This is a genomic window from Aeromonas rivipollensis, assembly GCF_010974825.1.
In the GTDB taxonomy this organism is placed as follows: Bacteria; Pseudomonadota; Gammaproteobacteria; order Enterobacterales; family Aeromonadaceae; genus Aeromonas; species Aeromonas rivipollensis.
Genome location: NZ_JAAILA010000045.1, coordinates 1 through 52,049 on the forward strand (window position 1 = coordinate 1; position 52,049 = coordinate 52,049).

The 52,049-nt window shown below is 62.9% G+C and carries 49 protein-coding genes and 1 riboswitch; of the genes, 17 read left to right on the plus strand and 32 right to left on the minus strand.

What is annotated here, in order from left to right; all coding sequences use genetic code 11:
- Window positions 1-139: 139 nt before the first annotated feature.
- Complete coding sequence (gene speA / locus G4923_RS20370) at window positions 140-2,041, minus strand: biosynthetic arginine decarboxylase (RefSeq protein WP_163138130.1); 1,902 nt, start codon at window positions 2,039-2,041, stop codon at window positions 140-142.
- Between speA and G4923_RS20375 the strand changes: the two genes are divergently transcribed.
- The 3 genes from G4923_RS20375 to olsF all read left to right on the plus strand — a co-directional run bounded on the left by G4923_RS20375 (window position 2,022) and on the right by olsF (window position 6,199).
- Complete coding sequence (locus G4923_RS20375) at window positions 2,022-2,327, plus strand: hypothetical protein (protein ID WP_163138129.1); 306 nt, start codon at window positions 2,022-2,024, stop codon at window positions 2,325-2,327. The genes speA and G4923_RS20375 overlap by 20 nt on opposite strands.
- A gap of 774 nt (window positions 2,328-3,101) precedes the next feature.
- On the plus strand, window positions 3,102-4,328 hold the full coding sequence (gene pepT, locus G4923_RS20380) for a peptidase T (RefSeq protein ID WP_163138131.1): 1,227 nt from the start codon (window positions 3,102-3,104) through the stop codon (window positions 4,326-4,328).
- 143 nt (window positions 4,329-4,471) lie between these two features.
- Window positions 4,472-6,199 (plus strand): bifunctional ornithine lipid synthase OlsF, encoded by a 1,728-nt coding sequence (gene olsF / locus G4923_RS20385; protein ID WP_163138132.1) that lies wholly within the window; start codon window positions 4,472-4,474, stop codon window positions 6,197-6,199.
- A gap of 66 nt (window positions 6,200-6,265) precedes the next feature.
- On the opposite strand, the gene G4923_RS20390 is transcribed toward olsF, so the two are convergent.
- The 4 genes from G4923_RS20390 to G4923_RS20405 all read right to left on the minus strand — a co-directional run bounded on the left by G4923_RS20390 (window position 6,266) and on the right by G4923_RS20405 (window position 9,178).
- A complete protein-coding gene (locus G4923_RS20390) occupies window positions 6,266-6,577 on the minus strand; it encodes an Rdx family protein (protein WP_139744227.1) in 312 nt (103 codons plus the stop codon).
- Window positions 6,574-7,695: an adenosylhomocysteinase gene (locus tag G4923_RS20395; RefSeq protein ID WP_163138133.1), complete on the minus strand. Its 1,122-nt coding sequence runs from the start codon at window positions 7,693-7,695 to the stop codon at window positions 6,574-6,576. The genes G4923_RS20390 and G4923_RS20395 overlap by 4 nt, the downstream gene beginning before the upstream one ends.
- A gap of 185 nt (window positions 7,696-7,880) precedes the next feature.
- Entirely contained in the window at window positions 7,881-8,618 is a 738-nt protein-coding gene (locus tag G4923_RS20400; RefSeq protein WP_163138134.1) for a hypothetical protein, read from the minus strand.
- Window positions 8,618-9,178, minus strand: a complete 561-nt coding sequence (locus tag G4923_RS20405) for a YceI family protein (RefSeq protein WP_025326429.1) — start codon at window positions 9,176-9,178, stop codon at window positions 8,618-8,620. Before G4923_RS20405 ends, G4923_RS20400 begins: the two co-directional genes overlap by 1 nt.
- Window positions 9,179-9,288: 110 nt before the next feature.
- On the opposite strand from G4923_RS20405, the gene G4923_RS20410 reads away from it, so the two are divergent.
- Window positions 9,289-10,191 carry a LysR family transcriptional regulator gene (locus G4923_RS20410; RefSeq protein WP_163138135.1) on the plus strand — a complete coding sequence of 301 codons (903 nt, stop codon included), beginning with the start codon at window positions 9,289-9,291 and terminating at the stop codon, window positions 10,189-10,191.
- A 1-nt stretch (window position 10,192) separates the two neighbouring features.
- Here the strand turns inward: G4923_RS20410 and G4923_RS20415 are convergent, their stop codons facing one another.
- Entirely contained in the window at window positions 10,193-10,606 is a 414-nt protein-coding gene (locus tag G4923_RS20415; RefSeq protein ID WP_163138136.1) for a hypothetical protein, read from the minus strand.
- Between the two features lie 66 nt (window positions 10,607-10,672).
- Here G4923_RS20415 and G4923_RS20420 point away from each other — a divergent pair, with 66 nt between their 5' ends.
- A complete protein-coding gene (locus G4923_RS20420; protein WP_163138137.1) occupies window positions 10,673-12,403 on the plus strand; it encodes a formate--tetrahydrofolate ligase in 1,731 nt (576 codons plus the stop codon).
- A gap of 243 nt (window positions 12,404-12,646) precedes the next feature.
- Here the strand turns inward: G4923_RS20420 and G4923_RS20425 are convergent, their stop codons facing one another.
- Both G4923_RS20425 and folE read right to left on the minus strand, forming a co-directional pair.
- Window positions 12,647-14,296, minus strand: coding sequence for a methyl-accepting chemotaxis protein (locus G4923_RS20425; RefSeq protein ID WP_163138138.1), 1,650 nt, complete (start codon window positions 14,294-14,296; stop codon window positions 12,647-12,649).
- A 287-nt stretch (window positions 14,297-14,583) separates the two neighbouring features.
- Complete coding sequence (folE, locus tag G4923_RS20430) at window positions 14,584-15,240, minus strand: GTP cyclohydrolase I FolE (RefSeq protein WP_106887327.1); 657 nt, start codon at window positions 15,238-15,240, stop codon at window positions 14,584-14,586.
- Between the two features lie 391 nt (window positions 15,241-15,631).
- Here folE and moeA point away from each other — a divergent pair, with 391 nt between their 5' ends.
- Together moeA and moeB are read left to right on the plus strand one after the other, a co-directional pair.
- The gene (moeA, locus tag G4923_RS20435) at window positions 15,632-16,858 is read left to right on the plus strand and encodes a molybdopterin molybdotransferase MoeA (RefSeq protein ID WP_163138157.1); all 1,227 of its coding nucleotides are present in this window, start codon (window positions 15,632-15,634) and stop codon (window positions 16,856-16,858) included.
- Window positions 16,855-17,610, plus strand: coding sequence for a molybdopterin-synthase adenylyltransferase MoeB (gene moeB / locus G4923_RS20440; protein WP_163138139.1), 756 nt, complete (start codon window positions 16,855-16,857; stop codon window positions 17,608-17,610). The genes moeA and moeB overlap by 4 nt, the downstream gene beginning before the upstream one ends.
- Before the next feature lie 64 nt (window positions 17,611-17,674).
- On the opposite strand, the gene G4923_RS20445 is transcribed toward moeB, so the two are convergent.
- From G4923_RS20445 to moaA, 16 genes are all read right to left on the minus strand, one after another.
- Window positions 17,675-18,454, minus strand: coding sequence for an alpha/beta fold hydrolase (locus tag G4923_RS20445; RefSeq protein ID WP_163138140.1), 780 nt, complete (start codon window positions 18,452-18,454; stop codon window positions 17,675-17,677).
- 70 nt (window positions 18,455-18,524) lie between these two features.
- Window positions 18,525-19,580, minus strand: a complete 1,056-nt coding sequence (modC, locus tag G4923_RS20450; RefSeq protein ID WP_163138141.1) for a molybdenum ABC transporter ATP-binding protein — start codon at window positions 19,578-19,580, stop codon at window positions 18,525-18,527.
- On the minus strand, window positions 19,577-20,257 hold the full coding sequence (gene modB / locus G4923_RS20455) for a molybdate ABC transporter permease subunit (protein WP_106887331.1): 681 nt from the start codon (window positions 20,255-20,257) through the stop codon (window positions 19,577-19,579). Before modB ends, modC begins: the two co-directional genes overlap by 4 nt.
- 209 nt (window positions 20,258-20,466) lie before the next feature.
- Entirely contained in the window at window positions 20,467-21,195 is a 729-nt protein-coding gene (gene modA / locus G4923_RS20460) for a molybdate ABC transporter substrate-binding protein (RefSeq protein WP_163138142.1), read from the minus strand.
- Between the two features lie 85 nt (window positions 21,196-21,280).
- Window positions 21,281-21,760 carry a molybdopterin synthase catalytic subunit MoaE gene (gene moaE, locus G4923_RS20465; RefSeq protein ID WP_163138143.1) on the minus strand — a complete coding sequence of 160 codons (480 nt, stop codon included), beginning with the start codon at window positions 21,758-21,760 and terminating at the stop codon, window positions 21,281-21,283.
- A gap of 394 nt (window positions 21,761-22,154) precedes the next feature.
- Complete coding sequence (gene moaD / locus G4923_RS20470; protein ID WP_139744239.1) at window positions 22,155-22,400, minus strand: molybdopterin synthase sulfur carrier subunit; 246 nt, start codon at window positions 22,398-22,400, stop codon at window positions 22,155-22,157.
- A complete protein-coding gene (gene moaC / locus G4923_RS20475) occupies window positions 22,397-22,891 on the minus strand; it encodes a cyclic pyranopterin monophosphate synthase MoaC (protein ID WP_163138144.1) in 495 nt (164 codons plus the stop codon). The genes moaD and moaC overlap by 4 nt, the downstream gene beginning before the upstream one ends.
- Window positions 22,892-22,941: 50 nt before the next feature.
- Entirely contained in the window at window positions 22,942-23,448 is a 507-nt protein-coding gene (moaB, locus tag G4923_RS20480) for a molybdenum cofactor biosynthesis protein B (RefSeq protein ID WP_163138158.1), read from the minus strand.
- Window positions 23,449-23,672: 224 nt separating this feature from the next.
- On the minus strand, window positions 23,673-24,263 hold the full coding sequence (locus G4923_RS20485; protein ID WP_025326410.1) for a cytochrome c3 family protein: 591 nt from the start codon (window positions 24,261-24,263) through the stop codon (window positions 23,673-23,675).
- A gap of 12 nt (window positions 24,264-24,275) precedes the next feature.
- Window positions 24,276-24,731 carry a nitrate reductase cytochrome c-type subunit gene (locus G4923_RS20490; RefSeq protein ID WP_106887336.1) on the minus strand — a complete coding sequence of 152 codons (456 nt, stop codon included), beginning with the start codon at window positions 24,729-24,731 and terminating at the stop codon, window positions 24,276-24,278.
- Window positions 24,731-25,606: a quinol dehydrogenase ferredoxin subunit NapH gene (gene napH / locus G4923_RS20495; RefSeq protein WP_163138145.1), complete on the minus strand. Its 876-nt coding sequence runs from the start codon at window positions 25,604-25,606 to the stop codon at window positions 24,731-24,733. The genes G4923_RS20490 and napH overlap by 1 nt, the downstream gene beginning before the upstream one ends.
- On the minus strand, window positions 25,603-26,337 hold the full coding sequence (gene napG / locus G4923_RS20500; RefSeq protein ID WP_163138146.1) for a ferredoxin-type protein NapG: 735 nt from the start codon (window positions 26,335-26,337) through the stop codon (window positions 25,603-25,605). The genes napH and napG overlap by 4 nt, the downstream gene beginning before the upstream one ends.
- Before the next feature lie 15 nt (window positions 26,338-26,352).
- Window positions 26,353-28,842 (minus strand): nitrate reductase catalytic subunit NapA, encoded by a 2,490-nt coding sequence (napA, locus tag G4923_RS20505; protein ID WP_163138147.1) that lies wholly within the window; start codon window positions 28,840-28,842, stop codon window positions 26,353-26,355.
- 125 nt (window positions 28,843-28,967) lie between these two features.
- The gene (locus tag G4923_RS20510; protein WP_226989672.1) at window positions 28,968-29,258 is read right to left on the minus strand and encodes a chaperone NapD; all 291 of its coding nucleotides are present in this window, start codon (window positions 29,256-29,258) and stop codon (window positions 28,968-28,970) included.
- Between the two features lie 8 nt (window positions 29,259-29,266).
- A complete protein-coding gene (gene napF / locus G4923_RS20515; RefSeq protein ID WP_106887340.1) occupies window positions 29,267-29,776 on the minus strand; it encodes a ferredoxin-type protein NapF in 510 nt (169 codons plus the stop codon).
- A gap of 250 nt (window positions 29,777-30,026) precedes the next feature.
- On the minus strand, window positions 30,027-31,022 hold the full coding sequence (gene moaA, locus G4923_RS20520; RefSeq protein ID WP_163138148.1) for a GTP 3',8-cyclase MoaA: 996 nt from the start codon (window positions 31,020-31,022) through the stop codon (window positions 30,027-30,029).
- A riboswitch (molybdenum cofactor riboswitch) is annotated at window positions 31,010-31,149 on the minus strand. (Overlaps the previous gene by 13 nt.)
- 79 nt (window positions 31,150-31,228) lie before the next feature.
- Here moaA and narQ point away from each other — a divergent pair.
- The 4 genes from narQ (at window position 31,229) to G4923_RS20540 (ending at window position 35,057) form a co-directional block, all read left to right on the plus strand.
- Window positions 31,229-32,941 (plus strand): nitrate/nitrite two-component system sensor histidine kinase NarQ, encoded by a 1,713-nt coding sequence (gene narQ / locus G4923_RS20525; protein WP_163138149.1) that lies wholly within the window; start codon window positions 31,229-31,231, stop codon window positions 32,939-32,941.
- Entirely contained in the window at window positions 32,941-33,579 is a 639-nt protein-coding gene (gene narL, locus G4923_RS20530; RefSeq protein WP_005325544.1) for a two-component system response regulator NarL, read from the plus strand. The genes narQ and narL overlap by 1 nt, the downstream gene beginning before the upstream one ends.
- A 163-nt stretch (window positions 33,580-33,742) precedes the next feature.
- Entirely contained in the window at window positions 33,743-34,168 is a 426-nt protein-coding gene (locus tag G4923_RS20535; protein WP_163138150.1) for a globin domain-containing protein, read from the plus strand.
- A 313-nt stretch (window positions 34,169-34,481) separates the two neighbouring features.
- Window positions 34,482-35,057: an LON peptidase substrate-binding domain-containing protein gene (locus G4923_RS20540; protein ID WP_111913686.1), complete on the plus strand. Its 576-nt coding sequence runs from the start codon at window positions 34,482-34,484 to the stop codon at window positions 35,055-35,057.
- 255 nt (window positions 35,058-35,312) lie between these two features.
- Here G4923_RS20540 and G4923_RS20545 read toward each other — a convergent pair whose 3' ends face one another.
- Entirely contained in the window at window positions 35,313-37,394 is a 2,082-nt protein-coding gene (locus tag G4923_RS20545; protein WP_163138151.1) for an ATP-binding protein, read from the minus strand.
- An 18-nt stretch (window positions 37,395-37,412) separates the two neighbouring features.
- Window positions 37,413-38,597 carry an FIST signal transduction protein gene (locus G4923_RS20550; RefSeq protein WP_163138152.1) on the minus strand — a complete coding sequence of 395 codons (1,185 nt, stop codon included), beginning with the start codon at window positions 38,595-38,597 and terminating at the stop codon, window positions 37,413-37,415.
- Window positions 38,598-38,709: 112 nt separating this feature from the next.
- On the opposite strand from G4923_RS20550, the gene G4923_RS20555 reads away from it, so the two are divergent.
- Complete coding sequence (locus tag G4923_RS20555; protein ID WP_111911329.1) at window positions 38,710-39,633, plus strand: gluconeogenesis factor YvcK family protein; 924 nt, start codon at window positions 38,710-38,712, stop codon at window positions 39,631-39,633.
- Window positions 39,634-39,647: 14 nt separating this feature from the next.
- Here G4923_RS20555 and G4923_RS20560 read toward each other — a convergent pair whose 3' ends face one another.
- The 3 genes from G4923_RS20560 to lpcA all read right to left on the minus strand — a co-directional run bounded on the left by G4923_RS20560 (window position 39,648) and on the right by lpcA (window position 41,777).
- Window positions 39,648-39,983, minus strand: a complete 336-nt coding sequence (locus tag G4923_RS20560) for an Hpt domain-containing protein (protein ID WP_106887347.1) — start codon at window positions 39,981-39,983, stop codon at window positions 39,648-39,650.
- Window positions 39,984-40,280: 297 nt separating this feature from the next.
- The gene (locus G4923_RS20565; RefSeq protein WP_106887348.1) at window positions 40,281-41,078 is read right to left on the minus strand and encodes a class II glutamine amidotransferase; all 798 of its coding nucleotides are present in this window, start codon (window positions 41,076-41,078) and stop codon (window positions 40,281-40,283) included.
- Window positions 41,079-41,198: 120 nt separating this feature from the next.
- Window positions 41,199-41,777: a D-sedoheptulose 7-phosphate isomerase gene (lpcA, locus tag G4923_RS20570; protein WP_106887349.1), complete on the minus strand. Its 579-nt coding sequence runs from the start codon at window positions 41,775-41,777 to the stop codon at window positions 41,199-41,201.
- A 257-nt stretch (window positions 41,778-42,034) separates the two neighbouring features.
- Between lpcA and fadE the strand changes: the two genes are divergently transcribed.
- Together fadE and G4923_RS20580 are read left to right on the plus strand one after the other, a co-directional pair.
- Window positions 42,035-44,491, plus strand: coding sequence for an acyl-CoA dehydrogenase FadE (gene fadE, locus G4923_RS20575; RefSeq protein WP_163138153.1), 2,457 nt, complete (start codon window positions 42,035-42,037; stop codon window positions 44,489-44,491).
- Between the two features lie 173 nt (window positions 44,492-44,664).
- Window positions 44,665-46,182: an HD domain-containing phosphohydrolase gene (locus tag G4923_RS20580; RefSeq protein WP_111911325.1), complete on the plus strand. Its 1,518-nt coding sequence runs from the start codon at window positions 44,665-44,667 to the stop codon at window positions 46,180-46,182.
- 80 nt (window positions 46,183-46,262) lie between these two features.
- Here G4923_RS20580 and G4923_RS20585 read toward each other — a convergent pair whose 3' ends face one another.
- Together G4923_RS20585 and dnaQ are read right to left on the minus strand one after the other, a co-directional pair.
- Window positions 46,263-47,528, minus strand: a complete 1,266-nt coding sequence (locus tag G4923_RS20585; RefSeq protein WP_163138159.1) for a TIGR03503 family protein — start codon at window positions 47,526-47,528, stop codon at window positions 46,263-46,265.
- Window positions 47,525-48,259, minus strand: a complete 735-nt coding sequence (gene dnaQ, locus G4923_RS20590) for a DNA polymerase III subunit epsilon (RefSeq protein ID WP_163138154.1) — start codon at window positions 48,257-48,259, stop codon at window positions 47,525-47,527. Before dnaQ ends, G4923_RS20585 begins: the two co-directional genes overlap by 4 nt.
- A gap of 52 nt (window positions 48,260-48,311) precedes the next feature.
- Here dnaQ and rnhA point away from each other — a divergent pair, with 52 nt between their 5' ends.
- Complete coding sequence (gene rnhA, locus G4923_RS20595; protein WP_111911319.1) at window positions 48,312-48,776, plus strand: ribonuclease HI; 465 nt, start codon at window positions 48,312-48,314, stop codon at window positions 48,774-48,776.
- 51 nt (window positions 48,777-48,827) lie between these two features.
- Here rnhA and G4923_RS20600 read toward each other — a convergent pair whose 3' ends face one another.
- Window positions 48,828-49,550 carry a class I SAM-dependent methyltransferase gene (locus tag G4923_RS20600; protein ID WP_162520138.1) on the minus strand — a complete coding sequence of 241 codons (723 nt, stop codon included), beginning with the start codon at window positions 49,548-49,550 and terminating at the stop codon, window positions 48,828-48,830.
- Window positions 49,551-49,631: 81 nt separating this feature from the next.
- Between G4923_RS20600 and gloB the strand changes: the two genes are divergently transcribed.
- Together gloB and G4923_RS20610 are read left to right on the plus strand one after the other, a co-directional pair.
- Complete coding sequence (gene gloB, locus G4923_RS20605; protein ID WP_163138155.1) at window positions 49,632-50,396, plus strand: hydroxyacylglutathione hydrolase; 765 nt, start codon at window positions 49,632-49,634, stop codon at window positions 50,394-50,396.
- A 69-nt stretch (window positions 50,397-50,465) separates the two neighbouring features.
- Complete coding sequence (locus tag G4923_RS20610) at window positions 50,466-52,007, plus strand: LysM peptidoglycan-binding domain-containing protein (RefSeq protein ID WP_163138156.1); 1,542 nt, start codon at window positions 50,466-50,468, stop codon at window positions 52,005-52,007.
- Window positions 52,008-52,049: the final 42 nt, after the last annotated feature.

The window sequence follows — 52,049 nt, forward strand, 5'->3', positions numbered from 1 at the left end:
TTGTCCCATCGGATTCTCCACTGATTGGGGGGAAAGGTGTAAACCATATTCAGGACGGGACAGAGACAACAAAAACGGCGCCCGAAGGCGCCGTTTTTCATTCCCGTCTTTTGACCGACGGGGCGAACCAGCCTGTGGCTTATTCGTCTTCCAGGTAGGCGTAGCCTTGCAGACCCAACTCCAGCTCGTCGAGCAGGGCCTTGCGGGTCGCGTCGTCCAGCGCCGGGTGGGAGACGATCCGCTGGTAGTTCTCGCGGATGACGGACGGGTCGATGTTGACGTAACGCAGCAGCTGATCGACGGTATCGCCGCGCACCACGTTGCGAATGTCCATCTTGCCTTCGTCGTCCAGCCACACTTCCGCGCAGTGGGTGTCACCGAACAGGTTGTGCAGATCCCCCAGGATCTCCTGGTAGGCACCCACCAGGAAGAAGCCGACGTGGCACTCTTCGTTCTCGCCGTACTCCGGCATCGGCAGTGTGCTCTCGACACCCAGACCGTCGACGTAGTGCTCTACCTGACCGTCGGAGTCACAGGTGATGTCCATCAGGATGCCGCGGCGGGTGAGCGGACGCTCGAGGCCGGTGAGCGGCATCACGGGGAACACCTGACCTATGCCCCAGGCATCCGGCAGGGACTGGAACAGGGAGAAGTTGGCGAAGCACTTGTCTGCCAGCTTCTCGGAGAGCTCGTCGGCCAGGGCGCGGTGGTTGCGGTTGACCGGGTTGAGCAGCTCCTTGAGCGCCAGGCAGGTGTTCTGGTGCAGCATCTCGGCCCAGGCGCGCTGCTCCAGGTTCAAGAGACCCATGGTGAACTGGGCGTTCACATCCCCAAGGTCGGCCACGGAGTCGTGGAAGATCTCCAGCAGGGAGGGATCTTCACTGCGCAGGTCCAGCCAGCCTTTCCACATGTTCTGCAAGATGGTCGGGGCGTCTTCATCCGGCGCGTGGATGTCGTTCACCTCCACCCCTTCGGCACCAATCAGATTGGTGACCAGCACGGCGTGGTGGGCGGTCAGGGCACGGCCGGACTCGCTGATGATGGTCGGGTGCGGCAGGTCGAACTCGCGGCACACATCGCCTATGCCCCACACCACGTTGTTGGCGTATTCGGACAGGCTGTAGTTGGCGGAGCAGTGGCTCTGGGAGCGGGTGCCCTCATAGTCCACCCCCAGGCCGCCGCCCACATCGACCACGTCGATGGGCACGCCGAGGCGACGCAGTTCGGCATAGAAGCGGCCGCACTCACGGATGCCGCCCTGGATGTCGCGGATGTTGGCTATCTGGGAGCCCAGGTGGAAGTGCAGCAGTTGAAGGCAATCGAGCTTGCCGAGGCTGCGCAGACGCTCCACCAGCGCCAGGATCTGGGAGGCGGAGAGGCCGAACTTGGACATGGAGCCACCGCTCGATTCCCACATGCCGGAGCCGGTGGAGGCAAGCTTGGCACGCACCCCGATATTGGGCTTGATGTTGAGGCGAACTGACTCGTCCAGCACCATTTCCAGCTCGGAGGGTTTCTCCACCACTATGTAGACCTTGTGGCCCATCAGGTTGCCCAAGAGGGCGTGGCGGATGTATTCGCGGTCCTTGTAACCGTTGCAGACGATCACGGAGCCTTGCTCATGATGATGGGACAGCACGGCCAGCAGCTCCGGTTTGGAGCCGGCCTCCAGCCCAAGCCGCGGCTTGTCGCTGTAGGACTGACTGATGGTCTCGATGACGCGACGCTGCTGGTTTACCTTGATCGGGTAAACGCACAGGTAGTCCCCTTCATAGCCTGACTTCTCGATGGCCTGACCGAAGGCGTTGAACAACGCATCGACCCGGCTCTTGAGGATGTCGGGGAAACGCAGCAATACCGGGGTAGTCAGTCCGGACTGGCGCAGCTGTTCGATGGCCTCGGACAGCACTATATGCGCCCCGGGACGAGACTTGTCGGGGGAGACGGTCACATGACCGGCGTCATTGATATTGAAAAAACCCGCACCCCAGTAGGGGACGTTGTAGACCTTCAAGGAGTCCTTGCTGGACCAGTTAGTCATGGGCTATGCCTCGCAAATGAGCGGCCAGAAGGCCGCCTTCGTTACCCTCAATCACATCCAGACCATCGATTGCAACATGCGGCGAGCAAAGGCTGCCTGCGGGCACCCGGTGCGTCACGGCCAGCGGGGGAGGCATTATCGCCTGACCCTGGGCCTTGTCACAGCCAGATCCTCTATTGCACATCGCGGCAAGCCAAGGCTGCCTGGTGGATCTTGGGAAGTAACGAGTCTTGATGTGGGGCTGGTGGCTTTACATCAAGCTCAACGGTATGCGGTGCCACTCTAATGGGGCGCCGCGGTACTTTGATGACAACCGGCATCAGCCACGCCGTTCGTTCATCATTCGGCAGCCATCCCGACAGAAGGAGAGAGGTTCAAGGAAGAGAAGGGTAGACGTCAGCACGCACGCGTGTTGATAAACGACAACCACCACAGCCCGCTCAACGCCAGTGACCGCCCATGACAAGGGAAGATGATGAGCCGTTGGCCCACTCGGTCAGTAGGTGATGAGAGTCTGTTGTTCTCCCTGATACCGGAGCCTAACCGGTATTAAAGAAACCATTCCCCAGCAGTGTCTGTCGTTTCTGCGTGCCTCGCCCTATAGGCGTCTGATCCTGTCGGTGTCTGGCGGCCTCTGCCTGCTCAGGGTTACCCTCGGATCGGCGCGGAGTGTACACACTTACCGGCGCCACTGACAATAAAAAATCGTGTTAAAAAATGGGTTTTGATCGATGGGTCAAATCTTGCTGCCAGCAAGGCTGGCTCTGGGATGGCGAGGGATGAGCCCGCTCGGGATTGGCCCTGAAAATAACAGGGGAACCGGCCATTTTCCCCCACCCCTTGCCAGTGCTGGGCCGGGGGGAAATTCAGCCCTTTCGCATATGCATGACCAGTTTTAAATTTGGAATTTTTATTCAAAACACCTTAGGATTGGGCCCCCTCCCCCAGCGCCCCCCACGGGATCCTTGCCCAAGAAATTCATCAAAAAATGCGCTGACGCAATAATCAGGCTGGCCGTCTTGTCCACAATGGTGCCTCTTTTGTGGTTTGAGGCCTGCCAATGGATACCCTGCTTGAGCGTTTTCTGCGTTACCTGACTTTTCATACCCGCTCCGATGCGACCAATCCTGCCTGCCCCAGCAGCGAGGGCCAGCTCGTCTTCGCCCGCGCCCTCTTCGAGGAGATGATCCAGCTGGGACTGACTCAGGTCACCCTGGACGAGCACGGCTATCTCACCGCCTGCCTGCCGGGCAACCAGCCACAGGCACCGGCCATCGGGCTCATCGCCCACATGGATACCGCCGATTACGAGGCCGCGCAGGTGGTGCCCCAGATAGTCGAGAATTATCAGGGGGGCGACATTTGTCTGGGCAAGGGGGACGAGGTGCTGGCCATTCGCCAGTACCGCTGCCTGAAAAACTACCTGGGGCAGGATCTCATCACCACGGACGGCACCACCCTGCTTGGGGCCGACGACAAGGCGGGCATCGCCGAGATCCTCACCGCTGCCCAGTACCTGCGGGCCAACCCCGACATCCCCCGCGGGGATCTCTGGATAGGCTTCACCCCGGACGAGGAGATAGGCCGCGGCGCCGATCTGTTCCCCTTGGACAGATTCCCGGCCAAATGGGCCTATACCGTCGATGGCGGTGAACTGGGCGAGCTGGAGTATGAAAACTTCAACGCCGCCAGCGCCACTGTGCGCATCACAGGCAACAACGTGCACCCCGGCACCGCCAAGGGCAGCATGATCAACAGCCAGACCCTGGCCGCCCGCTTCCACGCCGAGATGCCTCCCGAGCAGACCCCGGAGGCGACCTCCGGCTATGAGGGCTTCTTCCACCTGGCCCGGATGGAGGGCACAGTGGAGGAGAGCACACTGCACTACCTCATCCGCGACTTTGACGACGACCACTTCGCCGCCCGTAAGGCCCAACTCAAGGAGCGGGTCGCCTCCCTGCAGCTCGACTGCCCCAAGGCGCGCATCGAGCTGACGATAGAGGACAACTACCGCAACATGCGCAGCCAGATAGCGCCGCACATGCACATCATCACGCTTGCCAGGGCCGCCATGGAGGCCGCCGACGTGGTCCCCAAGATCAAGCCCATTCGCGGTGGCACCGACGGCGCCCGCCTCTCCTTTATGGGGCTGCCCTGCCCGAACCTCTTCACCGGCGGTCACAACTTCCACGGCAAGCACGAGTTCATCCCGCTGCAATCCATGGAGAAGGCGGTCGCCACCCTGGTGGCCCTGGTGCGGCTCACCTCGGCCTGGCGGGAGCAGTGACGGCAGCCTGAACGGGGCCGGGTGAGAGCAATAACGGCGGTCTGAGCGGGGCCCTGCGCCCCGTCATCAAACCGTCACACCGCTGCCACAAAGGGGAAACCGGGGGGCGGCAGGCTGGGGCAACGTTCCGCGGAGCCTTGCCCATGTTCAACGTCGATACCCTGCTCGGGCAGCATCTGCCCCGCCTCGCCACCCAACCCCTGATCCGTCCCCTGCTCCGGCAGGGGCTGCGCTGGCTGCTGCACGAGGAGGCCTTCACCGAGTTTGCCGAGCGCCATCCTCACCTGCGCGGCCTCGACTTCGTCGAGCAGGCCCTCGGCGCCCTCGATTTTGACTACTGGGTGAGCGAGGCCGAACTCGAGAACATCCCCGCCAGCGGCCGGGTCATGATAGTCGCGAACCACCCCATAGGATCCCTGGACGGGCTGGCCCTGCTGCGCCTGCTCGGCCGCATCCGCCCCGACGTCAAGATAGTGGCCAACCGGCTGCTGGCGGAGATCCGCCCCCTGCGTCCCTTGCTGCTGCCGGTTGACAACCTGGGGGGCAAGACAGACAGACGCGCCATTCTGGCCATGGGGGAACACCTGGCACAAGAAGGCGCCCTCATCATCTTCCCCGCCGGCGAAGTGTCGCGCCTCGGCCCCAAGGGGGTGAAGGACGGCCCCTGGCAGGGGGGCTTCATCAAGCTCGCCAGACGCACCCGCACCCCGCTGGTGCCCATCCATCTGGACGGGCGTAACGGCCTCCCCTTCTATCTCGCCTCCTGGCTCCACAAGCCCGCCTCCGCCCTGCTGCTGGTGCGCCAGCTGTTTCGCCAGCAGGGGCGGCGCATCTCCCTCACCCTGGGGGAGCGCATCCCGCCCCAGAGTCTCGGGGAGCTCGCCCCCAAGACAGCAGCAGCCCTGGTGCGCCGCCACCTCTATCGCCTCGGCAAGGGGAAGAGGGGCCCCCTGGCGACCGAGGCCCCCATAGCCCTGCCGGAGGAGCGCCGTCAGCTCAAACAGGCCATAGACGGCTGCGAGCTGCTCGGACAGACCCCGGACGGCCAGCGCATCCTGCTCTATCGCCGCCACGAGCAGGGCCACTCTGTGATACTGCGCGAGCTGGGGCGACTGCGGGAGATCGCCTTTCGCGCCGTGGGGGAAGGCTCGGGCAGACGGCGGGATCTCGATGCCTTCGACGATGACTACCACCACCTCATCCTCTGGGATCCGGCCCGCCTCGACATCATAGGAGCCTACCGCTTCGCCCCCGTGGCCGAGCTACTGGCGCGCAAAGGCCTGAGCGGCCTCTACAGCCACACCCTGTTCGGGTTTGAAGAGAGGCTGCTGCCCCGGCTGGAGCAGGCCATCGAGCTTGGCCGCAGCTTCATCCAGCCCGCCTACTGGGGCAAACGGGGGCTCGACTACCTCTGGTTCGGCATAGGGGCCTACCTGGCCCGCTACCCCCAGTATCGGTATCTGTTCGGGCCCGTGACCCTCTCCGGCAGCCTGCCGCCGGCGGCCAAGGATCTGCTGGTGGGCTTCTACCGCCAGCACTTCGCCCCCGAGCTTGCCCTTGCCCCCTCCCGCCGCCCCTACCCCGAGACGGCGCCCCTGTTCGAGGGGGCCGATTACGGTGCCGATCTCAAGGCGCTCAAGGCTCGCCTCGACCACCTGGGTTGCACCATCCCCACCCTCTACAAGCAGTATTCCGAGCTGTGCGAACCGGGGGGCGTGCAGTTCATGGACTTTGGCATAGACCCTGACTTCAACCACTGCATCGACGGCCTGGTGTGGGTGGACGTGAGCCGCATCAAGCCCCACAAGCGGGCCCGCTACATAGGTTCTCCCGCGAGCGGGACCGACGCCCCGTCGCCAGCAGCCTCTTAGCAGTCGGAACAAAAAAAGAGAGGGAGGCCTGCGCCTCCCTCTCTCGTTCAACCCCTTGTCCCTGGCCTACTCGGTGGCAGGCTTGCGATCGGCGTGGCCGAGATCGCGCTCCGGGGCTATGAGGTCCCGCACCCGCTGCTTGATCTCTTTGGCCTCGGGGAAGCCCTCGTCGACCACCCTGTCCCACACCTGTATCCCGTTGACCAAGATCTTGAATTCCCCCTTGCTGGCGGGCACCAGCGCCACCTCGCCGAGATCGCTGTCGAAGGTGGAGAGCAGCTCCTGGGCCAGCCAGGCGGCGCGCAGCATCCAGCGGCAGAGGGTGCAGTAGCGGATCTCGATGCGCGGCTTGCTGACCGGGGTCTGTCGTTCTGTCATGCGATGACTCCATGAAAATCGGTTAACCAGTGGCGGGCTATGGTCTGCATGGTGGCCTGGGGCAACTCGAGCAGGCCGGGTGCCGGCCGCTGCCCGGCCAGCTGGTGCACCCCTTCGATGATCTCAGCCAGCACCAGATAGACGTACTCGCCGATGACGGCGCCGTGGACGAAGTTCACCGCCTCACCGCGATTGAGCAGGAAGATGGTGCTGCCATCCGGGCGCGTGAGCGCCAGCACATGGGGGCACACCTCCTCGCTCGGCCAGGGCAGTTGGGAGAGGCAGAAGGCGAACTCGTCGTCCGCCGAGGTGACAGAGGCCACCATGGCGCCGGGGCGCAGCGCCTGCAAGTCGGCGATGTCCAGGGCCCCGTTGCCGGTGCAGCAGATCACCAGCTCGGCGCGGCCGAGGGCCTCGGCCTTGTTCACCAGCTTGAAGCCGTGGGAGAGCGCCTCCACCTGGCGCAGGGCATCCGTCTCCACCAGCTCCAGGTGCAGGTTGCGGCAGCGCAGCTCGCGGGCGATGCTGCGCCCCACCTTGCCATAGCCAAACAGGGCGGCCTGGCAGACGTTGAAGGTACGCCTCAGGGTGCGCGCCAGGGACTCGGCGGAGTAGACCACGCTCAGGCCGATCTGGATGTCTTCCGCCTGCTTGAGGGGGCTGCGCGCCACCGAGATGACGGGGGCGGCCAGCAGCTCCTGTTCGTAGCGCTGATGGCCGTTCTCTGTCATCTCCACCACCCCGAGAAAGCGCTCGCCGAAGTGTTCAGAGAGTACAGCCTGGGTCTTGGCGAAGTAGCCGCCTATGTCCAGGATGATGAGCCGCTCATGCTCCCGCACCAGGGGGGCAATCTGGGCAATGACGCCCTCGGGATCCGAGGTCCAGTGGCGATTGAGGGGCAGCACTGGGTAGTGCTGCTGGGCCCAGGCCAGGGTCGGCCCGTGAACGGACTTGGGTTTGGGCAGTATGGCGCCGACCCGCCCCACCCGGTCGAGCACCTGGATGAAATGGGGTCGGTCTGGGAGCAGGTGGGTCACCAGCAGAATGCAGAGATCCCCGAGGCGTCCCTGCTCGGTGAAATGGCGAAAAAACAGATGCTCAGATCCCTGACTGCGCAACTGTGGCCTCCTTAGCGTGCCGCGAGAAAGCAGGCAAACAGAACCCGGCATAGCCGGGTTCTGTGTGTGTCCAGATAATTGAAAATCCTTTTTATCTGAAAGCACCATGGGGCTCAATCTTTATCTGTGCAGACTTTGACTAACCCATCAATTTATAAGGTAATAGTCTGTTTTTCATGCAGAAATTAATAAAGTGATGCCTCTGGCCAGACCCACCACAGACTCAAACCAGCGCCAATTGCCCCTACCAGGATAAGCAGACCCCAACGAGACAACCCCGGGCGCTTGCGCAGGACCCACTCCAAGAGCGGCAGCAACCAGACCGGCAGCAGCACCAGCAGCGGCACTTCCACGTATTGCCAGGCCAGCATCTGCACGAAGGCCAGCGCCAGCGCCAGGGCGGCAGGAGTCACCTTGATGCCAGCAAAGGCACCGAGCAGGGCACGGAAACCGGCGAAGGCGGCCAGGGCGCCCGCCAGTTGGGCGATCAGCAGGCTGCCATCGATGCCGATGACCAGCGCCAACCAGATGAAGCCCAGGGCAAAGCCCAGCCCCTCCTCGCTGTCACCGCGCCAGCCCGTCCAGCCGAACCAGGCGATGGCGGGCAAGAGTGCCAGCCAGATGCGCGGCTCGATGTCGAGCACCGAGGCCAGCCCCTGCCACCACACCAGGGCACCGACCACGGCGAACAGTGCCAGGGCTATGCCCTTGTCTGCCAGTTGCAGCGCCACGGCGGGCACCAGCAGGCACAGCGGCAGCCACTGCCACGCCTTGACCGGCAGGCCATAGGCGCCGCCCAGCAGGCAGCCCACCAGCCAGAGCGCGAGCGCCCCCCACAGATACCCCAGTCGCGGCCAGCGCCATGACAGCAAAGCGGCCCCTAAAGGAGCCGCCAGGGTTTGTAGCAAGAGTGCTGCGCCCATTACTTGCGCACACCTTCGACGAACAGGTTGATGCTCATCTCATCCGGAATGCCCGGCAGCATGTAGTTCACGCCAAAGTCGCTGCGCTTGATGGTGGTGGTGGCGTTGAAGCCGCTGCGGTAGCCGCCCCAGGGATCCTTGCCTTCGCCGATGTGGACCATGTCGAAGGCCACGTCCTTGGAGACGCCGTGCAGGGTCAGGGTGCCCTTGAGCACGCCCTTGTCCTTGGTGCCTTCATAGCCGGAGCTGACGAAGGTCATCTTGGGGTACTGCTTGACGTCCAGGAAGTCGGGGCTGCGCAGGTGCTTGTCGCGGGCCTCGTGGTTGGAGTCCACGCTGGCGGCGTCGATTTCGAAGCTCGCCTTGGCGGCGGTCGGATTGGCATCATCCATGCTGAAGGTGCCGCTGAAGGTGTTGAACCGGCCGACCAGCTCGGAGAAGCCGAGGTGGCCCACCTTGAACTGGACTGTGGTGTGAGCCGCATCGACATCGTAGTCGGCCGCCATCAGGGGAGCCGCCATAAACAGGCAGGAAGCCAGCAGGGCCTTGGTCATTTTCATTCCGATCGTTCCTTCATTGGGGGGTTCACATCGATACCCGACATGCTAACCTCCGGGCAGGAATGGATAATCATCGATTTATTAAAATAATTATCAACCGAGAGTGGAATATGGATCAGATAGCCGCCATGCGCACCTTCATCAAGGTGGTGGAGTGCCAGAGCTTTACCAAGGCCGCCCATCAGCTCGGCATCTCGGTCGCCATGACCTCCAAGCTGATGCAGCAGCTCGAGGAGTCATTGTCGACCCGGCTGCTGTCACGCACCACCCGCCAGGTCAACCCCACAGAGGCGGGCCAGTTCTACTACCAGCGCTCCCTGGCCCTGCTGGCGGAGCTGGAAGAGACCCACAGCCAGCTCACCCACAACAACCAGCAGCCCCAGGGCACCCTCAAGCTCTCGGTGCCCATGGACTTTGGCTACCTGCACCTCTCCCCCGCCCTGCCGCTGTTTCGGACGCGGTTTCCCGAGCTCAAGCTGGAGATAGAGTACAGCGACCGGCGGGTGGCCCTGGTGGAGGAGGGGTTCGATCTGGCGCTGCGGATCGGCAACCTGCCGGACTCCTCCCTGGTGGCCAAGCCGCTGGCCACCATGAAACTGGTGGTGTGCGCCAGCCCCGAATACCTGGCCCGCAGGGGCACCCCAAAGACCCCGGAGGATCTCAAGCAGCACGACTGTCTCATCTACACCCTGACCCAGCCGGACTGGGTCTTCAAACGGGATGGGGAGCAGCAAAGCGTGCGCCCCCAGGGGCCCCTTCGTGCCAACAACGGGGTGGCCCTGACCCGGGCCGCCTGCGACCACCAGGGCATCATATTGCAGCCCACCTTCATCGTCGGGGATGCGCTGCGCTCAGGCGCCTTGGTGCCCCTGCTGCCGGAATGGGAGAAGGGACAGGTGGGGCTCTATGCCCTCTATCCGCACCGCCGTTTCGTCTCGGCCAAGGTACGTTGTTTCATCGAGTTCGTGCAGGAGCGCTACCTGGCCCCCCACTACTGGGACAGGGAGGTGTGAACTAGCGCGCTGGGCCGGCCGGCAGTGGCAGCTCGGCCACCAGCAGCAGATCGCGCAAAGTCAGCTGCCAGCGCGGCAGGCGCCGTGCCAGGGTGGCAAGCTGCTCCTCGCCAAGCGCATAGGGCAGGGTGATGTGCAGGCAGTGGCAATCGAGCATGGCCGCCAGTTGCAGGATCAGCGCGAGGTTGGCCTCGTCCGTCTTGCGCTTGTTGATGCGCTTGGCGAGCTCCTGGCGAAAGTGAGTCTCGGGATCCTGGGTCATCGCCTGCCAGCCGTAGCCGAACAGCGGGACCAAGGCGCTGACGATGCCAAGGGCGGTGAGCGGCTGCTTGGGAGGATGGTAGAGGGCATTGAGGTCCAGCAGTATGGGGCTTTGATGGGGCTCACGACTGCCGGATAAAATAGTATTACTCATTGGATAACCTTATTGATTCCTCTAGACTTCGCCGCATCTTTGACCTGACATGCCAACGAGGTGCTGATGCTAAGCGATATCGAGATCTCCCGCCAGTCCCCCCGTCTCTCCATTCAGGCGCTGGCCGAACGCCTCGCCATCCCGTCCCACCAGCTCAGCCCCCAGGGCCACCACAAGGGCAAACTCAGTCTCGAACTGCTCAAGTCCCGGCCCGGGCAGGCAGGTCAGCTGGTGCTGGTAAGCGCCATCACCCCCACTCCCCTTGGCGAGGGCAAGACGGTCACCACCCTGGGCCTCTCCATGGGCCTCAATCACATAGGCCGGCCCAGCATAGCCACCATACGCCAGCCGAGCCTCGGGCCGGTGTTCGGGGTCAAGGGGGGCGCCGCCGGGGGCGGACATGCGCAGGTGGTGCCCATGGAGGAGATGAACCTGCACCTCACCGGGGACTTTCACGCCCTGAGCGCCGCCCACAACCTGGCGGCGGCGGCCCTGGATGCCCGCCTGTTCCACGAGCAGAAACTGGGCGACCAGTTCAGCGCCAGGACCGGCCTCTCGCGCCTCGAGATAGACCCGGCCAACATCCTCTGGCCGCGCACCCTGGACATAAACGACCGCGCCCTGCGCCATCTCACCCTAGGCCAGGGCGGCCCCGCCGATGGGGTGGAGCGCCCCGATCGCTTCGTCATCACCGCCGCCTCCGAGCTGATGGCCATTCTGGCGCTGGCCAGCGATCTGAAAGACTTGCGCGCGCGCATAGGCCGCATCCAGCTGGCGCTGGACATCCACGGCAGCCCCATCACCACCGAGCAGCTGGAGGTGGCGGGGGCCATGACGGTGCTGCTCAAAGACGCCCTGCAACCGACCCTGATGCAGACCACGGAGCAGACCCCGGTGCTGGTGCACGCCGGCCCCTTCGCCAACATCGCCCACGGCAACTCCTCCGTCATCGCCGATCGCATCGCCCTGGGCCTCACCGACTATGTGGTGACCGAGGCGGGCTTTGGCTCCGACATGGGGCTGGAGAAGTTCTTCAACATCAAGAGCCGCCAGTCCGGCATCACCCCCGCCTGCGTGGTGCTGGTGGCCACGGTGCGCGGCCTCAAGGCCAACAGCGGCCTGCTCGACATTCGCCCGGGCCAGCCGCTGCCGGCGAGCCTCCAGGGGGAAGACCTGCCCACCCTCAAGCAGGGCTGCGCCAACCTCGCCTGGCATATCCGCAACGCCCGCCGCTATGGGGTGCCCGTGGTGGTTGCCATCAACCGCTTCCCGAGCGACAGCCAGGCCGAGCTGGATCTGCTGGCCCGCGAGGCGCTGGCCGCCGGTGCCTGTGACGCCGCCATCTCCCACGCCTTCACCGAGGGGGGCGCGGGCGCCAGCGAGCTGGCCCGGGCCGTGGTCGCCGCCTGTGCGCTGCCAAGGGACGTCAAGCTGCTCTACCCAGACGAGATGAGCCTCGGCGCCAAGCTCGCCACCCTGGTGGAGTGCGGCTACGGCGGGCGCGGGGTGCGGCTCTCGGACAAGGCGCGCCAGCAGTTGGCCCGGCTCTCGGCCGAGGGCTGGGATCACCTGCCCATCTGCGTGGCCAAGACGCCGCTCTCCATCAGCCATGATCCGGCCATCAAGGGAGTACCGACGGACTTCGAGGTGCCCATCGAGGAGGTGAAGCTCTGCGCCGGCGCCGGTTTCGTCTATGCCCTGGCGGGCCCCATCATGACAATGCCTGGCCTTGGCAGTCTGCCGGCCTATCGCCATATCGACATCGATGACGACGGCGAGATCATTGGACTGAGCTAAGGACCCTGTTGGCAGCCTGCCTTCCCTGAGCGCCATATCGATATCGACAACGACGGCGAGATAGTGGGCCTGAGCTGATAACCGCACCGGCGGCCTACCCTCCCCAACCGCCATATCGGCATCGACGACGACGGCGAGATAGTGGGCCTGAGCTGACGGCGACATAGTCAGCCCCAAGCAATACGCCAGAAACAACAAGGCCCCACCGATTGGCGGGGCCTTCTGCTATCCGTGGGTCAAGGCTTAGAGGGTGAAGCGCTGGGTCATATGGTGCAGGTTGTTGGCCAGCTTGCTCAACTCGACACAGGCCTGGGCGGTCTGCTGCGCCCCCTGGGCGTTCTCGTCGGCGGCATTGTGGATGTTCACTATGCTGCGGTTGAGCTCCTCGGTCACCGCGTTCTGCTCTTCGGTGGCGGTGGCGATCAGGGTGTTCATGTCGCTGATCTGGGTGACGGCGCCGTTGATGCTGTCGATGCTGCCCCCCGCTTCCCGTGCCAGTCCGACGCTCTCCTGCATCTGCTGACGGCTCAGTTGCATGGCGTTGCCCGCTTCGGCGGTGCGCTCCTGCAGCAGCGCTATCATCTTGCTGATCTCGGCGGTGGAGGCTTGGGTACGCTGGGCCAGGGAGCGCACTTCGTCCGCGACGACCGCAAAACCACGCCCCTGCTCGCCGGCCCGGGCCGCCTCTATGGCCGCGTTGAGTGCCAGCAGGTTGGTCTGCTCAGCGATGCCGCGAATGACATCCAGCACCATGCTGATGCTGGCACTGTCCGCTTCCAGCTGCGACACCACAGTGCCCGCCTGCTCTATCTGCTGGGACACCTGCTCTATGCTGCCGATGGCGCTGCGCACCACCTGATTGCCCTGGGTCGAGGTGCGGGAGGCCTCCTTGGCCGCGCTCATGGCATCCGTGGTGTTGCGGGCCACCTCATTGACGGTGGACTGCATCTCGTTCATGGCGGTGGCCACCTGGGAGACCTCGCTCTGCTGGCTGGCCATGCCCTTGGCGGACTGCTCGGAGATGGCGCTCACCTCCTCCACAGCGCTGCTGAGCTGGCTCACCGAGCCGGCTATCTCGCTCACCAGGTCCGCCAGCGCCCCCTGCATGCGGTCGATGGCCGAACCGAGCTGACCCAGCTCGTCGCGGTTGAAGCGACTGCCACGGATCCACTCCTGCAGCTCCCCCTTGCCGAGATCGCCACCCGCGATGCGCTGGGCCTGACGGGCCAGCATGATGAGCGGGTCGCGGATCTGGCGGGTCAGCACCACAGAGAGCGCGATCACCAGCGCCAGACCGACCAGCAGGGCCAGGGTGACGCTCAGCTTGGCAGAGTCATACGCACCCACCACTACCTTGCGGGAGGCGTCGGCATAGCCATGGTTGATGCGTACCAGATCGCCAACCGACTTGGCCAGGTTGGTGTAGAGGGTGATCCCCTCCCCCATGAAGAGGTGCTGGGCCTCGGTCATCTGCCCTGAGTCCTGCATCTGCCTGATGCGCTGGTGCAGGCCGAGGTATTTCTCCCAGTCCGCCTTGACGATGTCGAAGGTGCGGCGCTCCTCCACATCCTCCGCCCAGATGGTGGCATCGTGGGCCGCTATCTGCTGCCCGGCCTCCCTCAGGCTCTTCTCGCTCTCATTGCGGTAATGGGCCTGCTGCTGGGGATCGTCCGCCACCAGAAAGACATCCAGCTCATAGCGGCGCACCGCATTGATGGTTTCCCCCAGGGTGCTGGTGCGCACCACGGCGGGCAGTATGCTGTCGGTGAACCCGGTGGCGGCCCGGTTCATGGTGCTGAATTCAAACAGTGAAAAACCGCCGATAAAGGCCATCATCAGGCCGAGTACGGCAAAGCCGGCGGTGAGTTTCTTGCCTATCGTCATGGTGTTCATGGCATGTCCTGCATATGGGTCATCAAGTGGCATTCGTCGGCGCCGGCCCTTCGAGGCGCGAGCACGCTAGCTGCCATCCATAGCAGTCATTCAAATCTCATCCGTATAGACACGGACGAGGGGGCCAAACGGGTGTCAAACAGACCATCTCGTGGCACGGTGAGCTGTATCGGCGCACGCGGGCATCCCTTTAGGATTTTTTCAGAAAATAAACCGGGGTGGGCAGACGGGAGGGAAGAGGAGGAAGAAGAAGTCGGGGCATGTCGGTGGGACATGCCCCAGGGTGACTAGCCTTTCAGGCCACCGAGAAACTCGGCACGGGTGTCTGGCTGGGTCTTGAAGACGCCGCCGAGGGAGGTGGTGGTGGTATAGGAGGTCGAATCCATCACCCCACGGGCCTTCACGCAGAAGTGGGTCGCCTTGATGCTGATGGCCACGTCCCTGGTGCCGAGCAGGGTCTGCAGCGCCAGCAGTATCTGCTGGGTGAGCCGCTCCTGCACCTGGGGACGGCGGGCGAAGAACTGCACTATGCGGTTGATCTTCGACAGCCCGATCACCTTGCCACGGGGGATGTAGGCCACGTGGGCCAGCCCGTCTATGGTGACGAAGTGGTGCTCACAGGTGCTGGTGAGACTGATGTCCCGCACCATGATCATCTCGTCCACCTTCATCTTGTTCTCGATCACCGTCACCTTGGGGAAGGTGGCGTAGTCGAGGCCAGAGAAGATCTCGTTCACGTACATCTTGGCGATGCGGTGCGGCGTCTCGGCCAGACTGTCATCGGCCAGATCCAGCCCAAGCGTCTCCATGATGGCGCGCATATGGCCTTCGATGTTTTCCTTCTTCTGCTGGCCGTTCAACCCATTGGCCACCAGTGGTGTCTCCAGGCCCTCGGCCTCGAGCGCTGCCCTGACCAACAGGGCTTCCTGGCTAAAGCTCGTCATCTTGTTTCTCTCCCACGCTCAGGGACTGTGCTGGCCATCGACGTGGTGCCGTGGCGCAATGTTACAGGGCGATTATTGTCATAATTCAAACTAACTCAAGCCCGCTACCCGACTTTATGCCAAACCGCCCCGTTTTACCCTCTCCCCCCCTCCCCGTTCGGGGGGGCGCTGGGCAGACGGTCCGGCCCCTCGCTGGCCGGTGCACGGCCGCTGGTGCCAGGGGCGGCGTCTGCCGGGCCACACGCCACCCACAAGGAGGTAATTCAAGGGAATGACCGCCCCTCTCATCACGGCAAAACCGGCTTTATCCCCCCTTCCTGCGCGATCCGCCTGCCCATACGGGCGGATTTTTGGGATAATCCGCCCCCTATACACCAGAGAGGTCATGATGATGGGATTCGATACCGGTGCACTCCTCCCCTTGGACAAGGCCCTGCAAGGGATGCTGGAACAACTCAGCTGCCGCTGCGAGACGGAGCAGTTGCCGCTGCCCCAGGCGCTGGATCGGATACTGGCCGAGGAGATAAGCTCCCCCCTGTCAGTGCCCCCCTTCGACAACGCCGCCATGGACGGCTATGCCCTGCGCCTTGCCGATCTCGCCGCCGGCGCCCCGCTCCCCGTGGCGGGCAAGGCCTTCGCCGGTCAGCCCTATGAGGGCGAATGGCCGGCAGGTCACTGCATCCGCATCATGACCGGTGCCCCTGTGCCGGCGGGCACGGAGGCGGTGGTGATGCAGGAAGAAACGCAGGAGGGCGCCAACGGGATCACTTTTCTGACCACCCCCTTCCTTGGCCAGAACATCCGCCGCCGCGGCGAGGACCTGGCCGAAGGGTCTCGGGTGCTGGCCAGCGGCCTGCGCCTCAGCCCCCGGGAGCTGCCGCTGCTGGCATCGCTCGGCATCGCCACTGTGACGGTGCGCCGCCCCCTCAAGGTCGCCATCTTCAGCACGGGGGACGAGCTCAAACCCCTGGGAACCCCCCTCGCCCACGGCGACATCTATGACTCCAACCGTTACGCAGTCAAGGCCATGCTGACCCGCATGGGCATAGAGTGCCTGGATCTTGGCATCATCCCCGACGACCCCGCTCAGCTGCGCGCCGCCTTCATCCAGGCCGACCGCGAGGCCGATGCCCTGATCACCACGGGGGGCGTCTCGGTCGGGGAGGCAGACTTCACCAAGCAGTTGCTGGAGGAGCTTGGCGAAATCGGCTTCTGGAAGCTCGCCATCAAGCCGGGCAAGCCCTTTGCCTTCGGCCGCCTGCCGAACGCCTGGTTCTTCGGCCTGCCGGGCAACCCTGTCTCCGCCATGGTCACCTTCGATCAGCTGGTGCAACCGGCGCTGGCCAAACTGGCCGGCCACCACTTCGCGCGCCCCCTGCCGTTGCAGGCCATGGCTGCCGAGCCCCTCAAGAAGGCGCCGGGGCGCCTGGACTTCCAGCGCGGCATCCTGAGCCTTGGCCCGAACGGCCTGGAGGTGCGCAGCACCGGCTCCCAGGACTCCGGCGTCTTCAGCTCCCTCTCCCGGGCCAACTGCTACATAGTCCTCGAGCAGGCGCGGGGCAAGGTGGCCGCCGGTGAGACGGTGACCGTCGAGCCCTTCTCGGGGCTGCTGCTGTGAGCGAGATCCTGAGCGATGCCGAGCTCCTTCGCTACAACCGCCAGATAGTGCTCAAGTCTTTCGATTTCGAGGGGCAGGAGGCGCTCAAGCAGGCGCGGGTGCTGGTGATAGGCGCCGGGGGCCTGGGCTGCGCCGCCAGCCAGTACCTGGCGGTGGCCGGGGTCGGCCACCTCACCCTGGTCGATTTCGATCGGGTGGAGCTCTCCAATTTGCAGCGCCAGGTACTGCACACCGACGAGCGCATCGGCATGTACAAGGTGGACTCCGCCGCCCTGGCGCTGCGGGCCCTCAATCCCTGGCTCGAGGTGGAGACTCACGCCCTCCTCGCAGACGAGGCGCTGCTCGATGCACTGCTGCCCAGCCACCAGCTGGTGCTCGACTGCACCGACAACGTTGCCATCCGCAACCTGCTCAACCAGCGCGCCCGCCAGCATAGGGTGCCCCTGGTGTCCGGTGCCGCCATCCGGCTGGAGGGGCAGCTGTGCAGCTTCACCTGGCAGGCGGACGAGCCCTGCTACGCCTGCCTGAGCGCCCTGTTTGGCGAGCAGTCCCTGACCTGTGTCGAGGCCGGGGTGCTGGCCCCCGTGGTGGGACTGGTGGGCAGCCTGCAGGCGCTGGAAGCCATCAAGCTGCTGGCGGGCATGGGCAAAAGCCACAGCGGCCGCCTGCTGATGATAGACGGCCTGGGTGGCAGCTTTCGCGAGATGAAGCTGCCCAAGCGCCCGGATTGTCCGGTCTGCTCCCAGCCCTGAGTGGCAAAACGCACCCACCAAAAAGCCGAACCCAAGGGTTCGGCTTTGTTGTGCCCATGCAGGCTCAGTGAGTCGCCAGGATCCGTTGCAACAGATGATTGAACCCGGCGGGATCTTCCGCGGGCCAGGCGTGATGGCCCTCCGGGGTATGGATGCTGGCGTTGGGCAGGGAGGCGAACTGCTCCACCCGTTTGGCGAGCGGCAGGTAGTCGTGACTGGTGGAGATGATGGCCACCGGCTGCCAAAGGCTACCGAGCCGGGCGCGCACCGACCAGCCGGGCAACGCCTCCAGCAGCGCACGATAAGTCTTTTTCTTGTTGCTGCGCACGAAGCGCAGCCGGAAGGTGTGGCGCACCGGGGCGAGCTCGGGACCGGGGAAGAGCTCGCGCCCCAGCCACCAGGCCAGCGGCCGCATGCCGAACCAGCGCAGCCACTTGAGGCGCATGGCATGGCGCTCCTGCTCTTTCGGCGTCTCCAGCAGAAACTCGCTGAAGCCGTTGACCAGCACCAGCCCCCGCACCTTGTGGGGCAGTCGCAGCGCCAGCTCCAGCGCCACCATGGCCCCGAGCGAGAGCCCCACCACCCAGGCGGGTTCCGGCTGCTCCCCGAGCCAGCGGGCCACGTCCGCCGCCAGGGTGGTCACATCGAAGGGGCCCTCCTGCATGCTCTGGCCGTGGCCGCGCAGATCCAGCGCCACCACCCGGTAGTGCTGGGAGAAGTGCTCGATCTGGGCCTGCCAGTCGAGGCTGGAGGAGCCAAGGCCGTGCAGCAACAGCAGCAAGGGGCCCTCCCCCGCGCTGCGCAAGGCCAATCCATGGGATTTCATTACCTGGTTGCGACGCACCCGTGCTCTCCCTCTCGACTCGATAGCGGCCACCGACGGCCTTGCTGCCCATGCTGTGGCGACACGCCCCTCAGCCCTCTCCCACCAGGCTCACTGCCTTGATGTAGGCGTAGAGGCGCTGCCCAGGCACCAGCGCCAGCCGTTTCGCGGAGCGGCTGGTGATCCGGGCCAGCAGTATCTGCTGCCCCAGCGCCAACTGCAACAGGGTTTGCCCCGGCCTAACCTCCCGCGCCTCCAGCAGTCGGGTCTCGAGGCAGTTGGAGAGGCTGGAGTGCGCTATGGGGGCGGTGGCGATCACCAGATCCCGCCCCGCCACCTTGATCTGCAACTCCCCTGTCTCGTCGGGGGCATGCTCCATGGTGACCATCAGGGTCTGATCCCCGAGTTGCAGGGTCGCCATCTGCTCCACGTCGTCGTAGTGGGCCAGGGTCGCCGTCAGCATGACGCCCACATCATCGCGACTGGCGAGGGAGAGGTCGGTGCGGGCGAAGATCTCGCTCGGCCTGCCCTGCGCCTCCAGCCTGCCGTCAGCCAGCAGCACCAGCTGATCGCACAGCAGGCTCACCTCCTCCATGGCGTGGCTCACGAAGATCATGGGGATGCCGCTTTCACGCTGCAACCCCTTGAGCACATGGGCCTGATGGATACGGCTGCGGCTGTCCAGCGCCGAGAAGGGCTCATCGAGCAGCAGCAGATCGGGCTCCGCCAGCAGGGCCCGCCCCAGGGCCACCCGCTGGCGCTGGCCGCCGGAGAGCGCGTGGGCGGGCTGCCCCAGCAGATCGGCAAAACCGAGCCGCAGCGCCAGCGCCTCGGGCTGCCAGCGCCCTCGCCCCTTGCCCGCCGCCAGCTGCAGGTTGCCAAGCACGCACAGATGGGGGAAGAGCCGGGAGTCCTGGAACACCAGCCCGATGCGGCGCGCCTCCGGCAGCAGGGCCGCCAGATCCCGCCCCTGCCAGCACAGGACGTCCGAGGGGGCGCGGTCCAGCCCGGCGATGATGCGCAGCAAGGTGCTCTTGCCACAGCCGGAGGGGCCAAAGAGGCCGAGAATGCCGCCGAGGGGCAGCGCCAGATCGCATGCCAGGGTGAAGGAGCCAAACGCACGGCTGGTCTTGAGGTGCAGGCTCATCCGAACAACCTCCGCTGCCGGCGCTGCAAGACCCCATAGACCAGCACCAGCATCACCAGGGAGAAGCCCATCAGGCCGCCTGCCAAGTAGTGGGCATGTTGATAATCCATGGCTTCCACGTGATCAAAGAGGGCGATGGAGAGCACCTGGGTCTCCCCCGGGATGTTGCCCCCTATCATCAGCACCACGCCAAACTCCCCCAGGGTGTGGGCAAAGCCCAGCGCCGCCGCCATCACGAAGCTCGGCAGCGTCATCGGCAAGATGATCTGAAAGAAGCGCTCGAGGGGCCCCAGCCCCAGGGTGGCGGCGGCCTCGAGTTCCTTGTTACCCATGTTGACGAAGGCGGAGGTAAGAGGCTGCACCACGAAGGGGAGCGAATAGAGGATGGAGGCAAACAGCAGGCCGAGGAAGCTGAAGGCCAGGGTTGTCCCGAAGGTCTCCCGCCACCAGGCGCCGAGGCCATATTCGGGGGAGAAAGCGAGCAGCAGATAGAAGCCGAGCACGGTCGGCGGCAACACCAGGGGCAGCGCCACCAGGGCTTCCACCAGCGGCCGCAGCCGGTGCTGGCTGCGGGAGAGCCACCAGGCGAGCGGCGGCGACAGCAGCAGCAGTATGACGGTAGTGCTGGCCGCCAGCTTCAGGGTGAGCCAGACGGCCAGCAGATCCCCTTCACTCATCGTTCGCCTCCCGGGTTTGAATGAGAAATGCGAAGCCATGGGGGCGAGGACATGGCTTCAGGGTCAAGCTAAACGCCGCCAGCAGATCCCCTTCACTCATGGGGCATATCCCTCCCTGGTTCGAGCAGCAACATGTTCGGCATCCTCATTACAAAGCCTGGCCGGCCCTGAGGCCGGCCAGTGGTCATGGGAGATTGGCATTCATTCCCTCATTGCGGCAAGGCATAGCCCGCAGCCTTGATCTGCTCCTGACCCGGGCCCTTGAGCCAGGCCACCAGCGCATCCACCGCCTCCCCTTTCTTCAATACCAGCCCCTGCTGCTCTATGGGCGGGTAGAAGCTGGCCGGCACGGCCCAGGCTTCGCCTGTCTTGCCCGCCTCCACCAGGTTGGCCCAGGCGACGAAGCCGAGCTTCGCGTTGCCCGTGTCCACGAACTGCCAGGTCTGACTGATATTGGTGCCGGTCAGCACTCGATACTGCTTAGGATCTATCTTGAGGTGGGTCAGGGTTGCCATGGCGGCGGTGCCATAGGGGGCGGTCTTGGGGTTGGCGATAGCGAGGTTGCCCTTCCAGCTGCGCAGGCTTGCCTCATCGGGGGCAGGTCCCCCCTTCTTCCACAGGCCGAGCTGGCCGATGGCATAGGTGAAGCGACCGCTCCCCTTGCCCTCCGCCTCCAGTTTTTGAGGGGTGGCCACGTCGGCGGAGAGGAAGAGATCGAAGGGGGCGCCGTGGGTGATCTGGGTGTAGAGCACCCCAGTGGCCGCCGCGCTGATGACGACGTTGTGGCCTGTCTTGGCGGTGAATTCCTTGCCGATGCGCTCCAGGGTTCCCTTGAAGTTGGCGGCCACGGCCACCCTGACGTCATCGGCCCGAGCGGCCCCGCTGTGCAAGGCGCCTGCGAACAGACCGAGCAACACCACGGACAACTGTTTCTTCATTCCCTGTCTCCTTGAGGCTCCGGCGTACCCGAAGCAAGTAGTGGCAAGCGCCCGCGGGCACTCGCCTGTCATCGAGCCGAGCCGGCTAGGGCGCTTGCCGCCAGCGGGCGGCGGCGGCGTCATCGCTCTGCTTCGCCTCGACCCAGCGATGAACGCCCTCGGCGGTCAGCTCTTTTTTCCAGAAGGGTGCCCGGGTCTTCAAGAAATCCATGATGAAGTGGCAGGCCTCGAACGCGGCGTCCCTGTGGGCGCTGCTCACCGCCACCAGCACGATTTGATCCCCGAGCAGCAGATCGCCGATACGGTGAATAAGGGTGCACTCCTGCAACGGCCAGCGGCCACGGGCCTCTGTGACTATGTCCGTCAGCGCCTTCTCGGTCATGCCGGGGTAGTGCTCGAGGGAGAGCCCCAAGACCTCCTCCCCCTGATTGAAGTCACGCACCTTGCCGACGAAGGTGACGATGGCGCCGCTGTCATGGCGGGTGGCGAGGCGCTCATACTCCTCTCCCAGGGAGAAGTCGGCCCGCTGCACCAGGATGCGATCCACTGTCATTATCTCGCTCATCCTCAGCCTCCGGTCGTTACTGGAAGGAGAGGGAAGAAGGCGGCTTCATCCCCGTCCCACAGCTCAGTGGTGTGATCCACTGTCGTTATCTCGCTCATCCTCAGCCTCCAGTCGTTACTGGAAGGAGAGGGAAGAAGGCGGCCTCATCCCCGTCCCACAGCTCAGTGGTGCGATCCACTGTCGTTATCTCGCTCATCCTCAGCCTCCAGTCGTTACTGGAAGGAGAGGGAAGAAGGCGACTTCATCGCCACCGCACAGCTCAGTGGTGCGATCCACGGTCATTATCTCGCTCATCCTCAGCCTCCGGTCGTTACTGGAAGGAGAGGGAAGAAGGCGGCCTCATCCCCGTCCCACAGCTCAGTGGTGCGATCCACGGTCGTTATCTCGCTCATCCTCAGCCTCCAGTCACGGGGGGGAAGAAGGCGACTTCATCGCCATCATTAAGCGGCGTCTCGAGCGGCACCAGGGTCTGGTTGACCGCCACCAGCAGCTTGCCCGATTCCAGCGCCAGAGCCCACTTGTCGCCGCGCTCGCACAAGGCCGCGCGAAGCGCTTCGGCCGTGCCATGGTCGCAAGGCAGGCGGAGCTCGTCGCAGCCCACCAGCTCACGCACTTGCGCAAAAAACAGTACCTTGATCATGCCTTCTCTCCTGCCTGGGAGCCCAGCTGGAAGTGGCCGGACTTGCCGCCCTTCTTCTCCACCAGCCTGACTTGCTCGATCACCATGTCCTTCTGCACCGCCTTGCACATGTCGTAGATGGTCAGCGCTGCCACGGACGCCGCGGTGAGCGCCTCCATCTCCACCCCTGTCTTGCCCGAGAGCTTGCAGAGGGTACGGATATGGACCCTATTGTGCTCGGGCTGGGCCTCGATCTCTACCTCCACCCGGGTCAGCGCCAGGGGGTGGCAGAGGGGAATGAGATCGGCGGTCTTCTTGGCCGCCATGATGCCGGCGATGCGGGCGGTGGCGAACACGTCCCCCTTGTGGTGCTGACCGCCGAGGATCAGGGCCAGGGTCGTGGGGGCCATGGTCACGAAGGCCTCGGCGCGGGCTTCACGTTCTGTGACCTGCTTGTCGGTCACATCTACCATGTGGGCTTCGCCGCTCTGGTTGAGATGGGTCAGGTTCATCTATTCCCCTATCGAAAAATAAGATGGATGATCCGGGAAAACTCCCGAGATCACAGATGGGACACGAAGTTGCACGGCCTGGTGCGGGCGTCCAGCTGATCCCGGATGAGCTGCTCCCAGCCGAGCTGGCAGGCGCCGGTGGAGCCCGGCAGGCAGCAGATCAGGGTGCGATTGGCGAGCCCCGCCAGGGCGCGGCTCTGCATGGCCGAGCCTTTTATCTCGGCGAAGGAGAGCTGGCGGAACATCTCGCCAAAGCCCTGTACGGTGCGCTCGAACAGCACCCCCACAGCCTCCGGCACCCGGTTCTGTTCATTGAAGCCGGTGCCGCCATTGATCAGTACCACCTGCACCGCCTCGTCGACGATCCACTGGCTCACCTGGGCCCGGATCCGGAACAGGTTGTCGGCGCACAGGGCCCGATCCGCGAGCTGATGCCCCGCCTGGGCCAAAGCCGATACCAGATAATCCCCCGAGCTGTCGTCGGCGGCGGTGCGGCTGTCGGAGACCGTCAGCACGGCGATCTTGAGAGGGATGAATTCGCTGTTTTTGGGTGCCATGTTTCTGGATGCCATAGGACAAATCCTGTCAATCATTCATTGACCACGAGAGGAGAAGAGGGGGACGCGTCACCCGGCCATGCCGGTCGGTGAATGCGCGCCGACAGGGGCGCCGCGTTGCCGGGGAGGGATTCTATCAAAAGATGTCTGGCTGAGGGGGTTAAAAGGCCCATAAAAATCAAAGGCCATCGAAGCGGCGCTATGCGCTCCGATGGCCCGGCGCCTTAGAACCCTTCCACGCCCTTCATGTCAGGCAGCTGATGCGCGATGCCCTTGTGACAATCGATGCAGGTATTCTGACCGCTTGCCAGGTTGGTGGAGTGCATCTGGGCCGCCCGCCGCCCTTGCAGGGAGAAGTCCATGTACTCGAAGTTGTGGCAGTTGCGGCACTCGCGCGAATCCGTGTCCTTCATCCGCTGCCACTCCCGCTCTGCCATCTCCCGGCGGTGGGATTCAAACTTCTCGCGGGTATCCACCTTGCCGGTCAGCATGCCCCACAGCTCCTTGGAGGCCTGCACCTTGCGAATGATCTTGTAGGTCCATTCGTGGGGCACGTGGCAATCGGGGCAGCTGGCGCGCACCCCTGAGCGGTTCGCATAGTGGATGGTGTCGCGGTACTCCACGAAGACGTTGTCCTTCATCTCGTGGCAGCCGGTACAGAACTTCTCGGTGTTGGAGGCTTCCATGGCGGTGTTGAAACCGCCCCAGAAGATGACGCCGCCGAAGAAGCCCATCAGCAGCAGCACCCAGAGGGCCGCCTTCGACGGGGACTTGAAAGTGGTCCACAGACGCTGGATAAAGCCGGGTAATTTCATCTAGTTGGCTCCTCAGTTCAGCGCTTCAACTGGTTTAAACGTATTTTCCACCAGCGGCTTGGCATCCGCTTGCGGCACGTGGCACTGCAGGCAGAAGTAGCGACGGGGTGACACTTCGCCAAGGGTCATGCCGTCGCGGGTCTCGAAGTGCGTCGGGCTGATCTTGGGGGCCTTCATCTTGCTGGCGTTCTTGAAGCTGTGGCAGGCCAGGCACTTGTTGACCTTGTTGTCCACCTCGTAGTTGCGGGTATCGTGGGGGATCAGTGGCGGCTGATGCATGTACTGGCGATCATAGAGATCCCCATCCTTGCGATAGTTCTTCATGGGGGCCGCATCTGCCTCCGTGACCAGATCCGTACTCCCCCGCTCCGACTTGATCCCCCCCGTGCTGTTGGTGATCTCGGGGGTGGCTGCCATCAAGGAGCCCGCCATCAGGCAGGCCAGCATTGCTCCAATCAGCTTTTTCATTATTTGTTCTCCGACGTTTTCTCTGCCTTGACGGCAAAACCTGTAGTGATTTCGAAAACTTGCTCCGCGCAGACATCGATGCAACGGCCGCAGTTGGTACACTCCTGAGCCACAATCAAGGGCCCGTGACCGCGCCTGGCCCCGTGAACCGGGCCGCGTAGGATGGGACGCTCCGGGCAGACCGCATAACAATCCATGCAGTTGCTGCACCGCTCACGCCCCCTGGCAGAAATCTTGATAAACCCGACCCGGTTGACCAGGGCATAGAAGGCCCCTACCGGACAGAGATGACCACACCAGCCCCGCTCCACCACCAAGAGGTCGAACAGGAACAGGGCCACCAGCAGACCCCAGCCCGCCCCCATGCCAAACAGCAGGCCGCGCATGGCCAAAGAGACCGGATTGACCAGCTCCCACACCAGCACGCCCGTGATGGCGGGCGCCACCAGCACCATGGCCAGCAGCCAGTAGCGGGTGTTGCGGTTGAACTGGCCGTTGCCCTTGAGCCCGAGCCGGGCCCTGACCCAGGCGGCGGCGTCCGTAATGAGGTTGACCGGGCAGACCCAGGAGCAGAACACCCGTCCCCCGACTAGCCAGTACCCCAAGAGCACTATTGCCGCCCCGAACCAGAGGGTGGTGATGGGCCAATGGCCCGCCGCCACCGACTGCAGCAGGGTCAGGGGATCGCTCAGCGGCACCGTCTCCAGCAATAAAGAGCTGGAGAGGTTGCCCTTGAGGATCCAGCCCCCCGCCAGCGGCCCCAGCAGGAAGAGCCCCAGCACGCCAAACTGGCTGAGGCGGCGCAGCAGCAGGAAGCGGTGAGCGCGCCACCAGCCCAGCCTGGCGCAGGCCTCGGCCCCCGGATAACGACTCATAGCCCCTCCGGTTTGCGGGTCGGCAGGGTGAGTCGCTCACCGATGAGGGACTTGCCCGCCTTGGCCTTCTCTTCCCAGCCGAGCCGGTAGTGATGACCGAGCTCACCCTTGGCGAGCCCATGGGGCACCACCTTGATGGCCGCCGTCTCCAGCACGCAGGCGTGCTCGCACTTGCCGCAGCCGGTACAGATGTCGCTGTGCACCGTGGGCAGAAACATGGCGTGCTTGCCGGTGCGCGGATTGCGTTGCAGCTCTAGGGTGATCGCCTTGTCTATCAAGGGGCAGACCCGATAACAGACATCGCAGCGCAGCCCCAGATAGTTGAGGCAGGTCTCGTGATCGATGAGCACCGCCACCCCCATGCGAGCCTGATCGATGTCGGTCATCCCCTGATCCAGGGCACCGCTCGGGCAGGCCGCCACGCAGGGGATGTCGTCACACATCTCGCAGGGGACGGCGCGCGCCTCGAAATAGGGGGTGCCCGTGGTCACGGGATCCAGCAGCCGGGCGAGCTTGAGGGTGTCGTAGGGACAGGCCAGGGCGCAGAACCCGCAGCGCACGCAGGCACCGAGGAAGTCAGGCTCCCCCAGTGCCGCAGGCGGCCGCAGTGCCTGGGCGGGCACCGCCTGCGCCTGCTGGCGGGCCACCCCGCCGAGCCCTGCCCCAAGCAGGCCCACGGAGCAGGCCCCCTTGGCAAGGTCGGCCAGGAACTGGCGACGGCTGCGACTCATCCCCCCGGCCCCGCCTTACGCCTTCATGACCTTGACGGCGCACTTCTTGTAATCCGTCTCCTTGGAGAGCGGATCCGTGGCGTCCAGGGTCAGCTTGTTGACCAGCTGGCTGGCATCGAAGAAGGGCATGAACACCAGGCCTTTGGGCGGACGGTTGCGACCACGGGTCTCGACCCGGGTCTTCACCTCGCCACGGCGGGAGGCGACTATCACCTCTTCGCCACGGCGCACGCCACGGGCCTTGGCATCTTCCGGGTGCATGAAGAGCACCGCATCCGGGAAGGCGCGATAGAGCTCGGGCACCCGGCGGGTCATGGTGCCGGTGTGCCAGTGCTCCAGCACGCGGCCGGTGGAGAGCCACATGTCGTACTCCTGATCCGGTGCCTCGGCGGCCGGCTCGTAAGGCAGCGCGAAGATCACCGCCTTGCCATCGGGTTTGCCGTAGAAACGCACCCCTTCCCCCGCCTTCACATAAGGGTCGAACCCTTCGCGATAGCGCCACAGGGTCTCCTTGCCGTCCACCACGGGCCAGCGCAGGCCGCGCGCCTCGTGGTACTGATCAAACGGCGCCAGATCGTGACCGTGGCCGCGACCGAAGGAGGCGTACTCCTCGAACAACCCCTTCTGCACGTAGAAGCCGAAGTGTTCGGCCTCGTCGTTCAGCGCTCCCTTGCTCTGCTCTTTCGGGAACTGGTTGACCTGACCGTTGGCATAGAGCACCTCGAACAGTGTCTTGCCCTTAACTTCCGGCATCTTGGCGATGAGATCGCTTGGCCACACCTCTTCCACGGTGAAGCGCTTGGCGAACTCCATCAGCTGCCACAAGTCGGACTTGGCCCCTTCCGGCGCCTTGACCTGCTGGTGCCAGAACTGGGTGCGGCGCTCGGCGTTGCCATAGGCCCCCTCTTTTTCCACCCACATGGCGGTGGGCAGGATGAGATCGGCGGCCTGGGCGGTCACTGTCGGATAAGGGTCGGAGACCACGATGAAGTTGGCCGGGTTGCGATAACCGGGCAGCCCCTCCTCGTTCATGTTGGGGCCGGCCTGCATGTTGTTGTTGCACATCACCCAGTAGGCGTTGAGCTTGCCGTCCTTGAGCATGCGGTTTTGCAGCACGGCGTGATAACCCACCTGCTCGGGAATGGTGCCTTCCGGCAGCTTCCAGATCTTCTCGGCGATGGCGCGGTGCTTGGGATCGGTGACCACCATGTCGGCGGGCAGGCGGTGGGCGAAGGTGCCCACTTCCCGCGCCGTGCCGCAGGCAGAGGGCTGGCCGGTCAGGGAGAAGGGACCCGAGCCCGGGGTGGAGATCTTGCCGGTCAGCAGGTGGATGTTGTAGCAGAGGTTGTTGGCCCAGACGCCACGGGTGTGCTGGTTGAAGCCCATGGTCCAGTAGGAGACCACCTTCTTGTCCGGATCGGCGTAAAGCTGGGCCAGTTTTTCCAGCTTGTCCTTGGAGACGCCGGAGAGCTTGGACACAGAGTCGACGTCGTAATCCGCCACGAATTTCGCGAAGTCCTCGAAGCTCATGGGAGTGGAGTCACCGCTGTCCGGGTTCTTGGCCTTCTGCTGCAGCGGATTGGTCGGACGCAGGCCGTAGCCGATGTCGGTGACCCCCTTGCGGAACTGGGTGTGCTTGTTGACGAAGTCCCAGTTCACCTTGTCGTTCTGGATGATGTAGTTGGCGATGTAGTTGAGGATCGCCAAGTCGGTCTGGGGCGTGAACACCATGCCGTTGTCCGCCAGCTCGAAGCTGCGGTGCTCGAAGGTGGATAGCACGTGCACCTGCACATCCGGGTTGGAGAGGCGGCGATCGGACATCCGCGACCAGAGGATGGGGTGCATCTCGGCCATGTTGGAGCCCCAGAGCACGAAGGCGTCGGCCTGCTCGATGTCGTCGTAGCAGCCCATGGGCTCATCCATGCCGAAGGTGCGCATGAAACCGACCACGGCGGAGGCCATGCAGTGACGGGCGTTGGGATCCAGGTTGTTGGTACGCAGGCCCGCCTTCATCAGCTTGGCGGCGGCGTAGCCTTCCCACACCGTCCACTGGCCGGAGCCGAACATGCCGACCGCGGTCGGGCCCTTCTCCTTGAGGGTGGCCTTGAACTTCTCGGCCATGATGTCGAACGCCTGATCCCAGCTGATGGGGGCGAAGTCGCCATTCTTGTCGAACTTGCCATTGGTCATGCGCAGCATGGGCTGGGTCAGGCGATCCTCGCCGTACATGATCTTGGAGAGGAAGTAGCCCTTGATGCAGTTGAGGCCACGGTTGACCGGCGCATCGGGATCCCCCTGGGTCGCCACGACACGGCCAGCCTGGGAGCCCACCAGCACTGAGCAGCCGGTGCCGCAGAAGCGGCAGGGCGCCTTGTCCCAGGTGATGGCCGTCTTGTCGGTGCTGGTAATAAGGTTCGCCGCCAGGGTGGGGGCACTGACTCCGGCCACGGCAGCGGCTGCCGCCACCGCATTGGCCTTCATAAAGTCGCGTCGACTCAGCTTCATGACATATCCTCGCATTGCTTAATCACATCAATGACAGCCATTGTCACGAGCCGCGCTGGCTCAGCGTCATGGCGCTTTATTGCTTTCTTCGGGCATCGCGAACCGCGCGGCCCAGCCTCATGGCGCTATTCCCTGCCCTCGGCTTCGACTTCATCAAACTGGTGGTAGATCAGGGCGGCAGAGAGCACGCCCGGCATGGCATTGATCGCATCGATGGCCGCCATGATGGGGCGCTGGCTGGGCCCTTCCAGGGTCACCACCAGCTTGCCTTCGTCGCTGACGGCATGGATCTCGGCCCCGTCCAGAGCCGCAATCTGCTCTGCGAGACGGTGGCGCAAGGGGGGCTGGGTCAGTACCACCAGGCTGGATACATGGAACTCTTCTCTGGTCATATGGTTGTTTTCCAACTTGCTCATCCCTTGCTTCATGTGGACGACCCCTGATGGGGGGCGCCCACCCTGATACTGCCGACCGGACAATCTGCCACGCAGGCACCACAGCCATTGCACGACTCGGTATGGATGCTGGGGGTGGGTACTCGCCCCAGCTGAGGAGAAAAACGGATGGCCTGCTGCTCGCAGCTGTCCTGACAGCGCTGGCAGAAGACCTGGGCACTGGCCAGGCAACCCGCTTCGATGTGAGCCACATAGTCCCAGGGTGTCTGCGTCGTCGGCCTGAACACAGGCGCCTGGCAGGCGCTGACGCACTCGCCGCAGAAGGTGCACTCGCCACGCTGGAAATCCACCGTCGGGAAGCCGCCGTCCCCCTTGACCAGGATCTGTTCCGGGCAGGCCGTCAGGCAGTCGCCACACCGGGTGCAATCGGCCACGAAGTCGGTCCAGGAGACAGACCAGGGCAGCTGTACCTCGGGTCTGGGCGCACTCAGTCGTCCTCGAAACAGGCTGCGGCGTGACAGATTGACCCCATCAGGCATATCAATTCCTCTTCACAGGACAGAATTCGAGCGCGGAAGCAGTGACTGGCATTTTCAATACCAATTATAAGCGTGGGTGTATATTGCGACTCTCACAAGTCCAGCGATATACCACCAGGGAGATAAACAGGGGGGATTATTGCGCTGGATCAAACCCTTGGCGCAATAAGGCAGCAGAGGGGCAAGGTAAATTACCCCTATGTGAGGATTGCTTATTAATCGATGGCTATTTTGCTCTGACGGCGAGCTCTCAGCCGCCGATGGAGGCGAGATGGGGGGTCATGCCGGCATTGCCCTCGTGCAGACGATGGGTGGCGGCCTTGCCGGTGAGCGCCTGACGGATCCGCTGTTGCAGGGCCTCCTGCTGGCTGTCGTCACCGAGCAGATCCCGCAACTCCACCCCGTTGTCACCGAACAGACAGAGGTGCAGCTTGCCCACGGAGGAGACCCGCAGCCGATTGCAACCGGCGCAGAAGTCCTTGCTGTAGGGCATGATGAGCCCCACGCCCCCCATTGACTCAGGATGCATGAACACCTGGGCCGGGCCGTCGTCCACCGCTCGCAATTGCTGGATCCAGCCATTGCCAAGCAGTTGCTCCTTGATGAGCTCGCCGCTGGTGTGGTGATCGCGAAACAGGCTGTCCATCTCCCCGGTCTGCATCAACTCGATGAAGCGCAGCTCTATGGGCTTGTGCCTGATCCAGGCCAGAAACTGATCCAGTTGCTGGTCGTTGAGCCCCTTGAGCAGCACCGCATTGATCTTCACCGACTTGAAGCCGGCGGCCAGTGCCGCCTCTATCCCCTCCATCACCTCCACCAGCTTGTTTTCGCCGGTGATCTGGTGAAACTGGCGCGGATCCAGGCTGTCGACACTGACATTGAGGGCATTGAGCCCGGCATCGAACCACTCCTGGGCCCGCTCCTTCAAGCGATAGCCATTGGTGGTCATGGCCACCTTCTCGATGCCGGGGGTATTGGCCACCGTCTCTATGATGGCGGTAAAGTCACGGCGCAGGGAGGGTTCCCCCCCGGTCAGGCGCACCTTGCGGGTGCCCATGGCGGCGAAGCCAGAGACGACGCGGCGTATCTCCTCCAGGGAGAGAAACGACTTGCGTCCCTCCTTGTTGCCATCCGGGGGGCGATAACCGTCCGGCAAACAGTAGGTACAACGAAAATTGCACACGTCGGTAATCGACAGGCGCAAATAGTAAAAGCGACGGGAAAAACCATCTTCAAGTGGCAACATAAACACCTTTCCAAATACGGGAGGCCAGGGCATTTCTTTCCTGACCCTTTCAGCTCGAACGACGGCTGACGGCGTTTTCCCCCTATCTCAATGACTTAGGCAAAAACGCTCGGAGTTCATCTAGTTTTTCGATGCTAGCACAAGTTGGAGTACACTCCCATGCTACTTTGTGGGGTCTTTGTCTGATCTGAAGGAAGCCAATCGGCATGGGAAAGTGGTTCAAAGTACACTCGGTCAGCAGCGCCATCGGCCGCTCCATGGTGCTGATCCTGTTCATGGCCAGCCTGATCGCCGTGGTGGCCATGGTCACCCTTTTCTACTCGGTACCCGATGCCAAGGCGATCAACCTGTCGGGATCATTGCGGATGCAGGCCTATCGCATGGCCTACGAAATCGAAAAGGATCAGGCCGTCCTCGGCCGACTCGACCAGTTCGAGCAGACACTGCACGCCTCCGAGTTGCAGGAGACCCAACGCTGGATCACCCCCGCCTCCCTGCGCCGCACCTATGGCGAGGTGCTGCTGCAATGGCAGATGATGCGCGAACACATCGAGAACGCCACCCCCAGCCGCTATACCGACAACACGGAACAGTTCGTCGCCGCCATCGATGACTTCGTCAACCAGATGCAATATCACGTGGAGTTCAAGGTGCGCATGCTGGCCCTGGCGGAGGGGCTGGGCTTGCTCTCCATCATCACCATCGCCTGGTTCACGGTGCGTTTCACCCGCCAGCAGGTGGTGGCCCCCCTCAATCAGCTGGTCCATTGCGCCCGCCAGATCCAGCGCCAGGAGTTCGATCTGACCCTGCCCCCCCACTGCGAAAACGAGTTGGGGGAACTGTCCGGCGCCTTCGCCACCATGGCGGACGAGCTCGGCAAGCTCTATCGGGAGCTGGAGAGCAAGGTGGAAGAGAAAACAGCCAAGCTGCAGCAGGCCAACGACACCCTCTCCTTCCTCTATTCCACCGCCCAGAAGCTGCACGCGGCGCCGCTGAGCCGGCGTACCCTGCAGAAATTGCTGGAGCGGGCCGCCGCCCACCAGCACATCGACCATATCCGGCTGACCCGCTTCGAGCACAATACCATGCCGGTCTACATCACGGGGCGCAAGGGCTGGCCCGGCGATCTGGAGGCCGTGGTGAGCTTCTATCTGCAGATGGATGATGAGGAGTACGGCCGGCTCGACATGATAAGCGAACACCCCATAGACGAGCGGCTGATGAAGAACTTCTCCATGTTGCTGGCCCAGGTGCTGCACAAGGATCAGACCCTGCTGCAACACCAGCGCCTGCTCTTGATGGAGGAGCGGGCCGTCATCGCCCGCGAGCTGCACGACTCGCTGGCGCAGGCGCTCTCCTACCTCAAGATCCAGTCCACCCTGCTCAAGCGTTCCGTCGCCAAGGGGGATAATGGCAAGGCAGAGGCCGCCATGCAGCAGATCGACGAGGGGCTCAGCAATGCCTATACCCAGTTGCGCGAGTTGCTCGGCACCTTCCGCCTCAGCATCGGCGATGCCAACCTCGGCGAAGCCATAGGCGTCATGCTGGAGCAGCTCAAGCCCCAGACCCGGGCCAAGATCAGGCTCCAATACGGACTGACCGATACGGATCTCGAGGCGGGGCAACACATTCACATCCTGCAGTTGATCCGTGAGGCAGTGCTCAATGCCATCAAACATGCCTGCGCCCAGCGCATTGACGTTAGCTGTGAGACCCTGGCTGATGGTAACATCCAGGTTCAGATTGCAGATGATGGTGTCGGAATAGGGGGCGCAAGCTCGGCGGTGAATCACTATGGTCTTAGCATCATGAACGAGCGTGCCAGCAAGTTGCACGGTCAGTTGACCATCAGTGAACCGCCCTCCGGGGGCACCCGTGTACACCTGACCTTTCCCACCAGCCTAACAAGAGACGCCTGATGGACGAGATGAAATATAGTGTTCTGGTCGTAGATGACCATCCCCTGATGCGCAAAGGCATTGTGCAACTGCTGGAGCTGGAAGATAACATCGAAGTGATAGGTGAGGCTTCTAACGGCACTGATGCCGTGGCCATGGCCAAGGAGTCGGAGCCGGACCTCATCCTGCTCGATCTCAACATGAAGGGCTTGTCCGGCCTCGATACCCTCAAGGCCCTGCGCGCCGAAGAGGTCACCTCCCGGGTCGTGATCCTGACCGTCTCCGACGCCCGCCAGGACGTGGTTGCCCTGCTCAAGGCCGGTGCCGATGGCTACCTGCTCAAGGACACCGAGCCCGACATGCTGTTGGGCCAGCTGGCCGATGTCATGACCGGCAAGCAGATCCTGAGCGAGCCGCTGCGCCCCTACCTCGAGAACATCTACGAGCTGGATCACCTGCAGCAGAAGCTGGAAAGCCTGACCCGCCGCGAGATGCAGATCATGCGCGAGATTGCCAAGGGTCTCTCCAACAAGCAGGTAGCCTCGGTGCTCCACATCTCGGAAGGTACCGTCAAGGTACACGTCAAGAGCCTGCTGAAAAAGCTCGAGGCCCAGAGCCGGGTGGAAGCCGCCGTCATGTACCTGGAGCAGCGCAACTAAGCTCCCGTTACGCGCTCCATCTCATGCCAGTCAAGGCCCCGCCATCCCGGGGCCTTTTGCTGGCTGCCTCCCTCCCCCGCCTCACAAAACGTCACCGTCCCCCGCATCTTATTGAGCAAATGAATTATTATGTTCAGGAGACAGCACATGGAGGGCGCACGACATGACATCCGAACAGATCGAGCTGGTACAAAGGGCCTGGGGCAAGGTCACTGCACTGAACAACACCTATGTTCAGGAGGTATATGCGGAGCTGTTCCGACTGTCGCCGGAATTGATCAACCTCTTTCCCGATCCTGCGGGAATGCCGGTCGCCAAGGTGTCGTATACCCTGAATACGGTGATCACCAGCCTGGAGCAACTGGATGCCTTGAGCTTCATCATCCGGGATCTCGGCAGGCGGCATCAAAAGTTCAAGGTGCAGTCACACCAGTTCGCCCTGTTGAAACAGGCATTGACCCTGGTGCTGGCACGTCGGTTGGGGGAGCATTTCACACCAGCGCTCTCTGATGCCTGGTCACAGATGTACGACGAGATAGCCGACCTGATGCTGGAAGGGCTCAGTCAGCCCACCGAATCCGTCGCCTAGCCGCCTCTGCCATCACGCCCGCGAGATCCTGCCGCTTAAGATGGACGGCAGATACGCATTTTGCAGGGGAATCATTTGCAATATGCGAACTCTGCCCCATTCTGCAGGTGGGGCATGTACGAGCCCCTACAAGGCCACCTGAATCCCTTCCTGAGCTGTCCCGTCCCTGCCATTCAATCAAATCTTAATAGCTTGATTACTAATGGATATTTAAATTATCGGCCTCATTTTCCTGCCGTTTCTCCATTTTCCCCGAGCTCTGGCACAGTCACTGCATTGTCATATCCAGATGCAACTTATCGGAGGATGGAACATGAAACTTCAACACCTGGCACTGTTCCCCTTGCCCTCACACATATTGCCGGGCGGGAAACTCCCCTTGCGCCTGTTCGAGCCTCGCCACCTGCAGATGCTCAAGGAGTCCTTCGTCGATGATCGGGGCTTTGGCATCGTCATGGAAGAGACCACCAGCACGGGCACCTGCGGACGCATACTGCCGGTCGGCACTCGTGTCAAAGTGACTGATTTCTATACCCTCAACGATGGCCTGCTCGGGGTCACAGTGCTCGGTCTTGAACGTTTCTGCATCCATGAAATGGAAACGGATGGATCCGGATTGCGTCACGCTCAGGTGGAAACCCTGCCCAACTGGCCGAGCGCGCACTCGGACTTCAGCGACAAGCAGCTGGTCAGCAGATTGCAGGAGGTATTTGAACAATATCCGGAACTGGATGAGCTCTACCCGGACAAGCAGTTCGACGATGCGGCCTGGCTCTGCCAGCGCTGGCTCGAGATCCTGCCCATGCCGATCTATGAGAAACAGATGTTGATTGCCAAACAAAACAGTGAAGCGGCGCGCCAGTTCCTGCGCCGACTGATCGCACAGTGAGTCAAGAAGTGGTTTGCAAAATGCGAAAATAACGACTGACAATTCTTACAATGAAACAAGACATTTGCATTTTGCAACCAGCAGCAGCCATAGAAAACAGATAACACGGCTGCAAGCCGCAATAACATGTCATGAAAAGTTGGCACGACTTTTTCATATAAGACCGTACAACCCGATTTATCCCGTGCTCTCTTCAGTATTTGCTGAAGAATTGGTCAACCACCAGGTTGACCATTTTTTTTACCCAAAATCGGGCTACGGGAGCCGGCAATGGCGCAGCAAACAGCTGCGCAGCCGGGCCAGGCTGATGGGCTTGGCCAGAAAATCGTTCATCCCCTGGGCCAGACAACGGGCCCTGTCCTCCGTCATGGCATTGGCCGTCAGCGCCACTATGGGAACCTCGCATCCCATGGCTCGCAGACGACGGGTGGCCTCCAGCCCATCCATCTGCGGCATCCGCATATCCATCAGGATGAGATCCGGTCGCCGCTCGCCGACCTGTGCCAGCGCCTCCAGGCCATTGCTTGCCAGCCTCACCCGGCACACCAGCTTTTGCAGCATGAGTGACACCACCAGCTGATTGACCGGGCTGTCCTCCACCACCAGCACATCCAGATCCAGCATGGAGACCCCCTCGATGGCGGGGTTGGTCGACGCGACGCAAGGTGAGGCCATACCGGGCAGCTCGAACCAGAAGCAGCTGCCCTGCCCAGGGGCGCTCTGCAGGCGGATGTCGCCGCCCATGAGTTGCACCAGCCGCCGGCAGATGGCCAGCCCAAGCCCGGAGCCGGAGAAGCGACGGGTGGCCGAGCTGTCGACCTGATAGAACGGCTCGAACAGCAGCGCCTGATCCTCGGGGGAGATGCCAATCCCGGTGTCGCTGACCGACACCCTCAGCCGTTCATCCTGCCACGCCAGCGCGAGCCGCACGCTACCGGCGGCGGTAAATTTCACCGCGTTGCCGAGCAGGTTGCCGATCACCTGGGACAGGCGGACGGCGTCCCCCTGCAGATGGGACGGCACCTCCTCATCCAGCTGCCAGTGCAGCGCTATGCCCTTGGCGCTGGCCTGCGCCTGCAGCGGCTCAACCAGGGCCCGGCACAACTCGGCGGGTTGAAAGGGCTCGCAGTGCAGTGCCAGGGTATGGGATTCAATCTTCGAGAAGTCGAGCACATCGTCGATGATGGTCTGCAGCAGATGGGCAGAGTGGGTGGCGTGGCCGAGCAGGGTCTGCTGCGGGGTCTCGAGCCGGCCATGTTGCAGCAGATCCAGCATCCCCAGCACCGCATTCATGGGGGAGCGGATCTCGTGGGTCATCATGGCCAGGAACTGGGACTTGGCGCGGTTGGCACTCTCGGCCTCATCCCGCGCCCGCGCCAGCTCCTGCTCGCGGCGGATCTGGTTGCCAATCTCCCGCGCCGTGCCTCTATAACCGATGAAGGCGCCGTTGGCATCATGGCAGGGCTCGGCATTGATCTCCATCCAGCAGGGGCCGCTCGCCAGCGTCACCTGGGCGCGCATCGCCCGCACCGGCAGATGGCGAGCTATCTGGTGCTGATACCTGCACCAGGCGGGATCCTCTTTATCGTGGGCAAAGTCATAGAGGCTGCGCCCCGCCTGGCGGACAAGCGCCTCCCCCTGATAGCCGGGGGCAGAGACATAGCTCAGCCTGTGCTCGGGATCCGTCTCCCAGAACCAGTCGGACGCCATGGCGGCAAAGCTGCGAAAGCGTTGCTCGCTGGCCTGCAAGGCGAGGGTCTTGAGGTCGACCTGCTCCTGCAGGCGGGCTCTATAGGCAATGTTGACCAGCGCCTGGGAGATGAGCGGGCGACAACGCTGCATCGCCGCCTTACTCTGGAGATCGAAGGTACCCGCGGCACTGTGCCGGCAGATGAGCACCCCGGAGAAGCCCGGCGCCTGCAAGCCCGTCATCATGACGCTGGCCCAGCCCGCCGCCCCCGCCAGGGAGGCCAGCTCGGGCAACTGGGCCGGATCATAGATGACCAGGGTCTCACCTGCGATGGCGCGGGAGAAGAGCGGCGTCAACGGCCAGGTGCGGCCGACCTCCCCGGGTTGGGTGCTCAGATGGGTGGTGCCGCGCGTGCTTTCCCAGGCGACCACATCAGCCTGTTCGAAGCCGATGAAGGGCTTGAGCGCCAGAATGAGGCTGTCCAGCACTTGCTCCAGGCTCTTGGCCTGTGCCAGCGTCGCCACCCCGCACAGCAGGGCCTGTGACTCCTGGCGATATCTGGCCTCCCGCTCTCGGCAACGCATCAGCTCCACCAGCGTGGTTTGCAGCTTGTCGCCCAGGGTTTCGAGTTCGCTATTACCTATCATCTTGTGTCCAGCACCTTGTCAGTTCTCGAGGAAGATTACGCTCGATACCATGAGGTTGCCATGCGCCAGCTCACCGTGGGGCAATCGCCCCTGCTCGCCGAAGGTGAATGGCGTGATAAAGGGGATCTCCCCCAGCCGTTCACTGAAATGGCCGACGACATCGCTGAGCGAATCTCCCAGCGCCAGACGGCAGCCCGCGCAGAATACCACCAGAGCGCCTATGGGCTGCAGGTTCCCCGCCATGCCATATTCGGGTTCGATGCGCACCGCATTCAGGCTGCGCTGAAGCAGGCCCTCCTGACTGCTGTACATGAGTTGCAGCCTCTCTCCCAGCCGGGTTTCGGTAAAGAGGCGCAACCCTTCCCGCTCCGTCACCGCCTCGGGGTGGGAGAGCTTGTAGTAGGGCATCTCATCCAGGGTCCCGACCTGGCGGGCCAGCGGGGAGAGGGTCGTCTCCCGCAAAATGGGACCCACAGGCCAGGGGAGCTGGCGCTCTGTCCAGCGGGCATAGACCCGGGCCGCAGGTTCATTGTCTATGGTCAGCACCTCGCGGCCATCCAGCGCGGTAATGGTGCCATGGCGCTCGGTGGGCACATAGCCGGAGTGGAACTGGAAGGCCAGCTGGCAATCGGGATAGAGCACAGCCACCACGCAGCCCTGGCGACCCTCCCCCTCATCCCAGCACAGCTGCCACTCGCCGCTGACACTGTCGTCCGCCGCCGACCCGCCGACGACGGGAACCGTCGCCCCGAACTCGGCATCTATGCCCGCCAGCACAGCCTCTTCCTGCCCAGGGCTGGTGTGCAGCAAGATGAGTTGCGGCAACTCGCCGGGACGCCCGCCATCGGCGATGGCGCGGCGCAGCAACTGGCGCACATCCAGCTCGTCTCCTGCCTGACCGGCCACGCCGTAGGCCCCCTTGTCGTCATAGAGGGCCGCCACTGCCAGACTCCAGCCCAGCCGGCCATGATGGCCAGCCTGGGTCAGGATACCGCCACAGGAGCTGCAGCCGATGAGCCGGGTATGGGGGAAACGGGCCTTGAGCGCACGGCGCAGTACCGCGGCATCGTGTGCTTGGGTAAAATAGACCAGCAACAGCGACGGGGAATGAGGTGATTGAGCGAGCAACCGTTCAGCTATCTGTTGGGCGGCCAGCGGGGTCGTCTCGGCAAGAGAGTGAGCCGTCAGGAAGTTCAACACCATCTCCTAGTGGTATGTGATGCCGGGGCATCAAGCAAAAATCATACCTTTATCAAACAATTACCTGGCCAGGCGGGCTAAACTGATGCGCACTGGCCTCCCACAGGATGACTGCATGTGGCAGAAAAATATCAATGACTTCGACCGGGTCGTCGCCATCGGCGGTGGTCACGGCATGGGCCGGGTGCTCTCTTCCCTCTCGTTTTTAGGCACTCGGCTGACGGGCATAGTCACCACCACGGATGATGGCGGATCCACCGGACGCCTGCGCAAGAGCCAGGAGTGCATCGCCTGGGGCGATCTGCGCAACTGCCTCAATCAGCTGGTGACCGAGCCCAGCATCGGCAGCCAGCTGTTCGAATACCGCTTCACGGGTCGCGGCGAGCTGGCGGGTCACAACCTCGGCAACCTGATGCTGCTGGCCCTCGACAACCTCTGTGTCCGTCCCCTGGATGCCATCCGGCTCATCAGCGACATGTTGCACATAGCGCCCAGCCTGCTGCCCATGTCCGAGCACCCCACGGATCTGTGTGCCCACACCGTCTGTGGCGATCAGATCCTGGGGGAAGTCTCCATCGATCAGCTCACCACGCCGCCACGGGCCCTGAGCCTGAACCCGGTCGTGCCCGCCACCCGCGAGGCGATCGACGCCCTGAGCCAGGCCGACATGATCATTCTGGGGCCCGGCAGCTTCCTCACCTCCATCATGCCGCCCATGTTGCTGAGCGAGATCGCAGAAGCGATCCGCGGCAGCGGCGCCATCGTCGTCTTCATCAGCAATCTGGTGGCCGAAAACGGGCCAGCTGGCAAGCTGACCCTGCCCCACCAGCATCGCTGGCTGGAAGAGCGGATCGGCCAAGGGCGGATCGATGCCATCCTGGCCCCCGAAGGCCATGGGGCCCCGGAGCTGCAGCATTGCCTGGTTCAGGCCAGTCTGGGTGAGGCGGCCCTGCCCCATCGCCACGATCGCCTCAAGCTTCGACAGGCGCTGGATGCGGTGATACTGAGCTGGTACGCAGAGCGTGACAAGGCGGGCTAATCCGCCAGTGCGATCTAGTGATACTTGGCCAGATGGGAGAAGACCTGCGGCAGGGAGTGCTCGAGCTGTTCGAGCAGACGGCCGGCCTCCTCTGCATCCTCCCGGCGACAGGCGAGCTCCAGCGCCATCACCTGCCGATAGCTGGGCTCGGCACCGTAACTGCCACAAGAGGACTTCATGCTGTGGGCGAGGCGGGCCAGGGCGGTCCAGTCCCGCTGATCAAAGAGCGGCCTGAGCTGGGCAAGTTGCCCGCCCACCTCCTCGACAAACACCGAGATGACGACCGGCATCATGTCGTGACCTATGTCATCTGCCAGTTGTCTCAGCACTTTCTGATCCAGCCACTCCATCTTCCCTTCCCTATGATGGTATTCAAACAGACCACAATATAGCCGACCCGCACACCGGCTGTCACCCGCTCTGCGGCGAGAGTCGGTTGAAGCGGTGTGCCGCCATCAGAATGTGAGCCAGTTCAAGTTATCAACACACAGTCTCAGGCAGGAAAGAGATAAATGTTGTCACAAAATTAACAATGACATAACAATGCAGGTCATGAGAATGATGCGGCTCAGCAACACCTCTCTCATCCCTTTTTGCCTGTATGGCTGCTGCGAAGAACCAGGGTAGGATTCTACCCTGGTATTTTTTTATTGGCGGGTCAGCAGCTTGGCTGCATTGCCGTATTCCAGCTCACCCAGCCTGAACAGGCAGAACTCCCCGGGCGCCATCTTCACCCAGCTCTCATTGCCGGTGAGCGGGCGGGTGGCTATCAGGGTCACCACGTCATTCGGGGTGGTCTCGCTCTGGAAGTCGATGGCCACATCTTCATCCAGCAGACGGGCCTCGCCAAAGGGGGCCCGGCGGGTCAGCCAGTAGAGGTTGTTGCTGCAATAGGTCATCACGAACTCCCCATCCGACAGCAGCATGTTGAATACCCCGAGTCCGCGCAGCTCGTCGCACAGGGTCGCGAGATAGCGGAACATGGCGGGGAAATTGGCCGGACGCTTGGGGTATTTCTGCTCCAGCCTGTCGAGCAGCCAGCAGAAGGCGTGCTCGCTGTCGGTGTCCCCCACAGGACGGTGGCGCCCGGTCCGCAACCCCTTGTAGCCGGTCAGCTGGCCGTTGTGAGCAAAGGTCCAGTAGCGTCCCCACAGCTCGCGGGTGAAGGGGTGGGTATTCTCCAGCGACACGCATCCCCGGTTGGCCTGCCGGATATGGCTGACCACGGCGCGACTCTTGATAGGCAGCGCCTGCACCAGCTTGGCGATGGGTGACTGGGCACTGGGTTCGGGATCCTTGAAGGTGCGAAAGCCTCGCCCCTCGTAGAAGGTGATCCCCCAGCCATCCTTGTGGGGGCCCGTCTTGCCGCCCCGCAGCATCAGCCCGGTAAAGCTGAAGCAGATGTCGGTCGGCACATTGGCGCTCATGCCGAGCAGTTCGCACATGTCCAGTCCACTCCCTGAATTAATTGATCATCTCTGCGTCAATCAGCGAACTTAAGCTGGATGCGAGGCGCCAGGATCGGTCATCGGCCCCCGGCAGCCCCACCCGCCCTCTTTCTCTGATTACTTGGCCATCTCTTTTTCGACCAGCTGGATCAGGATGTGAATGATCTTGATGTGCACTTCCTGGATGCGGTCGGCATAGCCGAAGTGCGGCACCCGGATCTCGACATCGGCCAAGCCTGCCATCTTGCCACCGTCCTTGCCGGTCAGGGCAATCACCTTCATACCCTTGGCACGGGCGGCTTCGATGGCTTTGAGGATGTTGCCGGAATTGCCGCTGGTGGAGATGCCGAGCAGCACGTCGCCACGACGGCCGACCGCTTCCACGTAGCGGGAGAAGACATAGTCATAGCCAAAGTCGTTGGAGACGCAGGAGAGGTGGCTGGGATCGGAAATGGCGATGCCGGCATAACCGGGACGGTTCTCGCGATAGCGGCCGGTCAGCTCTTCGGCAAAGTGCATGGCGTCGCAGTGAGAGCCGCCGTTGCCGCAGGAGAGCACCTTGCCCTCTTCCTTGAAAGAGTCAGCCAGCAGTTTGGCGGCCGCCTCTATGTTCTTCAGATTTTGCTCATCGGCCAGAAAGGCCTGGAGCACGCCGGCAGCTTCGGTCAATTCATTGCGGATAAGTTCTTGGTACATGGCGTCTGATGTCTCTTTGTATCGTCCAACATAGGGTTTTGCATTGTCGCACAAGCCAATCCAATCGTCGCCCCCCCGCCCGCCAAGATGCGGCCCCGGTACGTTAGGCCGATCACGGTGTCAAGGTAACGAGCTTGTAAACATCTTGATAATTTTGTGCACATGAATTACAACAGGGGCCACATCCAACAGGTCAGACCTCTGGATCAGTTAACCCACGTTTCCCCAACTTCGGCAACTCATGCAAGGAGCGAAAAATGACGACGACCCTCACTCTGTTCGGGGTGATCCTGGTGATCGGCGCCATGGCTTACCGCCGGGCGTCACTGTTCACCTCCACGCTTGCCACGGCCGCCGCCCTGGTCGCCGGCGCCCTCTATGGCCATGTGCCCCTGCTGGTGTGGGTGCTGTTCGCGGTGATCGCCATCCCGCTCAACCTGGTGGAGTTTCGTCGCAACCAGCTGACCAAACCCCTGTTCAAGATCTACAAGTCCATCATGCCGGAGATGTCCCGCACCGAGAAGGAAGCCATAGAGGCGGGTACCACCTGGTGGGAAGCGGATCTCTTTGCCGGCAACCCGAACTGGAAGAAACTGCACGCCATTCCGGTCAGCGTTCTGTCAGCCGAAGAGCAGGCCTTCATGGACGGCCCGGTTGAAGACGTGTGCCGCATGGTCAACGACTGGGAAGTGACCCATGAGCGGGCCGACCTCTCCCCCGAGGTGTGGCAGTACCTGAAGGACCACAAGTTCTTCGCCATGATCATCAAGAAGAAGTACGGTGGCCTGGAGTTCTCCGCCTACGCCCAGTCCTGCGTGCTGCAAAAACTGTGCGGCGCCAGCGCAGTGCTCGCCTCCACCGTCGGCGTGCCCAACTCCTTGGGCCCGGGCGAGCTGCTGCAACACTACGGCACCGAAGAGCAGAAAGACCACTACCTGCCGCGCCTGGCCGTCGGCAAGGAGATCCCCTGCTTCGCCCTGACCAGCCCGGAAGCGGGCTCGGATGCGGGCTCCATTCCCGACTTCGGCATTGTCTGCAAAGGTGAATGGGAAGGGGAAGAGGTGCTCGGCATGCGCCTGACCTGGAACAAGCGCTACATCACCTTGGCCCCTATCGCGACTGTGCTGGGGCTGGCCTTCAAGCTGCGCGACCCGGATCACCTGCTGGGTGAGGAAGAGGAGCTTGGCATCACCTGTGCCCTGATCCCCACCGACATCAAGGGCGTCGAGATAGGCCGCCGTCACTTCCCCCTCAACGTGCCGTTCCAGAACGGGCCGACCAAGGGTAACGATGTGTTCGTGCCGCTGGACTTCATCATCGGCGGCCCGGCCATGGCCGGTCAGGGCTGGCGCATGCTGGTCGAATGCCTCTCGGTCGGTCGCGGCATCACCCTGCCCTCCAACAGCACGGGCGGCGTCAAGATGCTGGCCCTGGCCACCGGCGCCTACAGCCGCATCCGTCGCCAATTCAAGTTGCCCATCGGCAAGATGGAAGGCATCGAAGAGCCGCTGGCGCGCCTGGGCGGCAACGCCTACATCATGGGTGCCGCCGCCAAGCTGACGGTGACCGGCATCGATCTGGGCGAGAAGCCGTCCGTCATCTCCGCCATCGTCAAGTACCACCTCACCGACCGTGCCCAGAAGTGCATCATAGATGCCATGGACATCCACGGCGGCAAGGCCATCTGCATGGGCCCGAACAACTATCTGGCCCGTGGCTATCAGGGTGCGCCCATAGCCGTCACGGTAGAAGGCGCCAACATCCTGACCCGCAGCATGATCATCTACGGTCAGGGTGCCATCCGCTGCCATCCCTACGTGCTGCCGGAGATGCTGGCCGCCAGCCATCCGGATCAGGAAGTGGCCCTCAAGCAGTTCGACAAGGCGGTGTTCAGCCACGTCGGCTTCGCCATCAGCAACCTGGTGCGCAGCTTCTGGCTGGGCCTGACCGGCGCCCGCTTCGCGTCCGCCCCCTACAGGGATCAGACCAAGGGCTACTACCAGCAGCTCTCGCGCCTCAGTGCCAACCTGGCCTTCCTGTCCGACATGGCCATGGGCACCCTGGGTGGCGAGCTCAAGCGCAAGGAGCGGGTCTCCGCCCGCCTCGGCGACGTGCTGAGCCAGCTCTATCTGGCCTCCAGCGCCCTCAAGCGCTATCAGGATGAGGGACGCCAGCAGGCCGACCTGCCGCTGCTGCACTGGGCACTGCAAGACGCCATGTTCAAGGCACAAGAAGCCATCGACGAGTTGCTGCGCAACTTCCCGAATCGCTGGATTGGCCTGGCCCTGCGCGTCATAGTGCTGCCGCTGGGTCGCGACATGAAGCGTCCCTCCGACAAGCTGGACAGCCAGGTTGCCCGTCTGCTGCAGACCCCGAGCGCCACCCGCGACCGTCTGGCCGAAGGGCAGTACCTCACCCGCGAAGAGGGCAACCCCTTCGGATTGCTGGAGCAGGCCCTCGATGACGTGCTGACCGCCGAGCCGCTGTTTGACAAGGTGTGCAAGGCAGAGGGCCGCAAGCGTCCCTTCACCCAGCTGGACAAGGTGGCAGACGCCGGCCTGGCCCTTGGCGTCATCAACCAGACCGAGGCCGACTTGCTGCGCTGTGCCGAAGAGAGCCGCCTGCGCACCATCAACGTCGATGACTTCGACCCCATCGATCTGGTGGCCAACAAGGCGCTGTTTGAAGCGTCCGCCTATCACAGGGCAGCTTGATGCCATGAATGCCAAAACGCCTCCCTCGTGGAGGCGTTTTTCATGCTGGCATCTGCCCGGCAACCCCGGATGGAGAAAGAGCAACCAGCTGGATCATATTTTGGATATCAATCCGTTTCCTAACTTGAATGAAGCGGTTAAGGTAAGCACAGGATCACACACAGGATTGCGTAATGGATGATCAAATCCTGATAATTGACGATGAAGACCTGCCCCAAACAGCACCGCGACCCGCCGGCTGGAAGGTGATGATAGTGGACGATGAACCCGAGGTGCATCGCATCACCAAGATTACCCTGAGCAAGTTTGAATTCGACGGCAAGCCCATCGATTTTCTGCACGCCTATTCCGCCGCAGAAGCCAAGGCCCTGCTCGCCGTCACCCCGGATGTCGCCCTGCTGCTGCTCGATGTGGTCATGGAAGCCGATCACGCCGGTCTGGAGGTGGTCAAGTTCGTGCGCGACGAGCTGCAAAACAAGATGGTGCGCATAGTGCTGCGGACCGGCCAACCCGGTCAGGCCCCGGAAGATGACGTCGTCACCAACTACGACATCAACGACTACAAGGACAAGACGGAGCTCACCTCCCAGAAGCTGCGCACCCTGCTGCGCGCCAGCCTGCGCTCCTACCGTGACATTCGCACCCTGGAGAGCAATCGCCAGGGGCTGGAAAAGGTCATCGAGGCCTCCAAGGGGATCTTCGAGCAACGGGCACTGCGCCAGTTCGTCGAAGGGGCCCAGACCCAGCTCAGCGCCCTGCTCAACCTGGAAGAGTCCCAGATCTATGATGTGAAGCATCTGGCCTACGAGGTGCGGGACCAGGTGCTGGAACCCCTGCTCAGCGAGGGCCCGGCCCTGCGCCTCAGTGAGGCGCCAGCCATACTGCGCTGCGCCATGGACAAGGGCGCCAACGTCTACGATGGCAACCAGATGGTGCTCTATTGCCAGAACCCCCGTCACCACCTGCTGTTCCACATCGAGACCACTCGCCCCCTCAGCCAGATGGATACCGGCCTGCTGAGCCTGTTCACCGAGAACATCATAGTGGCGCTGGAGAACATCCGGCTCAACGAGGTCATCGGCGACAACCAGCGCGAGATCATCTACCGCATCGGCGAACTGGTGGAGAGTCGCTCCAAGGAGTCCGGCCTGCACGTCAAGCGGGTGGCGCTCTACACCGAGCTGTTCTGCCAGTTGCTCGACATGAACGAAGACAGGTGCGAGCTCATCAAACGCGCCTCTCCCCTGCACGACATCGGCAAGGTGGGGATCCCGGATGCCATACTGCACAAGCCGGGCAAGCTCACCCCGGATGAGTGGGAGATCATGAAGACCCACGCCCAGCTGGGGCAGGACATGCTCTCCGGCAGCGATCTCGCGCTGTTCCAGATAGGGGCCACCATAGCTGGCAACCATCACGAGAAGTGGAACGGCACCGGCTACCCCCGCGGACTTAAAGGGGATGCCATCCCATTGGAGGGGCGCATAGTCGCGCTGGCGGACGTGTTCGATGCCCTGGGGTCGGATCGCTGCTATAAGCAGGCCTGGCCACTGGACCAGGTGCTGGCGCTGATCAGAGCAGAGAAGGGAGAGCACTTCGATCCCCTGCTGGTGGATCTGATGCTGGCCAACCTGGAGAAGTTCCTCGAGATCCGCGAACAGTACAAGGACATCTATATCGGCGCCCACTGAGATAGGGGTGTCCAGCGAGCAGCCACCTCGCCATCATGAAGAAGCCGCCCATCGGGCGGCTTCTTTGCATTGAGCGTGGGCTACTGCTCCGGCAGATTGAGATCCAGCTTGGGCGCCTGCGCCGCCGGGGCCGCAGCCTCGCTTTGTGCCTTCTGGGCCGCCATCGCCTTGTGCAGGGTGCGGCGTTTTTGCAGCAGGATGAAGCCACCCGCCCCCAGCAGGAGCAGCAGCAGGCCGCCGCCTCCCAGGGCCCAGGGCAACCAGACCGGGCTCTCCCGCTCCTCAAACTTGGCCTTGGTCGGTACCGCCGCCGAAGTGGGAGATGCCGCTGAAGGGGTGGGCGCCGGTGGCGGCAGTATGGTGAACGACTTGACCGGCAGTTGCAGTTGCACCTCGCGGCCGAGCCGGGTGGTGCCAAACAGGGTCGCCTCCACCCTGTACTGACCCGCCGCCTTGAGGGCGGAGAGATCGACCCCAAGGCGGGGCTCGGTTGCCACTGCATTGAAGGCCATGCTGACCCCTGCGCTGTCGATGGCCTTGCCCTGGATCACCACTGAGGCCGGATCCAGCTCGTCGGCATCGATGAGCAAGGAGAGCCTGGCCCCAATGTCGCCGGAAGGGGCATCCAGGGTGTAGCTCAGCGGCCAGGGGAAGAGCAGCACTTGCTGGGACTGGGCACGGGAGAACACCTGATTGCCGCTGCTGTAGAGGGCGCGATACTTGCCTGCCGGCACATCCAGCACCGCCTCGGCGGTCAGGACGCCATCCCCGGGCACCTCGTCGAGCCCCTTGCCATCATCCAGATAATGTCCAAGGGTCTCCTCGACGATGGGCTCCCCACTCTGGGCGGCGTCGTTGAACTGTTGCAGCTTCACCGTCATGCCGAGATCGGAGAGGTAGTAGCCCGCCCCCGGCGCCGCTCCATCGATCAGCAACCTGGACTGCAGCTTGACCCGCTCTCCCTGATAGAGGCGGGCCGGCAGCGGTTCGCTCTCGAGCCGGATGTCGGTGAGCAGGCGCACCCTGTTGTCGGGGTCCACCTCGCCGATGGCCTGCCAGGGGCCCGGCATGGGATTGCGCACAGTGATGAGATCCTGATCCTGCTGCGTCAGCCAGCCCACATCCGGCGGCGTGACCTTGCCCACATAGAGCTTGCTGCCATCCGGCCGCACCAGGATCACCGACGGCGTGCCCGGCTTGCGCTTGATGATGAAGGTGATCTCCTTGACCCCGTAATCGATGCGAAAGCGGTTGTCGAGCAGTGGAATGTCAGAGGGGGCAAACACCTCGTTGGCCATGCCGGAGAGGGTGGTCAGCAGCAGCAGGCCCCCCCAGAGCGAGCTCATTGCCGCCACAGGCAGGCTCCCCCTTTCTTCTGCACCAGATCCAGCCTGGCCTCATGGACGGCGACCACCTCGTCGCTGGCGCGCACCACCCTGAGGGGGGCGCGGTTGCTCTCCAGCCGACGGATCCCGGTATCCTGGTTGCTGTCATTCTCGTTGCTCTCGCTGGCCAGATTGAGCTTGGTCTGGCCACCCGTCATCAGCAGGTAGACGTCCGCCAGGATCTCCGCATCGAGCAAGGCCCCGTGTAGGGTACGGTGGGAGTTGTCAATGCCGTAGCGATCGCACAGCACATCCAGGTTGTTGCGCTTGCCGGGGAAAAGATCCCGCGCCATCGCCAGGGTATCCGTGATGCCGCAGATGTCCGCCGTCTTGAAACCGAGGCCGAGCTTGCTGAACTCATAGTCCATGAAGCTCACGTCAAAGGGAGCGTTGTGGGCGATGATCTCTGCGCCGCGGATGAAGGCGATGAAGTCGTCGGCTATCTGGCTAAAGGAAGGCTTGTCCGCCAGGAAGGCATCGGTGATGCCGTGCACGGCGATGGCCTCGGGGTCCACCAGCCGATCCGGCTTGATGTAGACATGGAAATGATTGCCCGTCAGTTTGCGGTTGATCACCTCCACACAGCCGATCTCGATGATGCGGTGACCCTGATAGATGGGGCCGCCTGCCGTGTTCATACCTGTGGTTTCAGTATCCAGAATGATCTGGCGATTCAGTTGGGGTGTGCTCATGATCGAATCCATGTCAAACTTCGGTTTTATTCGCTAGTTTACCCCAAGACACATGCTAAAAAAGATTGATTTGTATACGGATGGTTCCTGCCTCGGCAATCCGGGCCCCGGCGGCTATGGCGCCGTCATGGTCTATGGCAAGCACCGCAAGGAGTTGGCAGGGGGCTATCGGCTGACCACCAACAACCGGATGGAGCTGATGGCCGCCATCATGGGACTGCGCACCCTGAACGAACCCTGCCAGGTTCGCCTGACCACCGACAGCCAGTATGTGCGCCAGGGGATCACCCAGTGGATCATCGGCTGGAAGAAGAAAGGGTGGATGACCGCCAGTCGCCAACCGGTCAAGAACGTCGATCTCTGGCAGGCGCTGGATGCGGAAGTGGCGCGCCACCAGATCGAATGGCTCTGGGTCAAGGGTCACTCCGGTCACCCCGAGAACGAACGCTGCGACGTGCTGGCCCGGGATGCCGCCAGCGGCAAGCAGCTCGCCGAAGACACGGGCTACCAGCCCTGATATGCCATACAGGCATTAATGAAGAGAACAGTAAGCGGTCTGCCGGGACAGTCACCAGCCCTGACGCGCCATGCCAGGCGCCGCCATCGACTCCGGCAGGCGCCAGCGACGGCGCACCGGAGTGACGGGGAAACGCCGCTTGCGGGCGGCTATCACATAGACAGAGGCAAAGGCTCTGCAGTAATCCCGCCCCAGGCTCTCCCGCCACCAGCCGATCCGGCTCTGCTTCCCCATGAAGGAGAAGCCGAAGCGATCGTCAAACATCACCTCGCACCCCAGCAGTTGCAACCAGTCGGTCACCCGGGCCGGGGTGAACATGCGCGCCGACCAGGGCAGGTGCTGTCGCATGAAAGGCAGGTAATGACCCAGGCCGACCAGGCTGGTGGGGTTGTAGCCACTGACGATGAGCCAGCCGTCATCGGTCAGCACTCGCTCAGCCTCGCGCAGCACCTGGTGCGGATCCGGTGAAAAGTCGAGGCAGTGGGCGAGCAGGCAGGCATCCACGCTGGCGGTACGGATCGGCAAGGCAAGGGGATCGCCCTTGATATCCAGCAGACGCCCGCCGGGGGCGACACCCAGCTGGTGGCGAATGGTGGAACTGCCGCAGGAGAGCTCGGCGCTCAGGGCGCCAATTTTCAGCAGATGGTAGCCAAACAGATGAGGGCACCAGTTGTCGAGCCGCTCCTGGATCTCGGCCGCCACCCAGTCACCCATGGGCAGTGCCGACCAGCTGGTCGGGATCGCGATCTGTTGTTCAGTACGTGCCAGCTGCATAATGGGACCAATCCGGGGTGCGAATGCCATCTTGTTATATAAGATCCCTTCCACAAAGAGAACACAAAGAGAAGCCGACCCATGTATAGCGTCATCACAGTTCCCGCCTTCAGCGACAACTACATCTGGTTGATCCGACACGAAAACCACTGCCTGGTCGTGGATCCGGGCGAGGCAACCCCCGTGCTGGAGCGGCTCGAGACGCTCGGGCTTGAGCTCGACGCCATCCTGCTGACCCACCATCATCGCGACCATGTGGGCGGCGTCACGGATCTGCTCCATCATTTCCCTCATGCCCGCCTCTATGGCCCCAAACATGACCCCATGCCGGATCATCACGGCCAGTGGCTCGATGACGGCGATCAGATCAACTGGCACGGACTGAGCCTGGATGTCCTCCACATCCCCGGTCATACCCTGGGCCACATCGCCTATCACGGCCATGGCATGCTGTTTTGTGGTGATACCCTCTTCAGTGCCGGCTGTGGCCGCCTGTTCGAGGGCAGCCCCGCCCAGATGTACGGATCCCTGCAGCGGCTCGCGGCCCTGCCCGATGACACCCTCCTCTATTGTGCCCATGAATACACCCTCTCCAACCTGCGTTTCGCCCACGCGGTCGAGCCGGACAACCTGGCGATCCAGCGGCGGATCGGGGTGATCAGCAAGCTGCGTCAGCAGGGCTTGCCGAGTCTACCCTCACGCCTGGGGGATGAGCGGCATTTCAATGTTTTTCTGCGCTGCAATGAGGACTCAGTGAAATTTTCTGCTGAGAAATACGCCCTTAAATGCTTGGAAAATCCAGAGGATACCTTCACCGTACTGAGGGGCTGGAAGGACGTTTTTTGAACAAACCTTGATCAGGGGGCCATTGCCCCTTATGATGCGAGCTGTTTTTCAAGAGATGACCTGAGCGAGATGAAGCTACGAACGGCCTTATTGGCGGCGCTGTTTCTCAGCGGCTGTCAAAACCTGAGCCATCAGGATGACCGGGCGGTAACGGCAATCGAGCCGATCAAATCCCCCCAAGTCAGCAAGAAAACATACAAAAAACATTCAGCGCGCTTCCTGTTCGGCGATGAACAGATTGAAGAACTGGATGACACGGATAACCTGTGGGTGCGTATCAGCGATGATATGCAGCTGGACTCGCACGAAAATGCCCGTGTCCGCCAGCAGCGTGATTGGTTACTGCGTAATGATAAGCATATGGCGACCATTGCCAGCCGGGCTGAGCCCTACCTGTATCTGATGGTAGAGGAAATCGAACGGCGTGAGCTGCCAATGGAGCTTATTACCATCCCCATGATCGAGAGCATGTTCGATCCCAATGCCCGCTCCCGCAGCAATGCGGTGGGTCTTTGGCAGTTCGTTCCGGCTACCGGCAAGAACTTCGGCCTGCGCCACGACAACTGGTATGACGGCCGCCGCGATGTATTGGCGTCCACCAATGCCGCACTGGACTACCTGGAGTACCTGAACCGTTTCTTCGACGGTGACTGGCTGCAGACGCTGGCCGCTTACAATGCCGGTGAAGGCCGGGTACGCAACGCCATCATCCGCAATCAGAAGGCCGGCCGACCGACCGATTACTGGTCGCTGGACCTGCCCCGTGAAACCCGGATGTATGTGCCCAAGATCCTGGCCATGGCCGACATGATCCGCAATGCGGACAAATACAATGTCACCCTGCCGGTGCTGGCCAACAAGCCGCAGTTGCGGACCATCAACACAGGTGGCCAGATCGATCTGAACGTGGCGGCGCAGCTGGCAGGCGTCTCCGCTTCCCAGCTCAAGGCCCTCAATCCCGCACTCAAGCGTGGCATGACCTCGCCGCGGGGCCCCTACAACCTGTTGGTACCCATCGAGTACGCCGACACCCTGGAGCTGGCCCTGGCCGATCTGCCCCAGCGTGAACGTAGCCGTGGTGTGCGCTCCTATCAGGTCACCAGCGGCGATACCCTCTCCCGCATCGCCCAGAATCACGGGGTGAGCGTGCAGCAGCTCAAGCTGGCCAACAATTTGCGCGGCAACAATCTGCGCCGTGGCCAGAGCCTGATCATCCCCAACGGGGGACGCGCAAGCCAGGCCGTTCAGAGCAAGCCGCAGCAACTGGCCAGCCGCAGTGGCAGCAAGATCCAGTATCAGGTGCGTTCGGGCGACAATCTGTGGAGCATCAGCCAGGCCCACGGGGTGACCCACGCCGATCTGGCCAAGTGGAACGGTTTGAGCGCCAAGTCAGCCCTGAAACCGGGTATGAAGCTGGTGGTCTGGCCCAAGCAGGGCAAGGGCAGCAACAAATCCATGGTCTATCAGGTGCGTCGCGGGGATTCCCTCTCCTCCATCGCCGCCCGCTTCCAGGTCGCCGTCAACGACGTGATGCGCTGGAATCAGCTCGGCAAGACCGACTACCTCAAGCCGGGGCAGGAGCTGACCCTGTTCGTGAAGAACAACAGCTGATTGCTTATCACCGCATAAAAAAATGGCTATGTCCCAATTACG

What these genes read in the sequence shown, in the direction of transcription:
- rnhA (WP_111911319.1), top strand. Translation starts at nt 48,312, where the DNA reads ATGCTAAAAAAGATTGATTTGTATACGGATGGTTCCTGCCTCGGCAAT.
- moeA (WP_163138157.1), top strand. Translation starts at nt 15,632, where the DNA reads ATGGGATTCGATACCGGTGCACTCCTCCCCTTGGACAAGGCCCTGCAA.
- G4923_RS20610 (WP_163138156.1), top strand. Translation starts at nt 50,466, where the DNA reads ATGAAGCTACGAACGGCCTTATTGGCGGCGCTGTTTCTCAGCGGCTGT.
- modB (WP_106887331.1), bottom strand. Translation starts at nt 20,257, where the DNA reads ATGAGTGAAGGGGATCTGCTGGCCGTCTGGCTCACCCTGAAGCTGGCG.
- G4923_RS20580 (WP_111911325.1), top strand. Translation starts at nt 44,665, where the DNA reads ATGGATGATCAAATCCTGATAATTGACGATGAAGACCTGCCCCAAACA.
- modC (WP_163138141.1), bottom strand. Translation starts at nt 19,580, where the DNA reads ATGAGCCTGCACCTCAAGACCAGCCGTGCGTTTGGCTCCTTCACCCTG.
- moaB (WP_163138158.1), bottom strand. Translation starts at nt 23,448, where the DNA reads ATGGCACCCAAAAACAGCGAATTCATCCCTCTCAAGATCGCCGTGCTG.
- napG (WP_163138146.1), bottom strand. Translation starts at nt 26,337, where the DNA reads ATGAGTCGCAGCCGTCGCCAGTTCCTGGCCGACCTTGCCAAGGGGGCC.
- G4923_RS20600 (WP_162520138.1), bottom strand. Translation starts at nt 49,550, where the DNA reads ATGCAGCTGGCACGTACTGAACAACAGATCGCGATCCCGACCAGCTGG.
- moaC (WP_163138144.1), bottom strand. Translation starts at nt 22,891, where the DNA reads ATGAACCTGACCCATCTCAACCAGAGCGGCGAAGCCCACATGGTAGAT.
- G4923_RS20555 (WP_111911329.1), top strand. Translation starts at nt 38,710, where the DNA reads ATGTGGCAGAAAAATATCAATGACTTCGACCGGGTCGTCGCCATCGGC.
- speA (WP_163138130.1), bottom strand. Translation starts at nt 2,041, where the DNA reads ATGACTAACTGGTCCAGCAAGGACTCCTTGAAGGTCTACAACGTCCCC.
- narL (WP_005325544.1), top strand. Translation starts at nt 32,941, where the DNA reads ATGGACGAGATGAAATATAGTGTTCTGGTCGTAGATGACCATCCCCTG.
- napA (WP_163138147.1), bottom strand. Translation starts at nt 28,842, where the DNA reads ATGAAGCTGAGTCGACGCGACTTTATGAAGGCCAATGCGGTGGCGGCA.
- napH (WP_163138145.1), bottom strand. Translation starts at nt 25,606, where the DNA reads ATGAGTCGTTATCCGGGGGCCGAGGCCTGCGCCAGGCTGGGCTGGTGG.
- G4923_RS20420 (WP_163138137.1), top strand. Translation starts at nt 10,673, where the DNA reads ATGCTAAGCGATATCGAGATCTCCCGCCAGTCCCCCCGTCTCTCCATT.
- moaE (WP_163138143.1), bottom strand. Translation starts at nt 21,760, where the DNA reads ATGAGCGAGATAATGACAGTGGATCGCATCCTGGTGCAGCGGGCCGAC.
- olsF (WP_163138132.1), top strand. Translation starts at nt 4,472, where the DNA reads ATGTTCAACGTCGATACCCTGCTCGGGCAGCATCTGCCCCGCCTCGCC.
- G4923_RS20585 (WP_163138159.1), bottom strand. Translation starts at nt 47,528, where the DNA reads ATGAGCTCGCTCTGGGGGGGCCTGCTGCTGCTGACCACCCTCTCCGGC.
- lpcA (WP_106887349.1), bottom strand. Translation starts at nt 41,777, where the DNA reads ATGTACCAAGAACTTATCCGCAATGAATTGACCGAAGCTGCCGGCGTG.
- G4923_RS20565 (WP_106887348.1), bottom strand. Translation starts at nt 41,078, where the DNA reads ATGTGCGAACTGCTCGGCATGAGCGCCAATGTGCCGACCGACATCTGC.
- G4923_RS20485 (WP_025326410.1), bottom strand. Translation starts at nt 24,263, where the DNA reads ATGAAATTACCCGGCTTTATCCAGCGTCTGTGGACCACTTTCAAGTCC.
- G4923_RS20415 (WP_163138136.1), bottom strand. Translation starts at nt 10,606, where the DNA reads ATGAGTAATACTATTTTATCCGGCAGTCGTGAGCCCCATCAAAGCCCC.
- dnaQ (WP_163138154.1), bottom strand. Translation starts at nt 48,259, where the DNA reads ATGAGCACACCCCAACTGAATCGCCAGATCATTCTGGATACTGAAACC.
- G4923_RS20425 (WP_163138138.1), bottom strand. Translation starts at nt 14,296, where the DNA reads ATGAACACCATGACGATAGGCAAGAAACTCACCGCCGGCTTTGCCGTA.
- pepT (WP_163138131.1), top strand. Translation starts at nt 3,102, where the DNA reads ATGGATACCCTGCTTGAGCGTTTTCTGCGTTACCTGACTTTTCATACC.
- G4923_RS20490 (WP_106887336.1), bottom strand. Translation starts at nt 24,731, where the DNA reads ATGAAAAAGCTGATTGGAGCAATGCTGGCCTGCCTGATGGCGGGCTCC.
- G4923_RS20550 (WP_163138152.1), bottom strand. Translation starts at nt 38,597, where the DNA reads ATGGTGTTGAACTTCCTGACGGCTCACTCTCTTGCCGAGACGACCCCG.
- G4923_RS20535 (WP_163138150.1), top strand. Translation starts at nt 33,743, where the DNA reads ATGACATCCGAACAGATCGAGCTGGTACAAAGGGCCTGGGGCAAGGTC.
- napF (WP_106887340.1), bottom strand. Translation starts at nt 29,776, where the DNA reads ATGCCTGATGGGGTCAATCTGTCACGCCGCAGCCTGTTTCGAGGACGA.
- fadE (WP_163138153.1), top strand. Translation starts at nt 42,035, where the DNA reads ATGACGACGACCCTCACTCTGTTCGGGGTGATCCTGGTGATCGGCGCC.
- G4923_RS20545 (WP_163138151.1), bottom strand. Translation starts at nt 37,394, where the DNA reads ATGATAGGTAATAGCGAACTCGAAACCCTGGGCGACAAGCTGCAAACC.
- moaD (WP_139744239.1), bottom strand. Translation starts at nt 22,400, where the DNA reads ATGATCAAGGTACTGTTTTTTGCGCAAGTGCGTGAGCTGGTGGGCTGC.
- moaA (WP_163138148.1), bottom strand. Translation starts at nt 31,022, where the DNA reads ATGTTGCCACTTGAAGATGGTTTTTCCCGTCGCTTTTACTATTTGCGC.
- G4923_RS20400 (WP_163138134.1), bottom strand. Translation starts at nt 8,618, where the DNA reads ATGGGCGCAGCACTCTTGCTACAAACCCTGGCGGCTCCTTTAGGGGCC.
- G4923_RS20540 (WP_111913686.1), top strand. Translation starts at nt 34,482, where the DNA reads ATGAAACTTCAACACCTGGCACTGTTCCCCTTGCCCTCACACATATTG.
- G4923_RS20560 (WP_106887347.1), bottom strand. Translation starts at nt 39,983, where the DNA reads ATGGAGTGGCTGGATCAGAAAGTGCTGAGACAACTGGCAGATGACATA.
- gloB (WP_163138155.1), top strand. Translation starts at nt 49,632, where the DNA reads ATGTATAGCGTCATCACAGTTCCCGCCTTCAGCGACAACTACATCTGG.
- G4923_RS20410 (WP_163138135.1), top strand. Translation starts at nt 9,289, where the DNA reads ATGGATCAGATAGCCGCCATGCGCACCTTCATCAAGGTGGTGGAGTGC.
- narQ (WP_163138149.1), top strand. Translation starts at nt 31,229, where the DNA reads ATGGGAAAGTGGTTCAAAGTACACTCGGTCAGCAGCGCCATCGGCCGC.
- G4923_RS20405 (WP_025326429.1), bottom strand. Translation starts at nt 9,178, where the DNA reads ATGAAAATGACCAAGGCCCTGCTGGCTTCCTGCCTGTTTATGGCGGCT.
- modA (WP_163138142.1), bottom strand. Translation starts at nt 21,195, where the DNA reads ATGAAGAAACAGTTGTCCGTGGTGTTGCTCGGTCTGTTCGCAGGCGCC.
- G4923_RS20510 (WP_226989672.1), bottom strand. Translation starts at nt 29,258, where the DNA reads ATGAGCAAGTTGGAAAACAACCATATGACCAGAGAAGAGTTCCATGTA.
- folE (WP_106887327.1), bottom strand. Translation starts at nt 15,240, where the DNA reads ATGACGAGCTTTAGCCAGGAAGCCCTGTTGGTCAGGGCAGCGCTCGAG.
- G4923_RS20390 (WP_139744227.1), bottom strand. Translation starts at nt 6,577, where the DNA reads ATGACAGAACGACAGACCCCGGTCAGCAAGCCGCGCATCGAGATCCGC.